Here is a 56,295-nt window from a genome sequence, read left to right as displayed (position 1 = left end):
GAGGCTGCACTGACTGCGACTGGCGTCAACGACGCCTCGGGCGAGACCAATGCCTCGGCCGCACGCGCCTCGGCCAAGTCGCGTTTCGAAAGCACGAAGCAGCGCTTCTTCAACCATCTCCTGATGGGCATGAAAGCCCCGACCATCATCCGCGCGATCGAGGATGATCTGGCGGCGGGCAACGCCTGCGTCATCCAGGTGGTTTCGACAGGCGAGAGCCTGCTGAAACGCCGGCTTGAGACGATGGATTCCGACGACGAGCTCGTCGAGGGTGCCTTGACGCCGCGCGACTACGTCCTGGGATACCTCGAACAGGCCTTCCCGATTCATGCGCAAAAGCTTGTGGAAATTGACGGCAACATGGTGGCGGAACCTTTGCGGGATGAGACCGGCGCGCTCGTTGTCTCGCGCGAGGCGCTCGCCCTGCGCGATGCGGCCATGATGGAGTTGATGACGCTGGCCCCGATCCCCTCGGCGCTCGATCAGATCCTCTGGGCTTTTGGCGACGAGGCCGTCGCAGAGGTCACGGGTCGGTCCATCCGCCCTTTGAAGGCCGAGGATGGTCATCTCTTCATCGAGAAGCGCGCCGCCAGCAGCAATTCGTCCGAGACCGAAGCCTTCATGGACGGCGAAAAGGATATCCTGATCTTCTCCGATGCAGGCGGTACTGGCCGATCCTATCACGCGGCGCGAACGGCGAAGAACCAGAAACGGCGGCGGCACTACCTGTTGGAGCCCGGCTGGCGCGCCGATGCGGCCATCCAGGGGCTCGGCCGCACGCATCGCTCGGCCCAGGTCAGCGCGCCCTTCTTCCGGGTCTGCACCTCCGATGTGCATGGCGAGAAGCGTTTCACCTCGACGATTGCCAAGCGCCTCGACCAGCTGGGGGCCTTGACGAAGGGCCAGCGCGAGACCGGCTCGCAGGGCATGTTCCGGGAGGAGGACAATCTCGAAAGCCCGATCGCACGAGCGGCGCTGCGCGGGTATTTCGCCGATCTTGCCGCCGGGCGCGCTGAAGCGATGAGCTACGAGAGCTTCACCGACTGGACGGCCCTGCGGCTGATCGACAAGGACGGGGTGCTTCTCGAGGAGCTGCCGCCGATCCAGCGGTTTCTCAACCGGGTGCTGGCGCTGCCCATCCATATGCAGAACGCACTCTTTGCCGAGTTCATGCGCCGGATCGCTGATCAGACGGAACGGGCGCGCGCGGCGGGCACACTCGATCTCGGCGTGGAAACCCTGCGCGGCGAAAAGATCGAGCAGGTCTCCACCGAGGATCTCTGGACCTGCCCGAAATCCGGCGCGGTGACGCGGATCATCGGGCTCGAGGTGACGGATCCGGTCCACGTCCTTGGGGCCGAAGAGGCCATATCGCGCAATCCCGACAAGCTGCCGATGGTCAATCGCGCCTCCGGTCGCGCGGCGCTCATCTCGGCGCGGCCCATGCAGATGTATGACGAGGACATCGTCACGCTGATGCGCAAGGCGGTGCGGCCAAACGGGTCGAGCTATCTCGAAGAGGCACGGTTCGAGTCCTCGGCCTGGGAAGAGATCGGCAAGCCTGAGTTCGTACGGCTTTGGGATGAAGAGGCTGCGTCCCTGCCGAAAACCACCACGACCAAGCTTTACCTGCTGACCGGGCTCTTGTTGCCGATCTGGAAGGACATTCCGACCACCAATGAGCGCATCTACCGGGTCACGCCCGATGGGGCGACCGCCATGATCGGGCGCACGCTGAGCGAGGAAGGGGCGGCCGCGCTGCGCGCCCGCTTCCTCGTGTCCAACCCGCAAACACCGCAGGAGATGTTGACCGCCGCCCTCGGCACCACCGCGCCTGTCGATCTGGGCCGGGGTCTGACTCTGACCCGTCGCCGTGTCGCAGGCGAGATGCGCCTCGAGCTTGGCGGCGCGGACAAGGGCATGATCGACGGCCTCAAGGCCTTCGGCTGCTTCACCGAGATCATCGCCTTCCAGTTGCGGGTGTTCCTGCCGCATGGGGACGGGATCGACACGGGAAGCATTCTGGCCCGGATCGTGGGGCAGCGAGCCGCTAGAGCGGCAGAACAAGCCGCCTGAAAAGTCAAAGCGAGCTTCCGGTTGGGCGTCGCGGATCGAGATCTTGGCGGTCTGCGCTTTCCGGGCGCGGGTAGACCAATGCCTCGCCCGGCCCCCCCAACTTCAGACAAAAGGACAGACTCATGACCAATCCCCAGATCGACTATGCCGCAATGGCGGCTCAGTGGCGTGCAGAGCGCGAAACCACCTTGAAGGCATCCAGAGTGGAGCTGCTCGCGCAACTACGTGCGCTTGGCATCAGCGAGGTCGCTTTCGAATACGAAGGCTATGGCGACTCCGGCAATGTCGAGGATGTGACGGTGCAGCCTGCAGAGGTCCAACTGCCTGAGCCGCTTGCCACAGAGGTTGGCGACTTCGCCTGGTCGCTCGCCTATCACCATCACCCGGGGTTCGAAAACAACGAAGGCGGCTATGGCACGCTGACCTGGGACTTGCGCAACGACAGCATCACCCTCGATCACGCGGACCGCTATGTCGAATGCTCGCACAGCTATGTCGAGGGTCTCTGAGATGGCCCATCCGCTTCATCATGCTGAAAGCTCTGCCCAGAAATTCGGCGGGGTGCCGTCTGACTATCAGTCCATACATGACTGGTTCGATGCCTCGAAAGAGCACCTCGCGCTCTTCACGCACCGCGCCATGCGCCACCATGCCCAAGGCCTGTTCGAGGCCGAACGTGTTTTCGGCCTGACCCTGACCAATAGCGCAGGTCGGGACATTCCCGTGCGCTGGATCGGCGAGCAGCATATCCGTGAAGACTGCCAGGGCCGCATTCCAAGCATGGCGGACTGGCTGCGACGGATCCAGCCCGAGCCATGGATGGCCAATGGCCATATCGACCGGCACGCCGGCTCCGAGCCCTGCGGCGACCCAAGGCTTGCCTGGGCCTCCGAGGTCGCCGCCGGAAGAACGGTTCTTGGCCTGAAGGATTGGATGGCGGCGAGCGCGACGCAAGCCACGCAAAGCGCCTGACAGCTCTCGGCCGTTTGCCAAACAAATGCTGCATAGAAGCCCGGTCGGACGATCGGGCTTCTTGCGTCGTTTCCCCACCATTCTTCTTGAGGAGGACCCCATGACACTCGATGACATCAAGGCGGCCGTCGATGCCGGCCAGACCGTGCATTGGGCCAATACCAGCTACGTTGTCCACAAGGACCGGCTTGGTCAGTACCTCATCACCTATGTGCCGAATGGTAGCTGCATCGGTCTGACCGACCGGGGCGGGCACCGGTTGAACGGAAAAGAGGTGGAGTTCTTCATAGCGCGATCCGAGGACGGCGCGGAAAATCCGGGCAGCCAATCAAGACCAGACGGGCAGGGGAGGGGCGTAGCACCCGGAGGCGCGGGTGCATTCCCACTCGGACGGCAGATCTGACCCGTGGGCGGGGCTGAAAGGAAAGCAGGCTTTCTGATTTGTGATCCCTCAAGGGGTCGAGAAAGCAATCCCGGATGCGTTGGCAAGAACGTCAGGCACCGGCCAATCCAAAAGGAACCATCCCATGTTCGCAGGAACCCTCACCCGCAATGTCGAGACCGCAGCCGCTCAGTACACCGGCATGATCCACGGGGCACGCTTTGACATCGCCATCCAGTTGGAGGCGCGGGCCAAGATGTCCGAACGCAGCCCGGATTTTGACGTGACGGCAGTCAACAAAACAGGCCGCAAGGTGCGCATCGGCACGGCCTGGAACGAGACCGGCAATACCAGCGGCAACCCCTACATCTCGATGCAGATCGATGTCGGCTTGGGTCCGTTCCGGGTCAACGCGGTGCAGACGAAAGAAGCGCGCGCGACCCAAAGCGGCGCGTTCGAGATCATCCCGCTGGTCTCGAACGGCCTGATGAAATCCGGCTCGATCTCGGGCGAGCTCACCGCCATGGACGCCGACAACGCCTTCACCGGCTACATCGCCAACATGATGTTCGATCTGGAGTTCATGCTGATCGAAAACAGCTACAAGTCCGAGGAGACCCACCCCGATTACCGCATCGAGGTCAGCTCGCCCCGGGGCACACCGATCCGCGTCGGCTCGGCCTGGATGGCGAAAAGCAGCCGCACGGGCAACGACTACCTGTCGCTGCTTATCAACACGCCTGATGGCGACCTGCGCGTCAACGCCGTGCAAAACGAGGAGCAGCGCGGTGGCCAGACCTTCTCGATCATCCCGTTCATCGACAGCGGTGAGCAGCCGCAGGATGCAGGCACGGGGCTGTCGCTGGTCGCCTAATCGGCGCGCGGGGGGGAGACGATCTGAACCGAAAGGGGAGCCGTGGGATCACGGTTCCCCTTTTTCCATGTCTGGGTCAGTCGAGCGATCGAATGGCGATTGCATGAGGCGGTCCGATGTAGATGCATTGTCTAGATTGGTAGCGCTGCACAGGGTCTCCAATAGAGTCAAACTTGCACAACCGCTTGAGCGGCAATTAGGGCTTCGACAGCTACTTGAACCTCGGCATAGAGTTCGGTGTCCAACCCTTCCGCATCGATTTCTATGATTAATGCATAGCGCACAGAAGGCAAACCTTCGGCGAGAAGCTTTTTGGATTTCCACCATCCAGTGACTGGGTGAACGGCCAACAAGTTTCGCCTTGCGAGATCTGATGCCTTGCAAGTCAGTTGATCGATGTGCAGCGATCCGACATGGCGCCGATTGCTACCGTATTCCCAAAGATCATCCTCGTCGTTTGCGGGACCGTCGGGCTGTTCGGCCGCCTTGCTGATCCGAGCTAGGAATTGGGCTTCGTTCTCGCCGGCGCGATTGAGTTGGAACCGCAGATTGTGGGATGCGTAGCGATAACGAACGCCGCGTGAGGCTTCTGACGGGTTTGGAGCAATAAAGCTGCTTAGCGCCACCCGCAAGGTAACGTCGGCATTGCCGAGCGCGCGCAAAGCCTCAACGGGCCAGGGTAGTGCGAAAAGCTTCAACTCATTGTGGACATCACCGCCGGTCTTTTCGGAGATTCCGTAGGGTGTAATCGTGTCTTCCACGATGAGTGTCAGCGCGTTCGACGCGCTGCGGCGGGCACGGGCCATGTCCGGAACGCCAAATCCATAGCGCTGAAAAAGCGGCATGTAATGACCTTTGTTCGCTTGGGCCGGCAAATGTGCTCGCATCTGCTGAGTCCAACGCGCGGAAGACACATAGAGACCACGGACTGTCTCGGGCCAAAGTGTCGGATAATCCGACCAGAGTTCCGTTACATCCTTCGCTGCAAGCGCTGTCGCAGCGCTGGTGTCGAAGGTGAATGTGAAAGATCGGACCGGATAATTATGGTGCGTCGAAAGGAGCGATAACCATCCGTGCCGCATTGGCGGAGGCATGGCACTTAGCGCCCAGTTTCCGCCCTCAAGGACAACGTCCGGCTTGTTCGGCCAATGGGACGACCACGATGCAGTTCTCGAAGCTGGCGATAGATCGCCGAATGGTGCAAGCGCTTGGGCCGGGTCTCCGTTTGGCAGTACAGTCTTCTCGGTAAAGGCTCCAACAGACAAAACATTCCACGCTTGGGCAGGCGACTCGATCTCGTTGTCTTCGTGATCGCATCGGTCGAGGTAGTTTCCGGCACCAAAGGTGAAGTTGTCGGTATTCCCTGCCGAAACCAGCACTAGGCGCTGCTGTCTGAGTCCACCTGAAACACCGGCGGCAAGCTGATCGACTTCCGTCGACCACGAGGTCGGGGCACCGTCGTGCGGCGTGTCCTCACCCGTCGTCGTCGTCATGGTGAAAGTACGGCGTCGGGGACCAACCTGTTCGACCGCATTGATCGCCTGCCTGGTCACCGCGCCTAGGAGATGATGCGGGTTCATGCCGGCATCTGGCAGGAGTTTGACGGATTCCAGACGGTTCATGACCATAACTGGGTTCGCCTGATGAAGTTTTTGCGTCAGATCGCCAAAGAGCGCGAGTCCTCCCATCTGCGTTCCATGGCCCTTCACATCCTCCAATCCCCAAGCCGGATTTGCGGCATGTCGATCATCCACGCTAAGCGCCGGCTGAATCAGAGGATGCGCCCGACTGACACCAGTATCCAGGAGCGTAACGTAGCCAGCATTGGGGTGATCCGAATAGGTGGTCCGGCCTGAAAGCTCATCAACCCACTGTGCCTGTTCGACCACCGGCAAGCCGTCAAAGAAATCTGCAGTGATTGTCGGAGCGGCAAGTGCGCGTACGCCACCCAGTCGCCGGACGGCTTGGGCAAGCTGATTGCGATCGGCCTGGACGACCACCACTGTATCTTCGGGAAACTCCAGCCGATCCGCGCCCACAGTCACACCATAGTTAGGCGCTGCTGCAACGAAGGCCTCGGTCATTTGGGGCTCGAGCCAAACCTCCCAGACTGCCGCAATATCCGCCGCGGGAAACTTGCCCGGCGGGCTGCGCCAGAGGGCACGCAATCCCGCTTCCGTAATGGCAGTGACGCTTTGAACCAAGTCTGCATTCTTTGGTCGGCCCAGGATGAATTCACCATCTTTTTCGCGATCAGGCGTGTCTTCCGTCCGAAACTGGTCGACCTTCTTGCGCAGGTTCTCAATACCCTTGGCTGTTGCAAACACCGTCGCACGCTCTTGGGCGCCACCTGGAATAGGAAAATCTTCGATGCGGAGAAGCATAAGGCCACTGGCGTCTAGGCTATCCTTTTTCAGGCGCTCGTCGATACGGGAGCTGATTTCGAGATAAACGCCGGGAAGCTCAGTGGCCGAAATATCCGGCAACGCGTCGATGGCCTGAAGCAGCGCTTGGGCGTGCGCAGCGCGATTGGGGACATCACTTGGTCTTTTGGACCCGCCCCTGCCCTTTGCCTTGAATGGGCGAGGTTGTCCTAGATTGCGAAGGTGGAAGTGTGGAAGCTCTCGTGCCATTGTCATTGGTCCCTAAATCTTGGAGCGACCGTCGGCGTTCGAGGGCGTCAAGCAAATCCTGTGTCGCAATCTTGTCAGTATCATTCAAAACCGCACGTCTCGCGGCATCTTCCGCCGCCGCCACAATATCGGCCGTTGAGAGGCCAGTGGCGACATCCGTCACCCGCTTCCATCCTATTCGATTGAACGAGAAACCCATCATACGGCGTTCGAGTGCCTGTCGGATGGCGGGACCATCGGGCATCACATAGGGCAACACGAGATCGAAGCGGCGCAGCACGGCGCGGTCAAGAATTCCCGGCAAGTTTGTAGTGGCGACGACGATCGAAGGCCCTGTGTCTTCATCCAGGAACTGTAAGAATGAGTTCAGAACCCGCCGGGCTTCGCCGACATCGTTCTCACCGCCTCGGGCCGCAGCCAAAGCGTCAATTTCATCGAACAGGTAGATACCGCGTGTCGTCTTGATGGCATCAAAGACCATCTTCAATTTTTGCGCCGTTTCGCCCATGAACTTCGTTATTAGACCGTGGAGCATGACCGAAAATAAGGGGTACTGCAGCTCCCCGGCCAGTGCTGACGCACTCAGTGTCTTGCCGGTACCGGGAGGACCAGAGAGGAGAACGCGCCTCCGCGGCTTCAGGCCTTTTGCCTCGAGCTTTTCGCGCATACGCGTCTCGAAGACGAGATGCGACAGTTCACTCCCAATCCTATCCGGTAAGATTACATCGACGAGTCGCTCCGTCGGATAGGACGCGGCAAGAAACTCTGCAAGATCGCCGCGAGGCGTTGCGATAGGGGTGACTGCAGGGGTTCGCTTTGCTGGCGGCTTTTGCCCCGCTTCAGCCCACTGCCGCAACTGTTCAGCCAGCCGGGTGTGTCCCTTCTGCTCTTCGGCCGCCGAGAGTTGCATCGCCAGATCGTAAAAACGATCAGCGTCCCCTTCTGCGTGGCTCTTGACGAGACCGATGAGTTGTTGGGCGGAAGCCAAAGTCGAACTGCTCTTTCTAAATGATCATTTTCAGCGTTGATAGGGTCTTTTCTACATCCGAACCCTTTAATAGACCAGACAATTTGCACGGTTTGCATGCGGAGTGTGTCGGTTTTGTGCACTCGACCATCAACCTGAGTCCCAGCCTTGCGGCCTCCCCAGCTCGGCTCCGCGTGTCGCAGGGGAGAACGGCCCTTCGGTCCGTCGCGCATTCGGCCATGCGGCCTCACCGCGGCGTTGCACCCAGGCCCCCGGTTTGCCCGCCTCGCGAGCACGTCCCTCCCCGGCCGCTCCGCCGGATTGCGCTCTGGTCTGTTTTGGCCCGAGGCCAAAACGATCCCGCCGCTCCATCCGTCTCCCGCGTCCGGTCGGGTCGTTTGCCTGCTCGGGTCGGGCAAACCTACCGTCAAAACACACACACATGAGCGTGGAAGCATATCCTCCGGATGGCCCCCAAATCAGCCCGCGTCAAGGATCGCAAAACTTTTCGGCGAGGGCGGGGCCTGTGGTGGGAGGCGGTCCCGTGCGTGAGCGCGCGCATGTGTCCGGTGCCGCGCTCGGAAAACTTTTGCGCCCGGCAAGCCGGCGGCTGCGCCGTCCCTGACCCGGGCAGATTCGGAAACCAGGCATTCGGCCATGCCCCCACACTCACGTGGTGGCCTTGGAACCGAAGACTGGAGACCAGACATGGCTTACGAAAATGCGAACACTTACGAGACCATCGAGCTATTCGGACTGACCGAGAAGGACGCGCAGCTGCCGATCCCCGATGATCACATCCTGACCGACTGCATCATCCGCGAGAGCTTCGAGGCTTTGCTCGGGCAGTTGCGCGGGACCGGGCTTGAAGCAGAGATCGAACCGCTGGCCCATGGGCTCGCCACGATCCTGCAGCGCCGCAAGGTGGCGCTCGGCAAGGAGGTCGACCGCACCGCCGACAAGATCGGCGCGCTGGCAAAATCCCATGACGGATCGGAGATCGCCGAGACTGCGCTCGAAGAGGCGCAGGCGCGCTTTCTGCAGCTGCGCGAGATCGTCAGCGCCATCGAGGTGATGAGCGAGGCAGCGGCGGAATGCTACGAGATCGAGACGGGCCACGCCTTCATCCCGGCAGCCGGGTCGCGCGCAAGCGTCCGGGCGCAAGAGACCGGGGCGGTCTTCGAGGCGCGGCAGCTCCTGGAGCAGCACGACCGTGAAACCGCCGAGAAGTCGAAAGTCGAGGGGGTTCCCCTGATCGTCTCAGGCGCCACCGACTGGACCGATGTTGATGTGGTCTTCAACACGCTCGACAAGGTTCGCGAGCGGATCAAGCAGAACCGCAATCAGGAGATCTTCCTCTGCCACAAAGGTGGCAAGCACGGGGCGGAGATGATTGCGGCTCGGTGGGCGCGCGCACGGGGTGTCGCACAAGCGCGCTTCGATCCGCGCTGGTCCGCGCATGGGCGGGCGGCACCGTTCAAGTGCAACGACGAAATGCTGGACGACAAGTTCGCGGCGACGGGGGTTGTACTCTTCGGCGGCAACGGGGTCGCGCTGAACCTCGGGCAGAAGGCGGAAGCGAAAGGTCTGACGGTCATGCGGGTTGCGGACCCGGCGAAGAAGGCGTCGCAGGATTGAAGAGAGGGGGTCGCGCTTGGCGCGGCCCTTTCGTCATGTCTCATGGCGCGTGCGATCGGTCATGCGTGATCGGCAGTCTGCAGCGGCCGGCACTGCCATCCCTCTACCCAGTCCGTCAGAGTGCGGCCCATCCGCATCGGTATGGGCTGGGGATGGTGCGCACCTCACGCACATCGAAAGCTGCGCAAGACGCGAGGGATCGAGACGTCGCACTTGAGGCTGAAGACCTGCACAACCTTCGGGTGGTGTTTCGGAACATCGCATCCACGCGGGCGGGCTCCGTCAGCACCCCGGCCAGGCTCGGCGGGACGCGGACGCGGATGGTGGCGGCTGCGTGATGGCAAGGGTCATCCGGATCACTCCTTTTTGCTCATAGATGTGGATCGCACGGCGTCGGCCCAATCGTGCCCTGCGCTTCGCTTCGGCAAGCACAAAAACGGCTTCCACGGCTGGCCGCGGACCCTCCGCATTTGCGCTTGCGACCGAGCCTTTTGCCCCCGTGCCGGGTGATCCCCATCGCAACAAGGAGTAACCCAAATGACCAACCACTACGTCGCCACCGTCCCCGTCAAGTTCACCGACACCGATGGCCAGGAGCGCACCCGTTTTCAGCGCGTGGGTGCGATGTTCCGCAACACCCGCAACGGGGGCGGCTCGGAGTTCTTCAGCCTCAAGCTCGACTTCCCGGTCGCGGTCTCGGAGCTGGTGATGTTCCCGCCGAGCGCGAAAGATCCCCAGGACTAAATCCTCTGACGAGGATGGGCCGCCCCAGGACGATCTTGGGGCGGCCCGATCCCTGTTTCAGGGATGCCGGTTCCGGCGCGCGTGATCGCCGGCAGCGACCCCTCCTTGGTGCCGGCCGCTGCGCGTTCAATGGACGCACTCCCCCCGGAACGATCAGGCCGCGACAGACCGGCCAGTCAGCCTCAAGGGGGCCATCCACAAAAACCTATCGGCCAAGGCCTCCCGGTTTTTGCGGCAGAGATTTGGCAAGCCAAATCTGGCCCTCCTTGACCCTGCCTGTCCGCCCTGTCGGTGGGGTTTGCGCCCGCCCGCGGTTCCGTCCGAACACATGCGTGTTCGGCCAGACCCTCGGGCGGGGCTGGTGGACGGGACCCTTAGGACAGGTGGGTCGCCCGGTGGTGAGGGCGGCAGAGCCGCGTCCCTGCGGGCCGCGGGGGAAGCGGACACCAAGGCTGCCTGAGCCCGGAGGCAACGGAAGTATATAATTGACAGCTAAGTATATTATCGTAAGGTAGGGACAGCCTTGGTGGAAGGTGGCAGGAAATAGGGGGTCTTTCTTCGCATGTCGCGCTCAAAACGTCTCACAGATGCGGACCGCATGGAGATCGTTCGCGAAGCTGCGGAAGGCATTTCCACTTCAGTGCTGGCGGAACGGTTTGGCGTGTCGGTGCGGGCGATTCAGTACACGCTCAAAGCTGATGCCGAGCGCCAGACGGATGCCGCAATTCCGGTCTTAGCGGTCAGTGTGAAGGTTACGGCTGTGGAGCTTGCGGCGCTCGACGAGGTGTTGGCCGAAGCCGGGATCGAGAGCCGGGCCGAGGGGCTGCGGCGGCTCATTCAGGCGGCAGGCGGCGTGTTTGTCCCGGACGCGCAGATGGCAGCAGAGATGGCGCGCTACCGCGCCTCGCTGCACGAGGTCGGCAATGGGGTCGCGCAGATCGCCAAGCAGATGACGCGGGCCAACCGGATGGGGCAGGGGGCCGTGGGGGGCACGAGTGCCGAGTTCACCGAATTGCGTCTTGCGCAGATGCGCGGGCTGGCGCGGTTCATTCTGGATTCCGCTGACGAGATCGATCTGCTCCTGCGCCGCCGTCGTGACGCGATGCAGCTGCAGGCCACGGCCACGCTGAGGAAGTTTGCCCATGCGGCTGAATGATGCTGTCCACGCCGTCACGGGCGAGGTCTTCCGGGATGGCTGGAGCCGCGTTCGGGGCTCGATGCAAGGTCTGCACGTGGCCAAGCAGACCCAGCTTGCGCGCGCGGCAGCAGGGCATCGGCCAGCGGTCTTCAAGGCGATCCGGGGCGGGGGCACGCATACCAAATCGCAGCTCGCAAACCAGCTCGATTACCTCACGACCAAGTCCACCCATATCGTGGACAGTAGCGGGTTCTTGGATGGCAAGACGAAGCTCGAGGCCGGTGACATCAAGGACCTGACCGAGCGCTTTGCCAAACGGTGGGATGCGGGCTTCAAGCCCAAGCTCGGACAGACCACCCATATGCTCGTGTCCTTCCCCATCGGCACGCGCGGCGAGGATGTGCGCGACATTGCGACGGACGTGGCCGAGCGGTTCTTCCAGACCGACGCGGGGCATTTCGACTACATTATCGCGGTGCATGAGGACCGCGATCACCCGCATGCGCATCTAGTGCTGAACCGCCGTTCGCAGGAAGGCGAGTTCTTCTTTCTGGGGCGCAACCATCGCTTCAACTATGATGATTTTCGCCTCGCCATGGTCGAGGAGGCGGAAAAGTATGGTGTGCGCCTGGAAGCCACGCGGCGGGTGGATCGCGGGGCTGTACATTACCCAGCCCCTACCCGCGAGGTCTACGCCGCGAAAGAAGAGGGCCGCGCGCCCCGCGAGCGGGAACGCGTTGGGACCGACCTAGCCCGGACGCTGGCGGAGATCGCCAACACCAGAACCGTCTACCATTCGCTTGCCACGGAGGCCTCCCGCGAGGCCCGCGAGGATATTGCCGCGGCGCTATTTCGCGCGGGCGAGGTGCTGGCGCATGGCGGGCAGGTGGACCGAACAGGAGATGTGTATATGGCCGAGGATCAAAGTTTCGAGGACCTGAGAAGCCTCTATGCGGAAAAGCTCGCGCGGGTGCAGGGCATGATCGCAGAGAAGTCTGACGCGGAACGTCCCGTGCTGGAAAAACGCCTCATCGAGATCCAGACGCAGGTCCAGCACATGCAGCCTCTCGGTTTGCGATCATCCGCGCTGTCAGAGACCCCCTCGGAGGGCGGGATCTATTCCGAAGCCAATATCGACGCCAGCCAGCGCGAGCGACTGGCCGAGCCCGACCTGAGATCGCGCATTGACGTAGCACTACGGGGCACGGGCATCAGCACATCGGAAGTGGTGGCCCGGATCGAGACGGGCGCCTCAAATGCAGCGCTCGAGCATCAATGGATCGCCAATGATCTCTCCAAAGTGGCTGAGGCGCGCGATCTGAATCTCGAACGCCGCGCCGATCTGGAACAGGCGCGCGACATTCTCAACGATGTGCATGTCGCGCTTGGTACGCTTTTGGAACGGGAGAACGTCCTGCGCCGGGATGGTGTCATGGAAGCGGAACCGGACAGCGAGCAGTTCCATTATCATGAGGGCGCGGTCCGGGCGATGGAAGGGACAATTCGTCAGGAGATGCGCGCAGAGGGCCTGACAGCGCAGCAGGTGGAGGACCGGGACTGGGAGGTTGTCTCAAGGGCGGAGCGCCGGATCGAGACCGAGCAGCGCGCATATCTCGCGGCACACCCGGACCTGCTCGCACGTCCCGGCGATGTGATCGACCGGTCTGAGCCCTACAGGGAGACCATCACCGACGCGGCCCGCGCCAGCGAGATCACCAGCGAGGTCGACCGCATCATGGAGGGACGCGACGTCCGCACGCCCGTTGCAGATGCAGTCACGGATGACTTGCGCGCGCGCTATCCGGACATGCCGTCCCACCTCGCCCGTGGGCTCGGTGCGACCTATGCGGCTGTCGTCGAGATCCGGGACACGGAGGCCATCAATCAGGTCCGCCGCGAAACCGAGATGCGCGACGGGCTTGGGTCTGGAACGCGCGACACACTCCTCGCAGCCCGCGGTGAAACTGCGCCGCAGTCTGACCGTGCCGACCGCCTCGCAGACGAGATTGCGCGTGTCGTGGACCATGAGCGGGCGGGGGAGTTGTCCGCCCCCTTCGAGACCGAGGCGGAGCGGGACGCCTTCCGTGGCGAGATCGCGCGGGTGCTGGACGTTCGCCAACTCGACCGGCTCACATCTGGCGATGCTGATGCGCTGGACAAGGTTCTCGAGGACCGCCTCGACCGACTCTATGTCGCCAAGGTCTATCTGCAATCGGATGCAGCGACGGCCAACACGGAGGCCTTGCGCCAGGTGGTCGATGATCTTGCCGACACCGAATATGAAAAACATCGCACGACAGACGTGGATGGCGAGACCGAGCGGGGTCAGGTCCATTGAGCGCGCCCATGGGAAAGGCGCGGATCGCGACCGGTGTCTTGTTGGTAACGCTGGTGACCGCCGCCATGGGCTATACCATCGCCTCGGCGGTGCTGACCTACCAGGATCTCGGCTTTGGGGCCGAGATCGACTTTGCCTATATCGCGCAGAACTATCTTGCGATCCTGGACCGCCGCCCGGAGGACGCGCAACTTATTCACCTGATCATCGGCAGCTTCGCCGCCGCCGGCCTGATGTTGAGCCTCGCCCTCTCGGGGTCCGCCCTGACACGGTTTGGCCAGACCCATTGGCAGACCGCGCGCGAGATGAAGGCCAATGGGTTCTTCGGGGCGCCAGGGACCGGGTTCATCCTCGGCAAGCTGGGGACGCCGGGCTCCCGCGCCAATTACATTTGCTCCAAGGTTTTCCCGCATGCGCTGATCGTGGCCCCCACGGGCCGCGGCAAGACCACGGGCTTCGTCATTCCGAACCTGCTGACCTGGCAAGGCTCCGCCGTGACGCTCGATGTGAAGGGCGAGTGCTTTGAGGCCACGGCCCGGCACCGCGCAGCCCAGGGCGACAAGGTCTATCGCTTTGCCCCCACCGATTGGGAGGGCAAGCGCACGCATCGCTACAACCCGCTCTTGCGCATCTTTGAGCTGAAAGATCCCGCGCGCCAGCAGATGGAATTGCAGCTTCTCGCGACGCTCTTCCTGCAGAGCGACAACGACCGGGTGCAGGGCCTCCTCAAGGGCGGGATCGATCTCTTCGTGGCGGCGGGGCTTCTAGCCTTCCAGCGCAAGCGCCCCACCTTGGGTGAGATCTACCGCATCGCGGCCTCGGGCGGAAACAAGCAAAAGGAATACTTCGCGCGCGGCCACGAGGTGGATAACAGGGCCGCCAAGCTGATCTTCACGCGGCTGGCCTCGACCAACAACGATACGCTGACCTCTTACGTCTCGCTTCTGATGACCTCGGGGCTCGATCAATGGCAGAACCCGGCCATTGACGAGGCGACGGCGGTCTCGGACTTTGACTTCCGAACGATCCGGAAGAAACCCTTTTCGGTCTATCTCGTGGTCCAGCCCCTCATGGTGAAGCCGCTGGCGCCGCTGATCCGGCTCTTCTTCTCCGATCTCCTTTCCGCCATGCAGGAGAAGGATCCCGGGCCAGACGAGCCGTGGCCGGTGATGATCATGCTCGACGAGTTCAACCGCCTCGGCAAGATGCCCATCGTGGTCGAGAGCATCGAGACTCTGCGGACCTATCGTGGTCACCTGGCCGTGGTCACCCAAACCATCCCCGCCCTCGATGAAATCTATGGCGAGAACACCCGCCGTGCGCTGCAGGGCAACGCGGGCGTGAAGCTCTACCTCACGCCCTCGGATGAAAAGACTGTCGAGGAGCTGAGCAAGGCGGTCGGCAAGACCACGAAGACCGTAATCACGCGCTCCCAGTCCATCGGCAAGAACCCCTTTGAAGGGCGCAGCCAGTCGACCCGGACCGAAGAAAGCTCGTTGTTGCCTGAAGATGAAGCACGCCGCCTGCCGCTTGACGAGATTGTCATGGTGATCGATGCCCAGATGCCGGTCCGTGCAAAGCGGATTCAGTATTTTGACGACCGGCTGTTCAAAGCGATCCACGCGGCGCAGACGGGTGAATTGCCGTTTCCAGAGCCGGGGGGAGGGGGATCGCAAGGCACGCTGCCGCTGAGTGTGCGCGCCATGCCGATGACTCCGCCTTCGAACGGACCAGGTGGGTCTGACGCCGTTGTGGAGACCGCACACCAAGATGCTGGCAGCCAAACGTCAAAGCAAACCGACGTCGCTCCAAAAAAGACCGCGCCTGTCGTTCAAACCGTTATCGCCGAGGAACAGCGCCAGATGGAGATGGATTTTGGAAGCCAGGTCGCCGATGCAGAGGCAGCGAGCGTAGCTGATGAGGCGCAGATGCGCTCTGCAGTCGATGGCTTGGACGACATGGAAGCGATGCTGCGAGAGGAGGATGGTGAAAGGCTGGTTGCGCGATAGGGTGGCGGGCATGGCGACCTGCGCGTAGCTTCCGTAACGCTGAATGTCACAAACGATGCTTTTTGACGCCGAAAAAAGGGGCTGGTTTGCATGACCGTTCGATCTTTCGCTCGGAACGTTGTGGGCAGGGTCCAGCCATCTCCACCTTGTTCAGATTATGCCCCGAGACGGCGCAGCCGCTTGTCGATCTCGGCGGGGGGTAGGAAGACCGCCTCATCCGCCCGCCAGATTTGCAGGGCGGAGACAAGAAGCCCGACATCGCAGGCTTCGGCGGCGTGCAGCTCGTCGATGATCCAGAGGACGCCATGAACGCGCACCGCGCGAGCGGTGGCGACCTTGCGTAGAAGGTTGTCGCCGGTCAGGAGGATGCCGTTTTCCTGGCAGGTTGTCGTCACGAGGGCGAAGCAATCATTGGCCGACAGGCGGCTATGTTCCCGCTTTAGAGCGAAAACCCGCGCGACTTCTTCCCCCGGCAGATCGTAGGTGGCGAGGCCACCGTCTTCGAGCATCCGCCATTCCTGCGCCGTGAAATCGAGCAGCTCCTCCTCACGGATGGGCAGGGGCACGATGAAGCGATAGGGCAGCCGCAGCAGGACGTGCAGCAACTCTCCCTTCTTCAAGTCGATCAGACAGGACGCATCATTGACGACAACACAGGTCACTGGTCACGAGGCCCCCTGATGTCGCGTTCGACAACGCTCAAGGGGAGCCCGAGCATCTGCGCCGCCCGCACGGGGGAAATCATCTCCTCGCCGAGCGCGCGCCAGACGAGGCGCTCGAAGCGCTGGGGCTTCTCGAAGGCCGCAAAGCCCTCGCCTGGACCGATAGGCTCCGGCTCCTCGCGCCGCCAGCTTCGCGCATAGGTCTTGAACGCATATTCCACAGCGCTCTTCGACAGGATGCCCACCTGGCCGAGCCGCACGAGCATCGCGGCGGCGGAGACGCCATAGGTGCGCTTGAGCCGCATGATCTCTATCCAGGTCATGCCGTGACGGTTTCGGCCAGCTTCCTCTTCCAGATGCTCACGCGGAATGAGGAACGCCCCCGCGAAGCGGTGCATCGAGGGCTCCTTTTTCAGTGCGGCATTGCCGGTTTCGGTGATGATCCGGTGCGCGAGTTCGTGGGCGAGGTTGAAGCGCTTGCGTTCGACATTGGTGTGCCGCGAGACGACGATCACCTCAGTCGGTGCGCCCTCCGCCCGTTCGACATGACAGGCCAGCCCGTTGATGCGTTCCGGGAGATCGGCCTCGATGACCTTGAGTCCCTTGTCTTCGAGCAGGGCGGTCATACTCGGGATCGGGTCGATCCCAAGCTGCCACTCGCGCCGCACGTCCCGCGCCTTGGCGTCGATGGCCTCTTCATCGGCCACCATGTCCACGCGCAGCGCGGCGAAGGGGTCTTCAGCGGGGTGCATATCGAGGATGTCCTCGATGGCGAGATAGTCTTCGAGCTTCTCGATGACGATGGATTCCGCCATCGCGCGATCCTGCGCCGAGGCGGTCGAGTTCTTTCGCCACTCGACGCTTTCCAGAGCTTCGACCTGACCGCCGAGCAGGAAGTCCAGTGACACGCCGAGCGCCTTGCCGAGGCCGACCAGCACTGACGAGGACGGCATCATCTTGTCCGCCTCGTATTTGCTGATGGCCTGCGCTGACACGCTTGGGGTTACGCGCTCCGCGAGCGCTTGCATGGATAGACCCGCCCGCTTGCGGGCAAGCCTGAGTCTTTGTCCGAACATGATCCTCTCCCGGCGGATATTGTTGTGGTTGATAAACGCCATTTCTTCCTGTATATTTAAACACAAGGTTGTCGCATCGTCAACCGAAATCGACACGTGAGGCTTGAAATGTCTAAGAAAAATCAGCATGTTGTGCCGCATGAAAGCGGTTGGGCAGTGAAGGGGGCGGGTAACTCCCGCGCGTCTTCCGTCCACGGCACGCAGCGCGAGGCCATCACGGCCGCGCGGGAATCCGCCATTCGTCAGGGCAGCGAGATGCTGATCCACGGCGAGAACGGTCGCATCCGCGAGCGCAACACCTATGGCAAGGACCCGTATCCGCCGAAAGGCTGAAGGGCATAAGCGGAATGGATGTCAGGATGAGCAACGGTGGGAACAACAGGCAGATACGTCGCATCCTCTCCATCGACGGGGGCGGGATTAAGGGCACGATGCCCGCTGCATTCCTCGCGGGGCTCGAGGAAGATCTGGGCCAGCCCATTGGGCGCTATTTCGATCTCATCGCGGGCACATCGACGGGTGGCATCATCGCACTCGGCCTTGGCCTCGGCCGCACGGCAAAGGAACTGCTCGAGCTTTACGAGCGTCGCGGGCCTGTCATCTTCGGTCAGGACAATGCGGATGATGAACCGCTGGGGAGGATACGGCAGGCATGGCGCACCCTCACCGCCACAGGTCGGCACGTAGTCGGTCCAAAGCACGATGCGGCAATTCTTGCCCGTGAACTCAAGGCCGTTCTCAACAACGATCTGATCGGGCAATCACAGACCCGGTTGGTGATCCCGGCGTGGGATGCCGATCTCCGCAGCCCTTATATCTACAAGACCGCGCATCACACACGCCTGCAAACCGATTATCGCAAGACTGCGCTTGATGCCGCCCTGGCTACGGCAGCGGCACCTACGTATTTCAAGCGACATCGCACTGCTGATGATATTGGCCTGACCGATGGCGGGACATGGGCCAACAATCCCACAGCCATTGCTGTCGTCGAAGCCATCACTCTTCTGGGGTGGCATCCGTCAGACCTGCGCATTCTGAGCCTGGGGTGTCTGGACGAAGTCTACATGCTGCCCGAAAGTCCAGGGTTTGCCGGACTCGGCCTCAAAGTCCTCAACCTTTACGCGGATGGGCAATCACATGGCGCCCTCGGCATGGCAAAACTTCTGACGGGACACCCTTACGATGGGGATCGCATCTACCGCATTTCGCCGTCTGTCCCGAGCGGGTTTTTTACCTTGGATGACACCACGAAGATCGGCCGCCTCAAGGGCCTCGGTATGTCAGAAGCCCGAAAAGCAAAGCCCCACCTGACCCCGATCTTTTTCACCCAGCCTGCCGATACCTTCGTGCCGGTCTATCAACTCAAGGAGAAAGCGGCATGAATCAGATGTTGCGACGGCCGCTGACCGACAGTGATATTCGGCGGCGCACGCAGATATTCACCATCCTGGACGAGATAGGCGAGGATCTGGACCTCACCGAAACCCAGTTTGATCGTGCGCGCAAGAGCTATTGTGCCGTCGGAGACTGGCTGTCCGGTTCAACTGATCCCCTACTCGTCAGTGTTCTGGTCTATCTCCAAGGGTCCAGTGCGCTTGGAACGGCCGTGAAGCCAATCGGGCGGCGGGAATTCGATGTCGATCTGATCTGCTTTTGTGCAGGTATCGCGTCCGGCATCTCACCAGCGACCCTGAAGGCGGCGGTTGGAAACCGGCTCAAGGAACACGCCACCTATGTGCGCCTTCTCGAAGAAAAAAAGCGTTGTTGGCGTCTCAACTATGCGGGGGACTTCCACCTCGACCTATCCCCGACGATAGCAAACCCGGTCTGCGGCAACCGGGGCGAATTGGTGCCCGACCGGGCTCTGAAGGAATGGCATCCGACAAACCCGCGGGCCTACAAGACCCTGTTCGATGAGCGCGCCGCACTCCGGCCTACCTTTGTGGGCAAGTTTATCGCCATGCAGCGGGACGAGGCGACGGTGGAGCCGTTCCCCGTCCGAGAAGCAGTGAAAGGCATCCTGCGCCGCATCGTGCAATTGCTCAAACGGCACCGCGACGTTTTTTATCAGAACAACACGCAAGACGTGGCCCCGATTTCCGTTATCATTACCACCCTTGCGATGCAGTCCTATGCCTATTGCGTGCGCAACCACGTCTTCCATGACGAAATGGATCTGTTGGTCGAAACGATCCGGATGATGCCGCACTTCATCGACCGCCCCATTCTGGACGGACGGCGGGGCTATGCCATCCTGAACGAGACAACCAACGGGGAAAACTTCGCCGACAATTGGAACAAGGATGAACGCCGGGCACCAGCATTCTATGCGTGGCACGCACAAGCTCTGTCCGACTTTGAAGTCCTTCGCGATGTTGTTGGTCAGGACCGTGTGTCATTGAACATGGAGCGTTCGTTCGGTTCCGGTGTCACTGGACGGGTTCTCGGCAACCGCGTCAATGCGGTGTCGGATGGTCGCAAATCGGGTCTGCTTTCTGTCGCACCTGTGGTCGGGCTGACGACATCGAAGGTCGCAGCATCAACGACCGTGCCCACAAATACGTTCTTCGGTGATTGATGATAGGACGAGGCGGGCAATACGACCTGACCCTGTCGCAGCAGCTGCTGTTCCTGAAGGCAAGCCCGGCTATCAGTGGTGTGGGGCAAGTCCGCGCAAACAAATTGACATGGCAAGAGCCTATACAACCGACCGCCTTGGCGCGCTCCTACCTTGCCACTATCACGCTTCAGCCGGGTCAAACGCCCGGTGTTCAGATAGACGACCCGGATCTGGAGTTGCTGGCGGCAGGGCGTCCTTTGCCTCACGTCTACAGAGATCCGCTGCGCCTTTGTCTTTATCTTCCAGGTGCCAGGGAATGGGACGCGCGGAAGCGGATCGACCAAACCATCATTCCGTGGACTTACCTTTGGCTCTATTATTTCGAAGATTGGCTTTGGTCAGACGACTGGAAAGGTGAAGGGCAACACCCCGGCGAAGAGCCTGAGCCAGTTGGCAATCGGGCGATGCGCAGGGCCGTGGCACGGTGCTAAAATTGTCGATTCCGCCTGTGGCAGAAACGGTCGTGTTTGGCCACGTGCCTTGTGTCGCGAGGGATCAACCGTTTAGCAATGACAAAAACCCGCGGCGAAACCTTTGCAGTTTTGGCAAGTTTTTGGCACCTGGCTGTCACCGCCTGCCCAACCTACCAAGTCTCGAAAGCTGTGCCAGCATTCGGGCGCCTGTTCCGGTTGCGTCACCCGGACGAGCCGCAGTTGGCCCTCCAGCAGTATTTGGCCGGCTCGGCAAGGCTTGCACGCCGAAGAATTGTCGCGCTCGAAGGGCTGCGTATTCAGCCCCAGTTGCGCCACCGATGGCATAGCGATTGTAAACTTGTTGGCTACCTGCAAGCCCTCTGGCGAAGGCATAGCTTCCCCCGAACCCGGCTGAGAGTGCTGGCATCATGATGTTTCCGGAAATCGCCCGAACCAAGAAAGGCGTTGCTATGATGAAACCCTTTGCCATCAGCACCATCATGAAAAATGGGATAAGGGCCCCTATGTTCGAGGCTCCCTCCGGGTCGCCAAGCTCGGCAAGAAGCGCCCGAGAGACCCCCGTGATCGTCGCGAACACTCCGGCGACGACGATCGGATACATCGCGAATGAAATGAGCGCGGATAACCAGCGAGCGAAATAATCCTTGGTCACCTCGAACAGGGTCAAGAAGATCATCACTGGCGCAATGCCAATTAGCAGAGCGATCATGAGCCGGGACGCCACAACAATGAACGCCGCCAACCCGCCAAGAATCGAGAGCAGCAGAACCCCAAGTGTGTCAAGCAAGGCACCCGCCATCCAGTTCAGCTCAGATCCCGCAGCATTCAGATAGTCCCCGAGCGCTGCAATCAGTTCGTCAAATTCCTCTGCAAAGGTACCGGACGGACCAGGTGATCCGCCGCCGACAGAAGCCACAAGTGCCCCGGCAATGCTGTCAATTCCGTTCAGTATTGCTGAGGCAAGCGCATTGAACTGGACCCAGTTGGCCGCGAAGACCCCTATAAGTCCGACCTTCACGGCCAGCCAAAAGGCAGTTCGGCCGTCCATGGCGCGATACTGGTAGATCATGTTGATGAAGACCAGAATGACGACTAGTGTTGTGCCCAGAACCAGCAACGTGCCGACCGTTGCTGCGACCGCACCAAACTGAGTTTCGGCAGCGGTATCTAGATACCCTTCGGACGTTTCCACGAAGTAGGTGACGACACTCATGGATTGCTACCAGTTGCCAGCGGCTACGCAGATTGGCATGGCGGCGCGGCGCAGTTCATTTGCCTGTCGTCGGTATTCGGACGTCGCTTCGACAACGTCCCAGTATTTAGATGAAGCATAGCGCTCTGTGTAGAAGCGTACGGCGTCCTCCCAAGTTGGATACCGTGTGGGACAGTCGCAGTTTTGCGAGTCTACGACGCGCTCCATGCTTTGAGCCCGATATATCTGTTGGATCAAAAGGCGCTTATAGGATTCGCGCACATTGATGTTCTGCATCCACTTCGGCTCAGGTGGCTGGTCTGGGCAAACATTTGGGTGGTTGTCGAGCGTCGGGATCAGGTTCCGCTCGGCTACGCCAGCAGTTGTGCCAAAGATCAAGAGCAGGCCAGCGACTGCAATAGCCCGTGTCATTCCGATGCCGCCTTCATTGTACCAGTCTCACGCTTCAAGAAAGTGGTGTAGCCGTAGTCGCCGGCTTCGGCGGTGATAACCTCCCACCCTTCCGCGCCGCGCTCATTCAAAGCACGTCGGACCTCGTCGTAGTCCACTTGCTTCTTCACCGGAAAGAACAGGATGTCATATTCAAAGGTTTTCATGGGGAAGTTCCAATCTCAGTTGCGCCGGGGAGGTAGAATTCGGTGATGCCGCGTTTGCCGTCATGGCGACCGGCCTGGATGATCACGTCAATGGAATTTTCGATGTACTGGATCATGTCGGCATAGGTCATCGGGATTTCGGTCTTGAGTGCAGCGATCGCGAGCCGCTGCACGGCCAATTGCGGGGTTTCGGCATGCAGCGTGGTCATGGACCCGCCATGGCCGGTGTTGATGGCTTCCAGAAAGGTCATGGCCTCCTTGCCGCGCACCTCGCCCAGGATGATCCGATCGGGGCGCATGCGCAGCGTCGCAGTGAGAAGCACATCGGCGGTTTGGAACTCCGCGTCGCGATTGGCGATGAGGGTCACGGCATTGGGCTGGGTCGGCAGAAGCTCGGCGGCTTCTTCGATGGTGACGATGCGTTCCTCGGCTGGTACGTGAGAGAGGATCTTGCGCGCGGCCACGGTCTTGCCGGTGGAGGTGCCGCCCGAGACGATCATGTTGAGTTTGTTCTCGACGCAGAAGGCGAGCGCATCATCGATCAAACCCGCGGCCACCACTGCGCGCAAGGCGCGCTTTTTTTCGACGCGCAGGTCTTCGAGCTTGCGCTCTTTTCCGTAGAGGAAATCGAGTGCGATGCGCTCGAGCGGTAGGCTTGAGAAGAACCGCAGGCTGATCGACATGGCCGAGAGCACGGCGGGCGGAGTGATGACCTGTGCGCGGATCGGGCGACCCTTGTAGGTGATCGAGACCGAGACGATGGGGCGGTCCTTGCTCATGGTGGTATTGGCCGAGGAGGCGATCTGGTTGCCGAGGTCCCTGACCTGAACGCCCGTCAGCTTTTGATCCAGCGCGCGCATGAAGTGATCGCCCTGGAATTCGCCCCAGCAGGTCCCGTCGGGGTTGATGCAGATCTCGATGACATCGTCGCGGGCGGCGGCGTTGATCCGGTCGAGCGAGGTTTCGAGATAGCTCAGCGACATGGGCTCAGAATATCTCCAGATCGCGGTCGACCATGACCGTGACGCGGGCGCCTTGGTCGACATAGATGACGGGGCCGATGGAGAGGTAATCGCCAATGACGCTGTCCGTCGCATCTGCCAGATCATCGCCAACGTCTTCGAGAACGTCGGCGGAAGTTTCGTCCTGCACATTTGCAGCGGCAGCGTTTGGCGCGGCGGAAATCAGCGAGATCAGGGCGGCCGACCCGAAACGCTCGGCGAAGCGTGTGTCCACGAATCCCGTGACGCCGGAGCGGCCCAGCTCATCGCCCCCGAAGGAGCTGATCTGGACGGTCTGGTTGTCGGGCAGGATGATCCGGTCCCACGCGATCGTCACGCGGCGCTGCGCGATATCGACGCCGGCGCGGTAGCGCCCGATGAGACGGGATCCGCGGGGGATCAAAAGGCGCGCGCCATCGACGCTGTAAACATCCTCGGACACCACGGCACGGGTCTGGCCGGGAAGCGAGCTGTCGAGGGCGGTCTCCATGACGGCCTGGATCATGGTGCCCTGGATGACGGTGTTTGAGGGATTGGCGATCACCTCGGCCTGCGTCACGGTAGAGGGCAGCGCCCCGTTCAGCACGAAATCCGTCACCTCGCCAAAAGTGCGTTCGGTCAGAGCCGTTTCATTCGCTCCGGAGGCACCGCCAAGAGCGATGGTGGGAGAGGCGATGCGCCGCTCCTGGAAGGCGCGTTCCTCCGCGGCGCGGCGCTCCAGCTCGGCCATGCGCCGGGCTTCTTCCTCGCGGCGCAGTCGCTCTTGCTCGCGTGCGCGCAGCTCATCCTCCGTGGGGCCCGCTGGGGCGGGTTGGGGCCGGCTGGCCTCGAGTTGGGCCAGTTCCAGATCCATGCGGAGTTGTTCAAGACTTCGATCCCGCGCCGTCAGTTCGTCCTGAAATCGTTGCTGTGCGGCTTCCGAGGCGGCTTGCAGCGCCGCAATCTGAGCGGTCAGCGCGTCGATCGCCTCTGCGGCGGCGGTGTCTTCCTCGACGACCGGTTCAGGGGCGTTGCGCAACTCTTCGATCTGAGCTTGCAGGGCGGTGATCTGCGCCAGAAGCTCGGCGTTCGGTTCCGCCGGTTCAGGCGCAACCAACACCACCTCGGGTTCGGGTGGGGGCAGGGTTTCGATGGCGCCGAACCCGTCGCCTTCGTTCTGGAAGACGTCCGGAGTGGCCGTCGGCAAGGCTTCCTCTTCGTCGGGCTGTGAGAGGAGATAAAGCAGGGCACCACCCGCGCCGATGACGAGGACCACGATCAGTGCAAGAAGGGGCGACCGGCGCTGCGCCGCCGTGGGGGCGCGGGCACTGCCTTTCTCAAGGGCGGCGAGGCGCCTTTCCAGCTCGGTGTTCCCGGTATCGCTCATGAGGTGGCCTCCGCGGGCGGGATCGCCTCGATGCAGACCACCTCTTCGCCAAGTCGCAGGACCCATTGGCGGTTCACGCCGCTGACGCGGATCACGCCGTCTTCAGGAGTTTGCGTGTTGACCGTGCGCTCGCGGCCGCCCGCGTAGCGGAAGATCGCGGGCACAGGCGCGTTTCTTGGAAACGCGAAATACGTGAACGTCCCGTCATCCCAGATGCGCGTTGGCGTGAACTCGGTCCGCGCGCTGGCGCCGTAATTGTAGTTCGGCGCTTGGGCCGCGATGGCCCGGCTCGGGCGCGCAGCGTCCTCCGGATAGCGGAACTGCACCACGTAGAAGGTTGGGCTGCGGACCTCCTGGACGTTGAAGTAGTAGCTCCGGCGGTTCGTATAGACTGTCACATTGGTATGCACCCCGCGCGCCACAGGCTTGATCGCGAAGGCCTGACCGCCCGGGACGCCGTCGATCTCGAAGCCCTCGGTGTCGCCCGCGATGATCGAGCGGATGCTTTCTCCCTCGCCGAACTCGATGGTGGTCACATGGGTGAGCGACACGCTGAGACGGTAGACCTGACCCTCCTGGTAGGTGGCCAAGCGCACCCGGCTGTCGTTGGGACCGCCACGCGGGATGGCTTCGGCAGAGGCGAGGCCGGGCAACAGGGCAATGACAAAAATAAGCGATTTTATAAACAACAACGTCAGTTCTCCAATCTGTCGGAGCGGATGGAATATTCGAGGACGGTGAAGCCGAATGGATTGGTCCAGACCTCATCGATGGAGCGGCGGGTCTCCGGGCGGAACTCGAAGAGAAGCGTCGCAGTGAAGAGGCCTGTCTGGGTGCCGTTAATGGACGTCAGGCGCTTGCGCAGGCGGACCGTCGCGCGGTTGGTTCCGATCCGGTTGATGCTGAGGATTTCCACGTCGAGCCGGGCATTGGGGCCATAGACCGTCGGCGGGTAATTCTCGTTGGCGCTGTTCCAGATCTGGCGCAGCCCGCTCTCGGCAGCTCCGTCCGAGCGGCGCAGGACGCTGCGGATGCGCAGATCGTTGTCGAGCTGGTTATAGACCTCCCGGTCGGTCACATAGCGGAACACCTCCGCCTCGATGATCGCCTGGTTGGCGGTCACCGAGGAGGCGCCCACCGAGGCTTCGGGGAGTGCAAAGCCGGTGGCGGGATCATAGGGGACAACAACCGGGGGCGGGTCGACATCGAGGATCGAGACAGCCGCAGCACTCAGACAGCCGATGATACCGAAGACAAGACCCATCAGGCCAAGGCGTTGCCAGAGCCGTTCGCGGCGCAGGGCACCGTAGACCAGTTCTTCCTCGATGATTTCTTGTTCAGTCGCCACCATTCATGCCCCCGCTCGGCGTTTCGAAATGAGTTGAATCGGTTCTTCGCTGCCTCTCGCTGCGCTCGAACGCGAAAACCGATATTTTGTATTGTGGTTCAATTTCGAAACGCCTTAATCAGCCCGCAGGTCCGGCAAGGTGAAATCCATGAAGCGCTGTTCTTCGGCGATGGTGGCGGCATCGATGACGCCGCCCGTGCCATCGCCCACGGTTTGAATTGCTTCCAGTTGCCACATCGCCACGAGGGCGATGGCCAATTCAGCTGTCACGCGCGTATTGAGATCAATGCTTTCCTTGAGTTCGTCCATGTCGTCGATGAGCCCGACAAGGCGGTCGACCCGCTCGAGCGATTGGCCGGCATCTTCATAGCTGTTCTGGGCAGCGGCTGAGACGAGCGCGCCGGTTGTGGCCTGCGTCGCCACGCGGTTGGCCCCGGGATTGCCGCTGGTGGCCATTTCCGAGAGGGTGTCCTCGTCAAAGCCGAGGTCGGCCAGCACCCGGTCCATCTGGGTTTCGATCTCGCCTGCGCCAGAACCGGACAGGCCGGAGAAATCCCCAGTCTTGATCGCCTCAATCGTGGCGAGGATGTCCCCGAACTCCTGGTCGAGTAGGCCATTGAGTTCGTCTTCCATCTCGGTGCGGATGATTTCTGGAAGCTCGGCGAGGCGGGTGAGGGCCTCGTAGGTTCTTTGCAGCTCCGCGAGTTGGTCCGTGAGCGTGGCAAGCTGTTCGCGGAGCTGCGTCAGCTGCTCGTTTTGCAGAATCTCGTCCTCGATCATCTGCCGGAGCTGCTGGATGTTTTGCGCGATGTTTTGGGTGTCGACGACGGGCACGCCCTGCGCTGCGGCAGGGGAGAGGGCTCCCAGATGCAGGCCAATCCCAAGCGTTGTGGCCAAGGCCGCTCTCAGAAACTTCCGTCCCATAATTCAATCTCCCTGATCGTAAAATCCATGAACGCGCCTTCGGCCATGCGAGCGCTGGCCTGGGCCAGCTCTTCGGCGGAGAGCAGCTGGGTGCGGGCGGCCTGAAGCCGGATGCGGGCAGCCACGAGACGCACGAGTTCGGCGCGGGCATAGGTGTTGAGCGCGACGCTCTCCTGCACGTCCTCGGTTTCGGAAATCCGTTCGACGATATCGCGGATGCGCAGGGCGGCTTGGCGGATCGCGGCTGGTGAGTTGCTGCCATAAAAGGCCGCCCCATGACCCGTGAGCGAGAGGTTGGCATTGGCGAGAAGCGCGGGGTCGATCGTGCCAAGCGCGTCGATCCCGCCGATGCGGCTCAGATAGAGATTGTAGCGCTCCGGGATGACCTGGACGTAGTGTTGGGTCTCGCGGAAGGGTGGGACCCCGCCATACTCGAAAACCCGGCCGGGTCCGGCGTTATAGGCCGCGAGGGCGTTGATGATGTTGCCATCGAATGTGTTGAGCTGGGTCGCGAGATAGCGCGCGCCGCCATGTACCTGCAAGTAAGGGCTGTCATAGTATTCCGGGTTGATGCCCAGATCGCTGGCCGTGCCCGGCATGATCTGGGTGAGGCCATAGGCGCCAACGGGAGACCGTGCCCCAATCGTAAACCGGCTTTCCTGCCAAATGAGGGCCTGTAGAAGCGCTCGCCACTGTACGGGCGAGAGGCCTGCGCGGCCAACACCCGCAAAGCCGCTGGTTTCCTGGGCGACGCGGATGATGAGCTGCTCGATGGTCTCAGACGCGTCCCCGAACATCTGCGCACCGCCGGGATTGGGATCTATCTCGCCCGTGCCATAGACCGCCGCCACCGAGCGGTCGGGATCTCCGCTGCCGCTTTCGAGCCCCGAGACCATAGCCGGCAGGCCCTGACCGCCGAAGCTGGTCTGGGCATCAAGGATGCGTCGCAGGGTTTCCAGCTGTTCGCGCTCGATCTCGGCGATGAGTTCGCGCACTGCAAGCTTGTCGGCCTGAAGGGCCAAGTCTGCTTCGCGGTCGCCGGTCTCGACGATGTCGCGCGCGGTGAGCCCACTGTCATTGGTCGGCACACCTTGGGCGAAGCCGAGACCGGGCAGCAGGCAAAACGCGAGGATATGAGGAAGGCTAGACTTCAACGTCGCCCTCCGGGGTGCCAAGGGGCGTGAAGTCGCAGTCAGGCGCGACGGGTGCCGTGGACGCAAGGAATGTGAAGCAGTTCGCCTGCGGCTCCCGGTACTGGGTGCAGGAGGCCAGCGCGCCGAGCGCAGCCAAAGCGATAAGAATACGGATCATGAAAGCCTCCAGAAGTCCGGGCGGTCGCGGTAATCGGCGCCAACGAGCGCCTCGCCTTTCTCCATGCCGCCGAGGATGGTGAGATTGGGCCCGAGAGCACTGAGATCGGCATCGACGACGATTGAGCCCTGGTCGTCGCGGATCAGCGCCAAACGGCTGTTGCTGCCCGTGTTGAGAAGGACGTCGAGCTCCTTCTCCGTGAGGTTCAGCATGGCGTAATCCGCGGGCTGCGCGCGGATATTGGGCAGCAGGATCTGCGTCGGCACGGCCTCGACGATGGTCTTGCCGGTCCGGGTGCGCTCGAGTTGGCTTGCGTATTGCGTCATCATGACGGCGACGGTGTTCTGCTTGCGCGCGGTCACCAGCCAGTTCGACAGCCGCTCGGCGAAATACGCGTTGTCGAGCGCCTTCCAGGCCTCGTCGATCACGATGATGGTCGGGCGGCGGTCCTCGATCTCGCGCTCGACCCGGCGGAAGAGATAGGAGAGGACCGCCATCCGTTCCTTGTCGGCCTCGCTGTCGAGAATGCCGGTCAGATCGAAACCCACCACATCGCCTTTGAGCGAGAACGTGTCCTCGAGGCTCTGCCCGAAGATCCAGCCATAGCGGCCGTCTTCGGTCCACTCAAACAGGCGCTGGTGCAGATCGCCGCCATCATCGGTGGACACGAAAAGCGACGCGAAATCCCGCCAGTTCCGCAGGGCCGGATTGGAGGCCTGCGCGTTCTGGCGCACAACTTCCTGGATCCGGTTGGTCTGTGCCGGGGTCAGGGGCTTGTCGGCGCGGTAGAGCAGTGTGGCGAGCCAATCCGAAAGCCATGCGGTGCCCCGCGCGTCAGTCTCGGTCCAGAGCGGATTGAGACCCGTGGGCTGGCCTGCGTTCAGGGAGGCGTAGCGCCCGCCATTGGCGCGGACGGCCATCTCCATACCGAGGCGGTAGTCGAAGACGAAGATCCGTGCGCCTGCGCGACGGGCTTGGGTCATCAGGAAGGCCGACAGCACCGATTTGCCCGACCCGGGCCGCCCCATGATCAGGGTATGCCCGCTGGTCGGTTCTTTGTCGGGCGAGCCTTGTTCGTGATAGGAAAACCGGTAGGCGCACTGCTCCGGCGTGGGCAAATATGTGACGACCCGGCCCCAGGGCGTTTGCGCTGCGGGTTTGCCGAGCTGTGTCCGGTGGAAGGCCGCGAAATCCGCGAAGTTGCGATTGGTGACGGCGCTGGCGCGGACCCGCTTGGGCTGGTTGCCGGGATGCTGGCTGAGATAATGCGCCTTGGCCGCGACCCGCTCGCCGATCATCTTCACGCCCTCAGTCGCGGCGGCATTGACGATCTCGGCGCTGAGGGTCTGCAGCTCTTCGAGCGTGTCGCAGAAGAGTGTCACGACCATGTGGTGCTCGCCGAAGCTCTGGCGCTTGGCCTCGAGATCATCGGCGGCGATGTCGAGGGCTTCCATGAGCGAGAGGGCTGCGTCCTGGCTCGCCTGCATCTGCCGCTTTTGCCGTTTGATGCGGCCCGCCATGAGGTTCGAATTGATCGGCGTGAAGGAGTGGGTGACGATCATGTCGACCGGCAGGTTCAGCATGTCGAACATGGTGCAGGAGGTGGCTTCGGCATATTCTCCGATGGTGAAGCTCTTGCCGTAGCGATGGCCCACCACGCCTTCGGAAAGCTCGAAATGGTCGCCCTGAAACGTCACGCGGGTATTGGCGACGTTGAAGGACAGAAAGCCGTAGGTGTTTGCCGGATAAAGCGGCAGCTCGGTGCCCGTGTTGAGCGCCCCCAAAAACCCCACCAATTCCCCCGATGCGGCTGATAGGAGCCGCGGTTTGAGGTCGGTGAGGCCGGACAGGAAGACGTTCACGGCCTCGCCCAGCCGCTGCAGGCGCTTGCGGGTCTCTTCTCTCAGGCGGTCCGGTGCGCTGCGGCTGAGGAACGGCAGGAGGCTTTTGGGGGGTGGGCGGTGAATGACGGTGAGCGTCAGCGTCTTGTCGCGGAGCCCGCTGGTATCGAGTTTCGCGCGCCAGCGCCGGTCAACCTCGCCTGCGAAGCTGTCCTCACGGATGGGGTCGAGATCAGGTTTGATGGCCTTGGAGACCTTGTGGACGTAATAACTGAATTCCGGGCCGAGCTGCGCGACGATGCGGGCAAAAAGCGCTGTCACCTTGTCGAGATAGGCATCATCGGTCGTGTAGCTGTTGATCCCCTCGAGCCGGATGCACCGGAAGAGTTCGTTCACCCGTGTCCGCACGGTCTGGTCGTCAACGAGGCTTACATAGGGCAGCATATGCGCGAGGCGGGTCTCGCGCGCATACCAGTCCGGCGTCATTGTGCGGGCATCGAGCGCAGCATCACGGGCGTCATCACGGGGCATAGCTGTCCCCGCCATGGATGGACCGGTTGCGCGTGGGCGGTGTCTCCTGCAGGGCCGTCATCATCACGTCGATGAAACGCGGGTCCCAATCCGCGGCCTTCCACAGCACCGGATAGAGTAGGGCGGCGACACCCAGCACCGCGATGTGCTGGACCCAGACGAACAGGAGCACCGAGCCGAAGAGCCAGACCATCGCATACATGATGGGCAGGCCCAGGAGCTTCGGCGGGCGCACGAGACCCAGGAAGAGTGGAGATCGATCGGCCAAGGAACCTGTCTCTCAAGGGGCGCTGAAAACGGCGGCAACGATGGTGGGGGCGGCGGCAACACCGGCGATGCCCACAAGGACCCAGAGTGCCTGGCGGAGGTCGATGATGTTGAAGAACCAGCTGAGGAAGACGCCGAGCACGGCGAGCGTGGCGATAACCACGCCGAGCGGGCCGGTCAGCGCATCGACGATGCCCTGCAGCAGGCTCTGGATCGGGGAGAGGTCGATGCTCTGGGCGAGGGCGGGCTCGGCAATGAGCAGGAATAGCGCCAGCGAGGCGACAAAGAGGTTTGAAATCTGTTTCATGAATTTGATCCTTCCAATCGGGCCACGACGGCCATGACGCGGGCCACGTGGTTCTGGGTTTCTCGGTAAGGGGGAATACCACCGTGCTGGCGCACGGCGTCCGGCCCCGCGTTGTAGGCAGCCAGAGCCAGGCGCGGATCGCCGAAGCGCTCCAGCATCATCGCGAGGTAACGGGCAGAGCCGTCGAGGTTCTGTTGGGGGTCACGCGGGTCAACGCCGAGATCACGGGCAGTGGCGGGCATCAGCTGGCCAAGGCCAATGGCGCCCGCGTGTGAGATCGCATCCTGCCGATAGGCGCTCTCAACTTCGATATTGGCGCGGTAGAGGCTCAGCCAGTCCGTGACGGAAAGCTCCGCGCGCCTTAGGCCCGGGTGGCTGGCATAGCGCAGTGCCGCGGTCTCTATGGCGTTTAGGACATCGGCGCGGGGCAGGGGTGCCGGACCGACACGGGCTGCAAAGCGCATCGCTTCACGCTCTGGCACAGTTGCATCGCTGCCGAAAATCGCAAGTTCATCGGCTGCCGACCCCTGACCGATGCCGTCATTATAATTGCGCGCGAAGCTATTCTGGGATTGGGAAGGCGTCAGGGAGCCGTCGCTCTCCATGACCAGCACCATTTGCGCTGAAGCTGGCGCGGCGACCAGCCAGAGACAGACGAGGTTAGTTACGAGTGCCCTTGTCCGATGGCGCAAGTTTATGCGTACGGCTTGTACCCGCCTCAAGTGGCAGGTCGACATGTGCAAAGCCAAGGCCAATGAAGAAAGACACCACGCCGGAGATCGTCTTGAACTCGCGGATCTTGATATCGTTGTAGGTCGTTCGCGTGCGGGCGGTGACGAGGAGCTTTTCCACCCCCTCATCAGAGACAACGCGCATGATCCAGACCCCGTAATAGCTGGGGCCTTTCTTATGTGCCGACTCCTGGCACAGGATTTCTGCGCTATAGCCGCTTTCCACAAGCTCGCGGAACCTGGCTTCCGTAACCACATTTGGTGCTTCGATGTCCCAGTTCATGGCCCGGCTCACGCTTTCTCCAAAGACGCAACGCCCGGGCATTCCTACTTGAAGCCCAGAGTTACGATAGTATAATAACAACCGCAAGATGTAATATCGTGCTTTAGCTGTAGTTTGGTTACGCAAACACTAGTCACGGCCAGTGTCCGCGATCAAGGAGATAACAGGTTTGAGAAACCCAAGGTTGACAGGCCTGCTCCCATTGCAAGCTATGGTCCTTCTGATCTGCGTTCCCGGACCAGTTTTGGCGGAATCCTGCTTCGCCCCGGCCCGTCCTTTCGTGCCAAGCGATTCGCAGGCAGCGCGGGACTATGCGGACATCATCCGTGGCGATTTCGAAGATTACATCCAGGATATCCAGAGCTACTTCCGTTGCCTCGACGGTGAACGGGCCCGTGCCTTCGAGGAAGCGCGCGAAGTCAGTGAAGACTATGGCCGATTTCTGCAATTGGTAGGGGATTGATGGGCAACCTCGGGAGCATCAGACTTGCTGCCCATGGAAACCAGACGCCGATAACACTCTCAAATATCTACTTTTTAGATAACAGATTTCATCCGCTAGCGACGTCACAAAAGGTATGTGACGCGTGGCAAAGACAATCAGAAGCAAAGGACAGGTGGCACTCTGCCAAGCATTGGTCGACGCCCGCATCAAGGCGGGCCTCGGTCAGGAGGACTTGGCGGTCAAGCTCAAGTGCCATCAATCCCTTGTGGCGCGCATTGAAAGCGGCCAGCGCCGGGTCGACGTCGTCGAACTGGTCGTTCTGGCGCGCGCCATCGGCTTTGACCCCATCGAGGTTCTGGCGATCGTTGAAGCCGCCACGGAGCCCGACCACCGGATTTGAGCAATTTCATTAATCGAGAACACGGGAGCTGACTTCTCTCGGTGTGAATTTCGTTGCCGCGAGGAAGAGCAGCTAACCAATTTAACGAAACCCGGCATGCCGCTGCAGCAAACGCTTCGGAAGTCGAAGCTGCGATCGACAAAGCCCAATTGCAGGAAGTCATTGGACAGTGAATGAAGATAAGGTCGAAGGCGTCGCGATCGCCAATTTGATTGCAGCCGATGAGCGTAGTGTCGTCGGTTGGGTATATCGCTGGAGTACGGGCGCACTTGCGGTGATGTGGGACGCCAGAGGCCCGCAGCGAGTTGCACGATGTCAACCCGATCTGAATGACGCGGAGAAGCGTGAAATTGATTTCGTCGGTTTGACCCGTATCGAAGCAAAAAGTGGTGGTCGCGAGTAGCTTTGGCGGTCAGCAGTGACCGAGTAAAGTGCCTGCGACAAACCGGGTGCGGGCAACCTATTGGTTTTGTGGCGGAAGTCTGGAGAACCGTTTCCGAAACGGCTAGTACGGACCGGTCTTGCACGTGAGCACAATGGCTTTGCGGCTGGCGGCGGCGGATCAGTAATTTACCTGCTCGTACCCGTATTTGCCTTCATAGTCGCGCCAATCCACTAATACCGACCGATGGTAGATGCTTGGGCAATGCTCCCCCCAGCGTTCAAGTCCCACATGGGCCGAGGGGAGGGCGGCAGTAGAAGATCGCTGCCAAGAGAAATCGCCCTGGGTCCCGTAGGTACCGAGGACCACTACGGCGCTACGGTTGCAGTCGCCATCTCGCCCGGATTCGTGCTGGTGGGCATAACGAACGTCAAAGACGCGGATGGACCGCACGAAATTGAACTCCGGTCCGCTGATGTCGATGTCTGCGCGATCTTGAACGAGGCGTAGGGCAAGATTCACGGGAACGAGCGCCTTCGAGGTTTCGTCAATGCTCAGAACGGCCGTTTCTGCCATTGCTTCAGGGGCGCGATGGGTCATGAGGAATGACTGGCGTGGGTGAAAATCATCAGTTCCGAACAAGGCGTCGAAGATACGGTTTGTTCCGCTTGGCTGAGGTTCGAACTCGTAGGACGCGCCCATGGGACAGCGCCAGATTTGCAGCGGAGGCTCGACCGGCCATGGTGTAATCCGGCGAATGAACTCTGCACGGGCTCGCGCACATGGTATGGAAGCTGGCCAGCCACCAGATAGGCAAAGCAGGATCGCGCAGTCGATAGGATAGGTTTGAGCCCTTGAGTTGGAAGGCAGCGAAACCCCAGTCAAAGCCAGGGCTACGACCAACGATATAAGTCGGATTCTAAGTAGTACGCTCATGCTAGGGTTCCTTGGCAGGGGACCTCCAGCATACATACAATAATATACTATCGCAACTGTGAGCGATACTTGAACCGCTGACCTGCCACTGAACTTTCATCCAGCCGGAACCGGAGCCCTTTGGGTTTTGGTCCGACCCCGAACCTTCTACCGCCCTTGGCGAGAGTTTTCCGGCTTCGATCAGGGTGACAGGCTGGTGATGCCCCCCGATTTCGCCAGCGTGATCGGGGCTTTGTTGCCGATCGCGCTGTGTGGCCGTTCCTCATTGTAGTATCTACGCCAACTCTCCAACTTTTCGGCCGCATCTGCAAGCGTCAGGACCAGTGGGCGTTTAGGCACTCGGCACGGAACCGGCCATTGAACGCTTCGATGAACGCATTGTCTGTCGGTAAGCGTTAGCTGGATGGCACCAGCGGATTAGCTTGACGGCGCAAATTTCCACGGCAGAAGGTCGTCAAGGCGGCTTTGCGGGTGGCCGTTGGCGATTGCTGAGAGGGTGGCCTTGAGATAGGCGAAGGGTTCGACGCCGTTGATCTTGCAGGTCTCTATCAGCGAGGCGATGCGGCCCCATGCGATGCCGCCTTCGTCGTGGCCGGCGAAGAGCGCGTTTTTGCGATTGAGGGCGATGGGGCGGATGAGGTTTTCGACGCGGTTGTTGTCGATCTCGACGCGGCCATCGGTCAGGAAGGTTTGCAGCCCATTCCAATGGTTATGGATGTAGGTCAGCTTTTCGCCGAGCCGGGATTTACTGGAGACTTTGCGGCGTTGCGCCTGAAGCCAGTCGCCGAAGGCTGCGACCAGCGGCGCGGTGCGGGCCTGACGGGCTGATAATCTCTGGCCGGGCGAGATACCGCGGATATCGGCCTCGACGGCGTAAAATTCGGCGATCCGGTGCAGCCCTTCTGCGGCGATCTCTGATCCGTCGCGGTCGAAGACTTCTTTGAGCTTGCGGCGCGCATGCGCCCAGCAATGGGCCACCCGAATGGGCGTACCACCCTTGCGCGAAGGTTTGGTCAACCGATTATAGCCCTGATACCCGTCGATCTGCAGGATGCCATCGAAGCCGGTGAGGAAGGTTTCGGCATTCTCACCCGCACGACCCGGGGCATAGAAGTAAACCACGCCGGGCGGGTCCTCACCGCCCCAAGCTCGGTCGTCGCGAGCCAACGCCCAAAGATACCCGGTCTTTGTCTTTCCGCGCCCCGGGTCCAGCACCGGAGCCGTTGTCTCGTCCATGAACAGCTTGCCGGATCGTTTCAGATGGTCGGCCAGCCGGTCGACAACCGGCTTCAAATGGAACGCCGCTTTTCCGACCCAATCGGCCAGCACCGCGCGGTGCAGATCAAGCCCTGCGCGCGCCAGTATTTGGCTCTGGCGGTATAAGGGAAGATGGTCCGCATATTTGCTGACCAGCACATGAGCGATGGTGGCCTCGGTCGGCAGGCCGCCCATGATCAGATGCGATGGCGCTGATGCCTGGGTGACCCCGTCGGTGCAGGTCCGGCAGGCATACTTCGGGCGCACGGTGACGATGACGCGCAGCTGGGCAGGCACGATGTCCAGCCGCTCGCTGCGGTCTTCGCCAATTCTGTGCATGACACCGCAGCCGCATGGGCAGATCAGGCTGTCAGGTTCGATGACCTCTTCGATGCGCGGCAGCGCAGCGGGAAGGTTGCCGATGGTGCGCTTGGGCGACGGTTTGGCCGTCCCGTCGCCCGCTTTGGCGGCCTGTTTTTCTTTTTCCGCCTCGACCTCGGCCAGCGCGATGGACAGATCCTCGAACGCCAGTTGTCGCTCATCCTCGGACAGCTTCTCTGACCGTTTGCCATGCAGGGCGTGGTTCAGTTCAGCGATCAGATGTTCCTGCCGCTTGGTGATATCCTTCAGCGCTGTCACCTCATCCATCAATGCCAGAACCGCTGCGCGCTGCAAAACCGGGATGGCAGAAAGATCAAGAATGGGGGCTGTTTGCATAGGCCAGAGCTACCACAAAGCCCCAGTAAAAACACGCAAAACCAGGCGGTTGATTCACTCTGCCGCAGATGGTGGGCGCCTCTCCAGCGCCTTTACCTTCCGCCAGTCCAGACCTGCAAACAGCGCCTCGAATTGGGCATGGTTCAGCGCCATTATCCCAGCCTTGATCGCGGGCCAGGTGAAGGTCGAATCCTCCAGCCGCTTATACGCCATTACCAGACCGGTGCCGTCCCAATACAAAAGCTTTAGCCGATCCGCCCGGCGTGAGCGGAACACAAACACTGTGCCGGTGAACGGATCCTTGCGCAGCACTGATGACACGAGCGCGGCCAGGCCATCATGACCCTTCCTGAAGTCCACAGGCTGCGTCGAGACCAGAACCCGCACCCGATTGGACGGGAACATCATGGCCGCGCACCGATCGCCCGTACAATCTCACCAACCCGCGCAGCCCCTGTGGCGCCATCAAGCCGGATTGTCACCTGGCCGATGCAAATCTCGATAGGACCAGATGGTGCAACGTCAGACTTGGCCAGATGTGCAGACGCTACTGGCACAGGAGCATCGCCGCCATCATCCGCCACTACAATCGACGCAAAACAAAAGTCATCGTCTTCAACTGCGGGCAAAACCAACCTGCCATCGCGCGCCCGACTGCGCCATTCCGATAAATGGTTCGCCCGAAGCCCATACCGGGCAGCAACCCCGTTCACTGTCGCCCCAGGCTTCAAGCTCTCAGCCACGATCCGCGCCTTGACCTCATCCGGCCAGCGTCGCTGACCATTGGTCCGTATGTCCACCCCGTAGTCCCTGAGAAACTCCACCGTAGTCGCCATCGCGAAACTCCTGCCCTAATCTCCGTCAGGTGCGAAATCTCAGGTCAGGTGAGAATTGGGAAGGTGCGGGCCAGGAAACGCTTACGTCTGTCGGCTTTCCCGGCCGTGAGAAGTCGAGCGTGACACCGCGCTGATAGGCCCAGAGGTCCATGTCGCGGGAGATGAACTCGCTGCCTTGATCGACCCGGATCGTCTTGGGGTAGCCCGATTTGCGGCACACCCGGTCCAGCGTCGCCACGACATCCTCCCCGCGATAGCTGAACCGCGCGTCGAGCACCGGAACGTATTGCGAGAACGTGTCCACGACCGTCAAAACCCGAAGCTTCTTGCCCGTCGCCAGTTGGTCATGGACAAAATCCATCGCCCAGACATCGTTCGGCCCGACGGCTTCGGCACGGTCATCGCGCAGCTTGGCCTTCACCCGCCGCTTTGGCGTCTTGTTCCTCAACTGCATGCCCAACTCCCTGTAAATACGATAGACTTTCTTGATGTTGATGCCCCAGCCCTCGCGGTCCAAGAGCACATGAACCCGGCGATAGCCGTAGCGCACACGTGTCTCGCAAATCTCCCTGATCCGCTATTCCACGGCAGCCTGATCGGCGCGGCGGGATTTGTAGTGGAACGTCGAACGATCAAATCCGATGGCGCCACACGCCGTCCGGATCGAGACCGCCCAATTGCTGCACATCCCGCGCACCAGTTCGCGCATCCGACCAGGTTTCAGATCTTTCGCCGGATGACATCCTGCAACATCTCGCGGTCCAGCGTCAGATCGGCCACGATCTTCTTCAACCGCCCATTCTCATCCTCGAGCTGCTTCAACCGCTTCATCTCGGTCGGCAAAAGGCCGGCATACTTCTTCTTCCAATTGAAGTAGGTCGCCTGGCTGATGCCTGCCTTGCGGCAGATCTCAGACACCGGCGTGCCTTCCTCGCCCTGCTTGATGATGAACGCTTTCTGCGCGTCCGAAAACTTCGATGCCTTCATGTGAGTCCGCTCCTCTCCCAGCCAGGAAATCGTAGCGGAAAACTCCAGCTTCAGACGGTCCAGTTTGCGGGGATCAGATCACCGCGACTCCTATTGCCTCTGAGGGTAAGGGGATCGCCCCATTTCTTCCATCATCTTTTCGCGGAAGACCTCAGCGGGCGTTTTCCATCCGAGACATTTGCGGGGGGTGTCGTTGAGGCAGTCACTGATCATCTTCAAGTCATGATCAGTGAGTGCCGTGATGTCGCGCTTCCTCGGCAACCATCTTCTTGCGCGTCGATTGGTGTTCTCGACCGTCCCTTTCTGCCATGGTGAGGAGGGATCGCAGAACATGGGGTAATCGCTCTGTCTCGCCGTTTCCTTCATGGCATCGGAATGCTTTTTCTTCGGTATGATTCAGAGCGTGATCCGAAAAGGGTCTTGTTCGAAGCAATAGATGGAGATTGAGCATGGGCCAGCGTATAGGGCTTGACGTTTCGCTGAAGGATACCGCGATCGCGATCCGGGAAGACGGTAAAAGAATTTGGCGCGGGAAATGCCCCTCCGACCCCGAGATTATTGCGCAGATTGTTCGCAAGCACGCACACGATCCCTTGAGGGTCGTTTTTGAAACCGGTCCACTTGCCACTTGGTTCTTTCATGCCTTGACGGGGGAAGGGCTTCCGGCAATTTACATCGAGGCACGGCACGCACAGAAGATTTTGGGCGAGACGTTGAACAAGACCGACGCAAACGATGCCGAAGGGTTGGCCAGACTTGCCGAAACTGGCTTCTATAAGGCCGTCAGGGTTAAGTCGTTCGAAGCGATGCTGATCCGGTCGTTGGTTGCAGCTCGCACGCAACTCCTGGCCATCACAACCCAATTGACCAATCAGATCCGAGACCGTAGATCAAATCGAAGTTAATGCCCGCCACCCCTGCCGCGCGCAATCCATCGACTGAATGGCGCACCATATCAGGCGGCTGTATGCGGTTGATCGCTTTCTGAGCTTTAGGGTCAAATTCCTGCACGCCGAAACTGGCGCGGGTGAAGCCCAACTGTCCGATCCGTTGGATCATTGTCAATCGGCGTCGGCGGTGATGTTGAAATTGGCCCGCACGGCCTGCATCGCGCGCTCCAGATCATCGGGCACCAGCGCCGTCGGTGTCCCCCCACCCCAATGCAGATGAGTGATGGCCATACGGTCCGGCAGATGCCCGGCCAAAAGATCGATCTCCCGGTTAAGCGTCTGCGCATATTGCGCGACCGGCGCATCTTTCTTGGCCAGCTTCATATTGCATCCGCAATACCAGCAAAGCTCGCGGCAGTAGGGAACATGCAAATAGAGAGAAACAGGCTTCTCAGGCGGTAGCGCCGCAAGCCAGTGTGCATACTCCTTTGAGCCAATCGCCTTTGAGAAGTGCGGGGCTGTCGGATAGCTTGTATAGCGCGGCACATTGCGGCTCATGTAGGTTTTCAGTGCATCAGTCATAAATGCCCCGATCTGCATTGCCAGCTTCCCGGCTCAAGACTTGGGAAAATGCGTATCGCGATTGACCGCCGCCTTCCGTCGCCCATTCCAAATTCGCGGCCCTTCAATAAGCCGCGCTTCCGCTCAGCTTCCCGGAAAATATTTGGCGCGTCTTTAATCAAGATCACAGATGCCTCAGGCGACATCCCGTTCTTTGCCCATAGCTGCTTGCAGCCAACTGACCAAGACACTTCCCGAAGGCTCAAGCTCTGTTGCCGCCGGGCCTACGAATTCCTGAAACGCGTCCAGGTTCAAAGAGTTGACCCCGACAAGAACAGGAATATCGCGCGAAATCGCCTCTGCAATGACCGATCGAAAACCCCGGCCATCGGCCTCGTGTTTTCCAAATTTATTCACGATCAGAAGCTCGGGAGCGGTATTGAGCTGCATCTCGACCAATCCAACAGCGGTTTCCAAGACTGCGGGATCCAACCTGCATCCTTTCGCTTCCCCTCCGAGGTTCTGCGAAATCCGCAGCACAGGCCCGTCCGGAAGCACCTGAACATCCATGTCACAAGGATGCCCGCCACGATCCGTATTGATCTGAACTGTCCCACAGGTGCGGTAGCCCTCAGCCGCGAGATCTTGCGCCAGCGTGAACAGCAATTGATCTGTATCACCGCGTCCGGGTGCCATCGTATAGGCGATTTTCATGGTCATTCTTCCTCTATCAATCACAGAATGGCTGGAATTCCACCAGCGCGCCTTCTGGCAGGTTTTCAACTTCAGAGGGAATCAGAATGACACCATCCGCGATGGGGAGGCGAGCCACGCGCCCGGAATGGGTGGCATCATCAAAGTGAACACCCTCTCGGCCCATGCCGTCAAACCCGGACAGTTCCGCCAATCGCAATTCACATCGCCCGAACTTGTGACGCAACGGGCGCGACAGGACGACGTGTCTGCGGCGGCTGTGCGGTGCCGTGCCCCCGGACAGACACCGGGAAAGCACTGTCCCAAACATTTGCCAGGCAATGAATGCCGAGAGCGGATTTCCAGGCAAACCGAGCCAATGCACAGCTCCCAATTTCCCGTAGGAAACTGGTTTCCCAGGCTTCATGACGACACCAGTGAACGCCATGAGCAGGCCAAGATCGGTCAACGCAGGTTTTACATGGTCTTCCTCGCCGACAGATATACCGCCGGTGGTAACAATCAGATCGACGCTCTTAGCAAGTTCGCCAAGTTGTCGTCGTAGACCGGCGCGGTTATCCTCACCGGTTTCGACGCGGACAAGTTCAATCCCGGTCGTCTCAATTGCGGCTCTCAACATCGGGGTATTCACATCCCAGATGCCTGAAGTTTTTCGGGAGTCTCCGGTCGTACTCACTTCATCGCCGGTGACCAAAAGAGCAACACGAACGCGACGCCGGACCCTAACAGCCGCTGACCCAGCGGCCGCGCAAGCAGCAATGTCCCGCGCCGTAAGACGACGGCCAGCGGATACGACAACGTCGCCTGCAACCATGTCCTCGCCCGTTCGCCGGACATGCGAACTCGACCTCACCTTTTGCAAGACAACTATTGCGCCTTCGGTGCGCTGGACGTTTTCCTGCATCACTACAGCATCCGCACCCTCCGGCATTGGCGCGCCGGTAAATATCTGCGCAGCGTTTCCAAGGCGAACCGATCCTACGTTCTTCTGCCCGGCCGCAATCCGGTTTGTCACAGGAAGAATCCACGGACCATTCCCCGTCAGGCAGGCTGAATTGATCGCGTAGCCATCCATCGCCGCATTGTCGAACGGTGGCGCGGCCGAGATCGCACAAACAGGCTCACCAAGCACCCTTCCGCGTGCACTGGCAAGAGACAAGATTTCCGTCTCCGCGACCTCAACCGCATTCCGAACAATACGGGCTATCGCCTCGTCGATTGAGACCAAACCGCCCAACTCATCAGCTGCGCCGCACCCGCACCCTTGCTCAACGATTCTTGTCAGAGCTGTCATTGTGCCGCCTCCTGTCGTTGTCTCGAACAAACTTGACGTCATGATACGACACTCCTCCCGTGTGTTTCACACAATCACTCTATACACAGAGCAGGAGAGTTCGTTGATCTAGCACAAGCTCGCTGAAATGGCGCGGCGCGACTGCATTGGCCATGTGCAAGAGTCGCTCGGCAGTCCGCCCACCTGTCGCATGCCCCAAGTGACTGACAATCTCCCCGACACGCGAGGTGCGACGTGCAAACGGACGTGCAACCGATAGGATCTGGTCTGAAAACGTTCGGCGCGGGCAAGCGGAAGCCAAACATCGCCAGCGGCAAACCTGGAGTTCCACTGTGACCTCGTCTCCATGTGCGGGAAAATCCTGTCGCCGATGCGGCCATCCGTGACGTCGTCGTGAACGCAAACCACAGTCAGGGCAAATGCCCTGAGGTGCCAGAGTGCCGGATACAAGCCACCCGCCGGCTTAACGCTTTGAACCGAAACATCGCACACGGGCGACCAGTGCTTCTTTGAAATCACAACTATCCCTCCTGAATCTTCCAGTCTCAGGATAGTTGCGCCACACAGATTGAGGCAGAACCATTTTTTTAGAGGTTTGCCCGCTGCACTGAGGATCAGTCGTCGATATCCTCGATCCAGGTCTTGGCGGCCACGGCGCGGGGTAGGCCAAGCGGTCCGATGGCCAGCATGGCCACCTGAATGATTGCAGCAACTTCGATCCCGTCGACCTTTGCCCGTCGGGTGTGGGAATGCACCGCCCCCTCAGAACCCACGCCGATCGCAAGTGCGAGCTTGACGAGCCGTTTTTCCCGATCGGTCAGCGGCCCGCAATCGGCTGTTGCCTTGCCGAGGGCCGAATAGGCCTTCCAGATATCGGGATGCTCATCGGCGAGGTCGCCGGCGGCACCGGGCATGGATCTGGTCATCTTGGTCTCCTTCATATTTACGGTTTGTCGATCAAAGGCTGGGTTACTCGATATTCCGCGAAAACTTGAACGCCCGGCTGAGGTTTCCGGGCTGATCTCGAGGAAAGAGGCAAGGCGTCGCTTGTCGTGGGGCACATTGAAAGCGGCATCGCCCCCAACTTATGCACTACCAGTCTCGCGTCGCATACGAGCGCGGCAAGCGCGCGGGCCTACTCGCAGGGGACGGTCGCGCCGGTGACGGCGAGGCCCAACATCAGCGGTGGGAAAGCGGGGCGCGATCATGCTACGCCCATGCCTATGAGATCGCGTGCAACCTGCTGGAAGGCCTGCGCCTGCGGGCTGTCAGGCTTGGTAACCACGATGGGCGCGCCGCCGTCTGAGGCGAGCCGGATGTCGAGATGAAGCGGGATTTCCGCCAGCAGCGGCACGCCTAGCCCCTCAGCCTCCGCCTTGACACCACCGTGGCCGAAGATATGCTCTTCTTGCCCGCAGTTAGAGCAGACATGCGCGCTCATGTTCTCGATCATGCCCAGCACCGGCACATCCAACTGATTGAACATGTCGATCGCCCTGCGCGCATCCAGAAGCGCCACGTCTTGCGGCGTCGAGACAATGATTGCGCCGTCCAACTTGGCTTTCTCTGTCAGCGACATCGACACGTCGCCGGTGCCCGGCGGTAGATCGACGATCAGGCAATCGAGCGCGCCCCACTGCACATCCATCAACATCTGTTGCAGCCCGCCCACCAGTCTCGAGCCGCGCCAGAGCAACGCCTGATTTTCGTTCGCCAAGAGGCCGATGGACATCATGGTGACGTCGTGATTGTGCACAGGGAGAAGGACCTTTCCGTCGGGGCTAGTGGGGCGATCCGATACGCCCAACATCCGGGGCTGCGAGGGACCGTGGACATCGGCATCGAGAAGGCCCACCCGGCGGCCCTTGGCGGCGAGCGCGCAGGCGAGATTTGCCGAGACAGTGGATTTGCCCACCCCGCCCTTGCCAGAGGCCACGGCGATGATGTGGTCGACGCCGGGCACGCGCTGCGGCCCCTCGGGTACGACCTTGGGCTTGGGCTTGAGTTCGGGCATCTCCACTGCCGAATGCGCGGTCAGCACCGCCGAGACGCGCTCCGCACCCGCCGATTTCGCTGCCGCCTCGGCGGCTTCGCGGACCGCCTCGTAGGCCTTGACCTTGGAGGGATCGATATCGAGCACGAAGCTAACTGTCTCGCCCTCGACCGTTAGCGCCCGCACCACGCCCGTAGCAACGATATCGGACCCGCTCACCGGGTCGGTGATCCGTTTCAGCGCCTCTAGAACGCCCTCGCGTGTTGTTGTCAATTCAACTCTACCCCTTGATTGTTCCGGTCACCACATCCACCACGCCGAGTTCCTCAACACGGCCGACATCTCCACGCCATGAACGCCGCGCCCGCACACTGTATGATCAGTAACGAGTGTCAAGCTATTCGATGAGGGGTGGCGCTATCTCGGGAAGTATCTTGAGATACTCAAGAACACTTTCAATATCAGATCGCGCCAAAATATACTTAAATTGTGGCATGATGATTGCTGGTGGCTCCAGTCTGTTAAGACCTTCGCTGATTTCCTCCATTATTTCCTCATCACGACCTTCAATAATATATCCGTCTGAAAGATCCGGAATGTATTGGTATTCTCCAAAGCTTGAGACCCTAGGCCCATCGCCCCGACCGAACAACCCATGGCAAACTGAACAATTTTCTGAATAAATTAGGCGCCCATTTTCGGCTGACACTTCAATTACTGACGTGAAATAGGGCATAGGCACCGGACTTGGTGCTGATAGAGACGAGTCCGTTGCCCCATCAGATTTCTCCTGAGAAAATACTGATGTCGGGGTCAGCATGGCGCCGGCCATAAGTAGTCCAATAAACGATATGCGGGTTCCCATCACGATTCCTCCAAGCTTCTGTTGTCGTCCAGGGTAATCTCAGTAAATTCGCCACTGTGGTGATCGATAAAAAGCCGGATCGCACCAACCAAATCCGAGTAAATGTTATCTGGTTCGGCTTTTTGGGCGATCAAAGCCATCTGTGTCACGAAAGGAACGGCAAACCGTGCAAGAAAATAAGCTTGTTTGTCCCTCCAGAACTTTGCAACTTCCCCTTCCTTATCTCGCAAGCTTTCGCTCTCCCGAAAACTCAGGTATTGAAGAAACTCAAGCTCGACGCCGAGGTGGTCGGGAAGTTCCTCGTGCTTATCAGACAACGTCATACCAGATTCTCGGTACGCCTCCTTGACAGCCGTCATTTCTTCGAGACGCTTGGTTTCATCGACTGTAAAAAGCGATCCATAGGGTGGGCAAGGAATAATCGGATAGTTACTCGAGAAAAGCTTGATGTAATCTCCCTCGATTCTTTGGACAGATGACTCCCTAAGATTCCTGAAAAATCGGTCGAAACAATTATACATTTCTTTATCAAAAGCAGCTGGGCGATCAACCTTACTCAGAGTTTCGTCTAACGACTTTTCGGTGGATTCTTGTCGAAAATACTCAATTCCCTGTTCGGCAGGGTGGCCAAAGGCCAGCTCTAGGAAGCTGTAGATTTGACCCCTTGCCATTGCAGTTTCGGAACCGTACAAGTCGGACCTTTTGACCATTTCAGTCATAACACTGTTATCCTTGTTCTAGAGTCGCGAGTTCAGAGATCTTTCATCTTAACCTCTTCCGGCACGGGGTTAGGCTCCTGAATGAGACCCTGCATCGCATATCCAAAATACTTCTCAACCTCTTCAGGTGGAATGTTCCTTGGAGGGACATACCAAACGGACGGAATAGTTCCGAAATCCGGTCGATACTGACGCCGTTCACCTTCGCTGATAGTGCGATGGGTCGCGCCGAGGCCTACTTCGGGATCATAAGGTTGTACACCAAGAGACGGATCGCGTATCATTTTTGAAATTGTGCTTTCCGGATCCATCAAGTTTCCGAAGATTCGAATCTTGCCAGTACAGCTCTTGACACATTGCGGCTCTTGACCCTTTTCCAAGAGTGGGAAACAGAATACACACTTCTCTGATTTTCCCGTCGTTGCGTTGTAGTAAATCTTGTCGTATGGGCAAGCCTTCACGCAGTACTGGAAGCCTTTGCAGTCGTCTTGGTCAATCAACACGATCCCATCATCGTTCTTGTATATTGACCGTGTAGGACAGGCCGGTAGGCATGCTGGATTAGCGCAATGGTTGCACGGTCTTGCCAAGTAGAATTGCCAGAGGTCAGGACCGGTGCCTTTGGGTGTGTCCTGGTACAGATTTGGATACCGATAGTCATACTCGTCGTGACTGGCCGTTTCCTCACCGTGACGGGGATATTTTCCATAGGGCGCGGTCGTGACGCTGTTCCAGAACATATCCTCCTGGCCCGAACCGCTCGTCCAAGTATTCTTGCAGGCCATCGTGCAAGTGTGACAGCCAATACATTTGTTGATGTCAATCAGCATCCCATATTGTGCACGATTTCCGTATTTCGGGTTTGGCTGACCATAGTATTTTTGCCAAAGCTCTTCGGACATCTTCTTTCCTTTCAGTTTCGGAAGTTAAGCTTTCTTGACTTCACAAATTTGATCAAAATGCCCGGACACCGGTCCCCAAACATTTGGTTTGAAGTAGATTTCATGGATCGGATTGATATCAACGCGAGATAGACCGTTCCAATGACCCTCTCGGATTTGTTGCCGTTGCCATCCGAAATAGATCAGAACAGCACCTGTCGGGACTGAGTCGCGAATTTTCACCTTCGCCTTGATGTAACCATGTTGGTTGTACGCAATGGCGTACTTACCCGCTACTAGGTCACGCTTCGCAGCTTCTTCGCGGTTCATCTCAAGCAAAGGTTGGCCGATATCGTCCAATTTAAGGAGAATATCCGTTGTTCTCCAAGACGAGTGAACGCTCCAACGCGTATGTCTTGCGTGGTAAACCAGCGGATAGGCCTGCATGTTTGGGTTTCGTTCCTTTTTCGCCTCGCTCCAAACTTTCGATGTTCCATAGGGTGATGCGACGTGCGGCTCCTTATGAATGGGCAACTGTTCACCGTATTCAATAAACCTGTCTTCGTCCTTATAGAGCTCTTGTCGCCCTGAGGCCGTTGCAAACATTTTCTTGCCTTCGACCTCCTCGGTGAAGGGGGCGAATGGATCTGTTGGCAGATTCACCTTGATGACTCGTTCTTTTTTGAGTCGTTCCAGCGTAATGCCTTCAACTCGCGGACCACCAGTCTTTAACAAAAGGTCTGCAGCTTGCTCAGGCTTACTAAACTTGAAGATATCACCGGTGCCCAATCGTTTGCAAAGTTCGTAGTAGATTTCTATGTCAGGCTTGGCGTCATAGATCGGCTTTAGAGCTCCTTCGTGCATCTGAAGGTATGGGTGAGCGGGCGTCGTACAGATGTCCATTGGCAGCTCATACCAGCTTACGACAGGCAGTATGACATCCGCGAGTTGCGCGGTACTGCTCATCTGAACTTCCGGAGAAACGATAAATTCGATTTCTTCATCAAGTGTCTTCGCCAGCTGGGCTTGGTCCGAGGCTTGGCCAAACAGATTGCCCCCGGCCGCATAGATACACCGAATTTGGCGCCACAGCTTTTCCTTATCAGCCATGGTTTCCGTTGGCCCATTTACGACATATGCCGTGTCGAGCGGAACTGGGCGATAACGTTCGGACCCGTCCGCATTTTTCTTCGGGAAGAAATACTCGGTGGGATTGAGACGCATCCGGTACTGACCAGCCCAAGGGCTGACGCCCCCGCCCTGTTTGCCGACGTTACCGGTCATGCATCCCAAGGCAATCACGGCTCTCCCCATCAGATCTCCGTGGTACCAATGGTTAATGCCAGTGCCGGACCAGATGCTCGCCGGATCTGCAGATGCATACTCCACCGCAATCCGTTCAATGACGTCAACTGGAACGCCGGTAATCTCGGAGACTGTTTCCGGATCGTGTTCATCAAGCGTTTTGAGAAACAGCGTATGGGAAGTGGAGCAGGTGATCGTTTCACCATTTGCAAGCTTGACCGACCAGCTACCCGTGAGCGGCGGTTCGTCGCTGAAATACACGTCGGGGACGGGCGCTTCGGATTTGGAATCATACACCATGAAGGTTTTCGGATCACCGTCGGGATCCACATCGGAGGCCTTGAGGTACTTGCTGTTATCCTCTCTGATGAGAAGCGGGCCGCTTGTCGTACGGCGGAGGTGCGCCTCGTCTGCAAGTCCTTTTTTCACAACGACGTGACACAAGCCGAGCGCCAGGGCCGCGTCTGTTCCTGGACGAAGTTTGACCCATTCGTCAACACCGCTGGCCGTAGGGTCAAAGTAGGGTGCGATATAGACGAGTTTCACCCCCTTCGCCCTGACATCCGTGAAAAAATGCGCATCAGGCATCCGGGTTTGAAATATATCAGAACCCCAGATAATTGCATATTTTGTATTTAGCACATCTCGGAATTCATGCTCTTCCGTCTGGACGTTCCACGTCATAGGATGCGCAAGCGGAAGATCACCGTACCAGTTGTAGAATGTACCAATACCGAAGCCGTTCACCGAAGCGAAGCGAAAGCCGCCGCCTTGTTTTACAAGCCCGGTAGCAGGAACAGGAGGATAAATCCAAACTGTATCGTTACCGTATTTTTCGGAAATCCGTTTCATTTCAGATGCAACGTAGTCAAGCGCTTCGTCCCAGCTGAGCCGTTCCCATATGCCAGAACCGCGTGCACCTACTCGCCTCATCGGGTATTTGATCCGGTCTGCCGCATAGACCCGGCGGACATAGGTCTGACCCTTCATACACCCACGCGGGTTATATTCATCGTCTGGGTAATCGAGCGGTTGCTCCACTCGTTGAACGATCCCATCCTTCACAAAAACATTCCAGCCGCAGGACCCCGTGCAGTTTGGCATATTGACGGCGCGGAACTTCGTCTCCCCAAGGAACTTGTCTCGCATTTGTTGTTCCCATGGGCGCGCTTCGGTCTGGACCAAAGCCGCTAATGCGGCGCTGGTTTGACCGAAAGGATTCACCGAGGCACCCACAAGCGCAGCCAAACTGCCCTTGATGAAACTACGTCTTGTTGAAGTGGTCATCTTCTTCTCCTATCCGTGCTTGCTAGCATCGGCGCGTTACTTCAATGCCGAAAGTGTCTTCACCACGTCTTCAATCGGCTGGATGGTCGAAAGGATGGTCGGCTCACCCCACTGTTCATGATACAGATTTTCGGGAACCTGCATCAAAGACACCGCCAAGTTGTTGAACGCATTTAGATCAGCGGTCTCAAAATATGTAATAAAATCGACATCGTCCAATCCGGTCGAATGGTAAAGCTTGCGCTTGACGTTCACGAGGAATTCAAGCGTCGGTGCCGTGTGGACTTCCATCTCCGCAAGGCGTTCTTCGTGGCTCATGTTCCACCACTCTGCATTTTTCTCGATCGGAACGACAATCGAGTATTTCGGCTCCTCATCTGAGTACGAAGCAGAAGACAAGGCAGCGTTCATGTCTGGCGAAGCTTCTTTCGTGACATAGTTCAGGGATTTTGTGATGCCGGTTAGAGTTTCGGTAACTTCCGTGTGCATCCCAAACCGGGTATTTTTGAAATCGGTCATGAAATTTTGAGCCGCTTCGAGGTCATAGGCGTGGACACGAAGCATGAAGTCGCTCTCAGAGCTAAGACCCCTCGTCAGATAGGCGTCAACTCGCACTTCGCTTTTGTGCGCATCAACAACGGCGAGCACTTCATCAACCCCACCGCGCCGCTCAGCCGATGCCCTTTGGTAGTAGTCCGGATTGACTTTGTATGTGGCGAAAACGCCAATGACGCCAGCATCTTTCAGGATTTTCGCGTGGTCAATATCCATCGCCACTCCGGCTTCTGCATTCGCTTGTTGTGCATAGACCATCGTGCCAGACATCGGTCCCGCTGCCACGAGCATGGCAGTGGCTGCTACCGTCAACATTTGAGTTGCATAAGTCCGACGGTTTCTGTAGAAAATTGGCATGCTTTTTTCTCCCAAGCTCTTAGGGCAGTCACTAAATGTGATCCTGCATCAATAGTTTCCATCGCAATTAATCATACGAAGGCTGTAAACTGCCTGCCTTGATTCAGATCAAATACGTCGTTGATCTGCCTCGGTCTACGAGAGATCCAGGCACAGGACGACCGACCCTCCGTGACGATCACAACCACTCTCGCTTTTGCAGGATTGACCTTTCTGTCTCGGTTGGCGGACTTTCACGTTTCTTACCCGGAGATAGACATTCGGGTGATAGAAAGTGACGAGCGGCTTGATTTCGATGTGGACGGGATTGATCTCGCCATACGTTACGGGAAAGGCAGATGGCCCGGCGTGGACGCTATTCATCTGTTTGACGAGGAAACCTTCCCTGTCTGCAGTCCGCGCCTCGCCGAGGAGAACCCTGAACTACGGGATATCAGGAGTATTCCGTTGTTCCGCTTGGCTTTGTTGCGCAAAAAGGTTGAAGCCGAGACTTCCCCTTTCCCCAGACGGACTTATCCCACGGGCTCAGTGTCAGGTATGCCGAGCGCGGTGTAGCCGTTCAGGACGGCGGCACGGACTTGGAGTTCGGCGACCTGGCGATCGAAGTCGCGTGCCATGAGGCTCTGCCCCAGCAGCTTCACGCAATGCATTTTCGTCTCGGCGCGGCTTCGTCGGTGGTAACCGCTCCATTTTCGCCAGATCGCGCGACCGAGGTATTTCGATGCGCGTAGCGCCTCGTTCCTTGCGATCGCACCGGCAGTCGAGGGCTTCCACGGTTTGGCGTTCTTGCGCGGCGGAATGACGGCATGGGCGCCTCGGTCGGCGACGGCGTCATGGCATTTGCGCGTGTCGTAGGCACCATCCGCGGTGACCGAGCCGACCTCCACGTCGGCCGGGATCTGGCTGAGCAGTTCGGGCAGCATTGGCGCGTCACCGACGTTGCTTCCGGTGATCTCGATGGCTCGGATCTCCAGCGTCTGTTCATCGACACCGATGTGGATCTTGCGCCATAGCCGGCGCTTTGTGCCACCATGCTTGCGGGCGTGCCACTCGCCTTCTCCCTCTGCCTTGATGCCGGTGCTGTCGATCAGCAGGTTCAGGGGCCCCTGGGAGCCGCGGTAGGGAATGCTCACGGCCAAGGTTTCCTGGCGCCTGCTCAGCGTGCTGAAATCCGGCACCGACCAGTCGAGGCCGACCAGGCGCAAAAGGCTCTCGACGAAGCCTGTCGTCTGCCGGAGCGCCATGCCGAAGAGGACCTTCATCGTCAGGCACGTCTGGATCGCGGCATCGCTATACTACGGCTGCCGGCCTCGCTTGCCGGTGGGCGGCGGCACCCACGTCATATCTGGGTCGAACCAGATGGTCAGGGAGCCACGTTGCTTCAGCGCTTCGTTGTAGGCCGGCCAGTTCTTGGTCTTGTAGCGCGGCGGGATGGGTCTGCTCATGCAGACCAGCTACCATGCTGGATTCACGAGATGAATCCCCCTTCGGTATTTGCGCAACAAAGCCGTTCCGCTTGCTGAACCTGGACGGCCCGGCACATGCAAGCGAAGATTGGGCGAACCTGTTCAGTCTGGCTGGTGTCGAGAACATCGGCAACCTTGGTGGGTTGTGGTTCACTGATTACGGTAACGTAATCAGCGCGGCCCGCGAAGGAAAAGGTATCGCGATTGGATGGAGGCACGTTGTCGATCGGTATCTACGCACTGGTGAGCTTGTGAACCCGACCGGAGAGATATTCAGAACCGGGAGAGGCTTCTATCTGTTGAGCCAGGAATCTCACCGGCTCAGCGAGCCGGCGCAAATTGTTCACAATTGGATACTGGAAACTTTCGGCGAACAAATCGGCAAGCCTTCCTAGGGTTTACACGGTTCGAACCGGTTGCCCAAAGTCGCTCGTATTAGCGTGACCCGTCGCAAAGCTGCCGGGATGGTGGATTTGGATTGGGTCATTATTAACGCTCACTCAGAAAACGGGTCGAAAGAACGGGCGAGGTGCAGCGTTTCAATCCGCTGCACCGCCCGCCAGTGGGCTGGTCATGATGGCTCATCCGCGCAGGCGGTGATGCAGGATGATCGGCACCGCCAGCTCTTCTTCGTCGCTCAGATGGCGGGCAAGGAAGGCCTCGACCGCCTCGGCCTCGTCACGGGCAGCACTTTCATCAAGCTGAATCAGCTTGATCGTTCGGTTGGCAACCCGCGTGTACCGATCCAGCACTCTGTCCAGCGCCGCGTGGTCCTTTTCCAGAATCTCCAGTCCCGCGTCAAAGCGCGGATCGGCCACTGACAGCTCCGGGAAATAGCTGTGATCCTCCCAGCCGTGATGCCCGTGCAGGTTTCTGACCAGAGCATCTCCGAAATAGGACAGCCGCGCGGCGTAATCCTCCGGGTCGCGGGCGCGGTCAAGATCGCCTTCGGTCTCAGACCGCACGAGATTTCCCAGCCGCCGGAACATCTGATGCGCACCAAGCCAGTGCCGCGTCTTGTCCCTGAAGCCCGGATGGGCCCCCCATGTGTCGCGCGGGTACACGGCATACATGGCGCGCGTGATCGACGCGCTACGGATCTAGTTGATCGAGACGAGCCTCTGGCAATGACGGTTCAGGACCTTTTGGCGCGCCACAGATTGGTTGCATAGCCACTCGCCACATCCGGAACCTGCCCTGCCCGGTAACTTCCCGAATAAGCCCCTGCCCTTCCATCCATGCCAGGTTGCGCTGCACGGCAGCACGGCTGGCGCCGGTGAGGGTTTCAGCCATCGGGGCCGAGAGCAATGGCCACTCGGCCATCACCTCACGCAAGGCAGGCGGCGTGCGTCCTGACAGGGATGCCATGACGGATCCCGCCCGTGCTGACCATGCCTCGATATCGTCGAGGTGGCGCATGGCGGTCAGGGTGGCGCTGTCCATCCCGTCAAGCCAGCGGGCGAGACGGTCGGATGGAGGTCCACCTGTGCGCAGCCCCCCTGCCCCACCCATGGCCAGCGGTGCGAAGACCGCGCCCTTTCCCTCGCTCGCGGCGATCCGGCCCGCTGTGACGGCGGCCTCGATCCGGTCGCCGTGCTGGCCGAGACCCGCAAGGTTCCATAGGTGATAGCCCATGCAGGCGCGGGTAATCGGATGCAGATCGCGCGCCGCCTCCATCAGATCCAGCCAACTTCCCGAGCGATCGGCAAAGCGGTCCGCGTCATCGGCGATGTTCTCGGGGTCGCTGCGATCGAGAAAACCGGCGAAGCCCGACTCGGGCCCCGGACCACCGGTCAGGCGTCGCACGGCCCATCCGACGCGCGCGAGAGCGCCCGTGTCGTCCTGCACGCCGGCCAGGCGCATGGACATCCAGAGCGCAAGTCGATCGGGACTTACCCGGTCGCCGGCAAACCAGCTCAGCTCGGCCGCCTCGATCAGCGCGAGCCGATGCCTCCAGCCCTCGGGGCCGCGCCGCAGCCGCTCGTCCAGCGCGCCCATCCGTCCGGCCACCCGAGCGAGGTGCGCCGCAAGTCCTGCTTCGGCCCGCGCCCAATCGGCGAGGGTCGAGGCTTCATGCGACTCTGCCCGTGGGCCGGGCGGCAGATAGTCCGGCTCCTCCTCCATCGGACCGGGCAGGAACCAGAGATCTTCTTCCGACGTTTCTCCGGCTTCCTCGGCATCCTCGAGCAGAACCTCTGAAAAATCATGTTGGACGGTGCTTTGTGGCTTCATATGTGCAAAATACCGGTATTATGCGAATTACCCAAGGGTTTTCGCGACGGGTGTCCACGCTCCTTATATAGTACGCGCGCGCGATGCCCGGCGAGTTCTCTCTGATCGCGCTCAGCGTAAGGAAACCAAGGGAAATCCGACGAGAAGAGCCACAGAGACGGCCCTTGCATTCGTTTACAAACGGTCGTTTATTAGCCGTATCCCAAACTGCAAAAGGCAGGATTTGATGCCGTTGATAGGCTATGCGCGAGTATCGACCGAGGATCAGACCCCCCTGCCCCAGTCGCAGGCGCTGAAATCAGCGGGCTGTGTCGAAATCCATGAGGAACAGGCTTCTGGCGGTGATCGTGCGCGGCCTGTGCTGGCGCGGGTGCTGGAACGGATCGGCAAGGGCGATACGCTGGTGGTGGTGCGCATCGACCGGCTGGCGCGGTCGCTGTCGCATTTGCTGGAGGTGATCGAACGGCTGGAAGCAAAGGGCGCCTTCTTCCGCTCGATTCAGGACCCGATCGACACCGGATCCCCGCAGGGCAAGTTCACGCTGCAGGTTCTGGGTGCAGCAGCCGAGTTCGAGCGCGCCCTGATCCGTGAACGGACCAAAGCTGGGCTTGCCAGCGCACGAACAAAGGGGCGGGTCGGCGGAAACCCTGGCCTGCGCGCCCGGGATCCGGCTGCGCTACGCAAGGTCCGACTGGCGCGACAGGACGGATATATGGAACGCCTGAATGAAACTGCGCAGGACTGGGTGCCCCATGTGCGTCGGCTGCGCCCCGATCTGGCTTGGGAAGATGTGGTGCGCATCATCAACGGCCCCCTACCCGAGGCCCGGCGCTGGACGCAAAGCCGTCTGCTGCGCGCTGTGAACGCCTACGTCCGCGATGGGTTCCTCCCCGCGACCGTGCTTGATCGCGCGGGCCCGCGTGCGCGAGATGATCGCCTGCCCGCCATCGTCGCGGGTATCAAGGGCGCCGATCCCGACATTACGCTTCAGGCCATCTGCGCCCGCTTGGAGAACATGCGTGAGCGCACACCCCGCGGCCGGACAAGCTGGCAGCCATCATCAGTGAAGATGTTGCTGGAGCGGGCGAAGCGGCTTGGGATACTATGAGTGAGTTTTGACGCTAAGCCTGTTCGTCACATCAGGCGACATCTCCAATTGAGTGGCAACTTTACCTGCTAAGCAGTTTATCCTTGCAAATCTTCCATCGTGTGGAGTAATTGCAAGGTATGTATAAGCGCCAAACTCATCACTTTGTGCAATCCGCGCTCGAGAGCCAAGCTGCTGTTGTCCTCCTCGGCCCCCGGCAGGTTGGGAAAACCACGCTCGCTCTAGACATCGCTTCGGAGCAACCATCGGTATACCTTGATCTAGAACGAGATGCGGACAGGCAGATCCTGACCGAACCGGATCTATATCTGGATGAACAGGCGGGAAAACTCGTCATCCTCGATGAGGTGCAGCAGATGCCTGGCCTGTTCAAGAGCCTGCGTGGTCAGATCGACCAGCGCAGGCGGGCCGGTTTTCGAGCGGGCCAGTTTCTGCTCTTGGGATCAGCCTCCAACGTCCTACTCCAACAGTCGGCAGAATCCCTTGCTGGACGTGTCAGGTATATCGAAATGCCCCCTCTACAGCTTACCGAGGTGGGGGCTGATCAGTTGAATGCGCTCTGGCTGCGTGGTGGCTTTCCTGACAGCTTCATGGCTTCAAGCGATCAAGCCAGCATGGATTGGCGTCTGGATTTTCTGCGTACATATCTGGAACGTGACATCCCTGCCCTCGGACCGCGTATTCCAGCCGCAACCTTGCGGCGCTTCTGGACAATGCTTGCGCATGTGCAAGGTGGTCTATTGAACGCTGCAGCCCTCGCCGAGGGGCTGGGCGTCTCCGGCCAAACGATTGGACGCTACCTCGATCTGCTCGTTGATCTCATGCTGGTGCGGCGACTGCAGCCCTGGCATGAGAATGTCGGCAAGCGTTTGGTGAAATCGCCAAAGGTTTATGTCCGCGACAGCGGGGTCGTGCATGCCCTGTTAAGCATTGGGACAATCGAGGGCTTGCTCGGGCACCCCGTCGTTGGCGGCAGTTGGGAGGGGTTCTGTATCGAGGCCCTTCTTGCCGCTGCACCAACCGGCACCGAACCCTTCTTCTATCGCACTTCTGCCGGAGCTGAACTTGACTTGGTCCTTCGCCTGCCTGGGGGCGACATCTGGGCCGTTGAGATCAAGCGCACGACTGCGCCAAAGGTCTCGCGCGGGTTCTATGTGGGCGCGGAAGACATCAAGGCCAGCCGGAAGCTGTTGATCTACGCCGGAGAGCATGACGTCCCCGTGGCCGAAGGCGTTCGTGCAATGCCTCTTGAGCAAGGGATCGGGCTGTTGAGAGCACTATAGCGCAACGCTTGTTGCGCGCGTGCACGAGAGTAAGGGGTCTACTTGTTTTGTTCAGTTTTAAGTACGCCGCGCATTTCCCTGTGGCATTTTTTCCGGTCCCCGCAGGTCTCCCGGTGCGTACCGGTTGCATGGAATGCACATCGCAGCGGCCGCCCCGTCTACAACGGCTGTGGCCCATCTTCCTCCCCTACCCTTCTATGCGGCGCTTCGCATCCAGCGTGGTCAGGCCTTGGTCAACCGCGCAGCTACCCTTCGGGCTGCATCAGTTTCACAAGCGCCGACAATGAAACCGCCAAAAGCTTCGGCTCAATCTCCATCTTAACCTCCGACCTGGAAATTACCATCGAACCCGTCGCGAGGTCGAACAGGACGGCCTTCGCGCAACGCGTCGCCGGACGCTCCCCGTGAGGCAAGCTGACCGAGTGCGGCGGCATCTAGAAGATTCAGAAAGGGGAGACCGGCGCTGGCTACTTCACGGTGAGCATCTGTGATCACGGCTTCAACGCAAACATGGGCAAAGCCACCAACTAGGACGGTCAT

The 56,295-nt window shown here is 59.9% G+C and carries 55 protein-coding genes and 6 pseudogenes (1 of these 61 only partly in view); 21 read left to right on the top strand and 40 right to left on the bottom strand.

Features of this window, described 5'->3' with window-relative positions; genetic code table 11:
* The 5 genes and pseudogenes from QEZ52_RS23435 to QEZ52_RS23415 all read left to right on the top strand — a co-directional run.
* Positions 1–2,076, top strand: a pseudogene (locus QEZ52_RS23435) (strawberry notch C-terminal domain-containing protein) (its annotated part extends 21 nt beyond the left edge of the window); the annotation flags it as partial.
* A gap of 122 nt (positions 2,077–2,198) precedes the next feature.
* Positions 2,199–2,585, top strand: coding sequence for a DUF6878 family protein (locus QEZ52_RS23430; RefSeq protein ID WP_343212040.1), 387 nt, complete (start codon positions 2,199–2,201; stop codon positions 2,583–2,585).
* Position 2,586: 1 nt separating this feature from the next.
* Entirely contained in the window at positions 2,587–3,048 is a 462-nt protein-coding gene (locus QEZ52_RS23425) for a DUF6915 family protein (protein WP_343212039.1), read from the top strand.
* A gap of 100 nt (positions 3,049–3,148) precedes the next feature.
* Positions 3,149–3,451 (top strand): hypothetical protein, encoded by a 303-nt coding sequence (locus QEZ52_RS23420; protein ID WP_343212061.1) that lies wholly within the window; start codon positions 3,149–3,151, stop codon positions 3,449–3,451.
* Positions 3,452–3,575: 124 nt separating this feature from the next.
* A complete protein-coding gene (locus QEZ52_RS23415; RefSeq protein WP_343212038.1) occupies positions 3,576–4,304 on the top strand; it encodes a DUF736 family protein in 729 nt (242 codons plus the stop codon).
* 167 nt (positions 4,305–4,471) lie between these two features.
* Here the strand turns inward: QEZ52_RS23415 and QEZ52_RS23410 are convergent, their stop codons facing one another.
* Positions 4,472–6,790: a S8 family peptidase gene (locus QEZ52_RS23410; protein WP_250161509.1), complete on the bottom strand. Its 2,319-nt coding sequence runs from the start codon at positions 6,788–6,790 to the stop codon at positions 4,472–4,474.
* Positions 6,791–6,842: 52 nt separating this feature from the next.
* On the bottom strand, positions 6,843–7,925 hold the full coding sequence (locus QEZ52_RS23405; RefSeq protein ID WP_343212037.1) for an ATP-binding protein: 1,083 nt from the start codon (positions 7,923–7,925) through the stop codon (positions 6,843–6,845).
* Between the two features lie 687 nt (positions 7,926–8,612).
* Between QEZ52_RS23405 and QEZ52_RS23400 the strand changes: the two genes are divergently transcribed.
* The 5 genes from QEZ52_RS23400 to QEZ52_RS23380 all read left to right on the top strand — a co-directional run bounded on the left by QEZ52_RS23400 (position 8,613) and on the right by QEZ52_RS23380 (position 15,771).
* Positions 8,613–9,542: a DUF2493 domain-containing protein gene (locus QEZ52_RS23400; protein WP_343212036.1), complete on the top strand. Its 930-nt coding sequence runs from the start codon at positions 8,613–8,615 to the stop codon at positions 9,540–9,542.
* 537 nt (positions 9,543–10,079) lie between these two features.
* Complete coding sequence (locus QEZ52_RS23395) at positions 10,080–10,286, top strand: hypothetical protein (protein ID WP_037240054.1); 207 nt, start codon at positions 10,080–10,082, stop codon at positions 10,284–10,286.
* Between the two features lie 562 nt (positions 10,287–10,848).
* On the top strand, positions 10,849–11,442 hold the full coding sequence (locus QEZ52_RS23390) for a helix-turn-helix domain-containing protein (RefSeq protein ID WP_343212035.1): 594 nt from the start codon (positions 10,849–10,851) through the stop codon (positions 11,440–11,442).
* On the top strand, positions 11,429–13,762 hold the full coding sequence (locus QEZ52_RS23385; RefSeq protein WP_343212034.1) for a relaxase/mobilization nuclease domain-containing protein: 2,334 nt from the start codon (positions 11,429–11,431) through the stop codon (positions 13,760–13,762). Before QEZ52_RS23390 ends, QEZ52_RS23385 begins: the two co-directional genes overlap by 14 nt.
* A gap of 8 nt (positions 13,763–13,770) precedes the next feature.
* The gene (locus QEZ52_RS23380; RefSeq protein WP_343212033.1) at positions 13,771–15,771 is read left to right on the top strand and encodes a type IV secretory system conjugative DNA transfer family protein; all 2,001 of its coding nucleotides are present in this window, start codon (positions 13,771–13,773) and stop codon (positions 15,769–15,771) included.
* Between the two features lie 155 nt (positions 15,772–15,926).
* Here QEZ52_RS23380 and QEZ52_RS23375 read toward each other — a convergent pair whose 3' ends face one another.
* Positions 15,927–16,433, bottom strand: a complete 507-nt coding sequence (locus QEZ52_RS23375) for a hypothetical protein (RefSeq protein WP_009815557.1) — start codon at positions 16,431–16,433, stop codon at positions 15,927–15,929.
* The gene (locus QEZ52_RS23370; RefSeq protein ID WP_343212059.1) at positions 16,430–17,551 is read right to left on the bottom strand and encodes an XRE family transcriptional regulator; all 1,122 of its coding nucleotides are present in this window, start codon (positions 17,549–17,551) and stop codon (positions 16,430–16,432) included. Before QEZ52_RS23370 ends, QEZ52_RS23375 begins: the two co-directional genes overlap by 4 nt.
* A 66-nt stretch (positions 17,552–17,617) precedes the next feature.
* On the opposite strand from QEZ52_RS23370, the gene QEZ52_RS23365 reads away from it, so the two are divergent.
* The 3 genes from QEZ52_RS23365 to QEZ52_RS23355 are packed head-to-tail and all read left to right on the top strand — an operon-like array spanning position 17,618 to position 20,090.
* Positions 17,618–17,842, top strand: a complete 225-nt coding sequence (locus tag QEZ52_RS23365) for a DUF2188 domain-containing protein (protein WP_009815559.1) — start codon at positions 17,618–17,620, stop codon at positions 17,840–17,842.
* 14 nt (positions 17,843–17,856) lie between these two features.
* The gene (locus QEZ52_RS23360) at positions 17,857–18,894 is read left to right on the top strand and encodes a CBASS cGAMP-activated phospholipase (RefSeq protein WP_009815560.1); all 1,038 of its coding nucleotides are present in this window, start codon (positions 17,857–17,859) and stop codon (positions 18,892–18,894) included.
* Entirely contained in the window at positions 18,891–20,090 is a 1,200-nt protein-coding gene (locus tag QEZ52_RS23355) for a nucleotidyltransferase (protein WP_343212058.1), read from the top strand. Before QEZ52_RS23360 ends, QEZ52_RS23355 begins: the two co-directional genes overlap by 4 nt.
* Positions 20,091–20,699: 609 nt before the next feature.
* Here QEZ52_RS23355 and QEZ52_RS23350 read toward each other — a convergent pair.
* The 15 genes from QEZ52_RS23350 to QEZ52_RS23280 all read right to left on the bottom strand — a co-directional run bounded on the left by QEZ52_RS23350 (position 20,700) and on the right by QEZ52_RS23280 (position 32,285).
* Positions 20,700–21,779, bottom strand: coding sequence for a type IV secretion system protein (locus QEZ52_RS23350; RefSeq protein WP_009815563.1), 1,080 nt, complete (start codon positions 21,777–21,779; stop codon positions 20,700–20,702).
* 6 nt (positions 21,780–21,785) lie between these two features.
* Positions 21,786–22,190, bottom strand: a complete 405-nt coding sequence (locus tag QEZ52_RS23345) for a hypothetical protein (protein WP_009820226.1) — start codon at positions 22,188–22,190, stop codon at positions 21,786–21,788.
* Positions 22,187–22,375, bottom strand: a complete 189-nt coding sequence (locus QEZ52_RS23340; protein WP_343212057.1) for a hypothetical protein — start codon at positions 22,373–22,375, stop codon at positions 22,187–22,189. The genes QEZ52_RS23345 and QEZ52_RS23340 overlap by 4 nt, the downstream gene beginning before the upstream one ends.
* Positions 22,372–23,358: an ATPase, T2SS/T4P/T4SS family gene (locus tag QEZ52_RS23335; protein ID WP_343212056.1), complete on the bottom strand. Its 987-nt coding sequence runs from the start codon at positions 23,356–23,358 to the stop codon at positions 22,372–22,374. Before QEZ52_RS23335 ends, QEZ52_RS23340 begins: the two co-directional genes overlap by 4 nt.
* A 4-nt stretch (positions 23,359–23,362) precedes the next feature.
* Entirely contained in the window at positions 23,363–24,742 is a 1,380-nt protein-coding gene (locus QEZ52_RS23330; protein ID WP_343212055.1) for a TrbI/VirB10 family protein, read from the bottom strand.
* Positions 24,739–25,434, bottom strand: a complete 696-nt coding sequence (locus tag QEZ52_RS23325; protein WP_343212054.1) for a TrbG/VirB9 family P-type conjugative transfer protein — start codon at positions 25,432–25,434, stop codon at positions 24,739–24,741. The genes QEZ52_RS23330 and QEZ52_RS23325 overlap by 4 nt, the downstream gene beginning before the upstream one ends.
* Positions 25,435–25,436: 2 nt before the next feature.
* Complete coding sequence (locus QEZ52_RS23320) at positions 25,437–26,093, bottom strand: virB8 family protein (protein WP_036562862.1); 657 nt, start codon at positions 26,091–26,093, stop codon at positions 25,437–25,439.
* A 111-nt stretch (positions 26,094–26,204) separates the two neighbouring features.
* On the bottom strand, positions 26,205–27,014 hold the full coding sequence (locus QEZ52_RS23315) for a type IV secretion system protein (protein WP_343212053.1): 810 nt from the start codon (positions 27,012–27,014) through the stop codon (positions 26,205–26,207).
* Positions 26,996–28,168 carry a lytic transglycosylase domain-containing protein gene (locus QEZ52_RS23310; protein ID WP_406651489.1) on the bottom strand — a complete coding sequence of 391 codons (1,173 nt, stop codon included), beginning with the start codon at positions 28,166–28,168 and terminating at the stop codon, positions 26,996–26,998. Before QEZ52_RS23310 ends, QEZ52_RS23315 begins: the two co-directional genes overlap by 19 nt.
* On the bottom strand, positions 28,158–28,325 hold the full coding sequence (locus QEZ52_RS23305) for a hypothetical protein (protein WP_209227003.1): 168 nt from the start codon (positions 28,323–28,325) through the stop codon (positions 28,158–28,160). The genes QEZ52_RS23310 and QEZ52_RS23305 overlap by 11 nt, the downstream gene beginning before the upstream one ends.
* Entirely contained in the window at positions 28,322–30,697 is a 2,376-nt protein-coding gene (locus QEZ52_RS23300) for a type IV secretion system protein B4 (protein ID WP_343212052.1), read from the bottom strand. The genes QEZ52_RS23305 and QEZ52_RS23300 overlap by 4 nt, the downstream gene beginning before the upstream one ends.
* Entirely contained in the window at positions 30,687–30,965 is a 279-nt protein-coding gene (locus tag QEZ52_RS23295) for a VirB3 family type IV secretion system protein (RefSeq protein ID WP_343212051.1), read from the bottom strand. Before QEZ52_RS23295 ends, QEZ52_RS23300 begins: the two co-directional genes overlap by 11 nt.
* A gap of 12 nt (positions 30,966–30,977) precedes the next feature.
* Positions 30,978–31,271: a TrbC/VirB2 family protein gene (locus QEZ52_RS23290; protein ID WP_093036864.1), complete on the bottom strand. Its 294-nt coding sequence runs from the start codon at positions 31,269–31,271 to the stop codon at positions 30,978–30,980.
* Entirely contained in the window at positions 31,268–31,888 is a 621-nt protein-coding gene (locus QEZ52_RS23285; RefSeq protein WP_316300534.1) for a lytic transglycosylase domain-containing protein, read from the bottom strand. The genes QEZ52_RS23290 and QEZ52_RS23285 overlap by 4 nt, the downstream gene beginning before the upstream one ends.
* Positions 31,889–31,931: 43 nt before the next feature.
* A complete protein-coding gene (locus tag QEZ52_RS23280) occupies positions 31,932–32,285 on the bottom strand; it encodes a hypothetical protein (protein WP_316300532.1) in 354 nt (117 codons plus the stop codon).
* Between the two features lie 211 nt (positions 32,286–32,496).
* On the opposite strand from QEZ52_RS23280, the gene QEZ52_RS23275 reads away from it, so the two are divergent.
* The 3 genes from QEZ52_RS23275 (at position 32,497) to QEZ52_RS23265 (ending at position 33,533) form a co-directional block, all read left to right on the top strand.
* Entirely contained in the window at positions 32,497–32,748 is a 252-nt protein-coding gene (locus QEZ52_RS23275) for a hypothetical protein (protein ID WP_316300530.1), read from the top strand.
* A 124-nt stretch (positions 32,749–32,872) separates the two neighbouring features.
* Entirely contained in the window at positions 32,873–33,130 is a 258-nt protein-coding gene (locus tag QEZ52_RS23270; RefSeq protein ID WP_316300528.1) for a helix-turn-helix transcriptional regulator, read from the top strand.
* A 169-nt stretch (positions 33,131–33,299) separates the two neighbouring features.
* Positions 33,300–33,533: a hypothetical protein gene (locus QEZ52_RS23265; protein WP_316300526.1), complete on the top strand. Its 234-nt coding sequence runs from the start codon at positions 33,300–33,302 to the stop codon at positions 33,531–33,533.
* A gap of 159 nt (positions 33,534–33,692) precedes the next feature.
* Here QEZ52_RS23265 and QEZ52_RS23260 read toward each other — a convergent pair whose 3' ends face one another.
* The 7 genes and pseudogenes from QEZ52_RS23260 to QEZ52_RS23230 form a co-directional block, all read right to left on the bottom strand.
* Positions 33,693–34,214 carry a hypothetical protein gene (locus QEZ52_RS23260; protein ID WP_316300524.1) on the bottom strand — a complete coding sequence of 174 codons (522 nt, stop codon included), beginning with the start codon at positions 34,212–34,214 and terminating at the stop codon, positions 33,693–33,695.
* 414 nt (positions 34,215–34,628) lie between these two features.
* Positions 34,629–34,837: pseudogene (locus tag QEZ52_RS23255) on the bottom strand (transposase); the annotation flags it as partial.
* A gap of 28 nt (positions 34,838–34,865) precedes the next feature.
* Positions 34,866–36,353 (bottom strand): IS66 family transposase, encoded by a 1,488-nt coding sequence (gene tnpC, locus QEZ52_RS23250; protein WP_406650379.1) that lies wholly within the window; start codon positions 36,351–36,353, stop codon positions 34,866–34,868.
* Between the two features lie 123 nt (positions 36,354–36,476).
* Complete coding sequence (tnpB, locus tag QEZ52_RS23245) at positions 36,477–36,830, bottom strand: IS66 family insertion sequence element accessory protein TnpB (RefSeq protein WP_316300519.1); 354 nt, start codon at positions 36,828–36,830, stop codon at positions 36,477–36,479.
* Positions 36,827–37,258, bottom strand: a complete 432-nt coding sequence (tnpA, locus tag QEZ52_RS23240) for an IS66-like element accessory protein TnpA (protein ID WP_316300517.1) — start codon at positions 37,256–37,258, stop codon at positions 36,827–36,829. Before tnpA ends, tnpB begins: the two co-directional genes overlap by 4 nt.
* Before the next feature lie 85 nt (positions 37,259–37,343).
* Positions 37,344–38,245: pseudogene (locus QEZ52_RS23235) on the bottom strand (IS3 family transposase); the annotation flags it as partial.
* Positions 38,246–38,335: 90 nt separating this feature from the next.
* Positions 38,336–38,581, bottom strand: a pseudogene (locus tag QEZ52_RS23230) (transposase); the annotation flags it as partial.
* 113 nt (positions 38,582–38,694) lie between these two features.
* Between QEZ52_RS23230 and QEZ52_RS23225 the strand changes: the two are divergent.
* Positions 38,695–39,126: pseudogene (locus tag QEZ52_RS23225) on the top strand (transposase); the annotation flags it as partial.
* A 180-nt stretch (positions 39,127–39,306) separates the two neighbouring features.
* Here QEZ52_RS23225 and QEZ52_RS23220 read toward each other — a convergent pair.
* The 11 genes from QEZ52_RS23220 to QEZ52_RS23170 all read right to left on the bottom strand — a co-directional run bounded on the left by QEZ52_RS23220 (position 39,307) and on the right by QEZ52_RS23170 (position 49,666).
* Entirely contained in the window at positions 39,307–39,717 is a 411-nt protein-coding gene (locus tag QEZ52_RS23220) for a hypothetical protein (RefSeq protein ID WP_406651484.1), read from the bottom strand.
* Between the two features lie 174 nt (positions 39,718–39,891).
* Positions 39,892–40,410, bottom strand: a complete 519-nt coding sequence (locus tag QEZ52_RS23215) for a DUF2478 domain-containing protein (protein ID WP_406651495.1) — start codon at positions 40,408–40,410, stop codon at positions 39,892–39,894.
* 16 nt (positions 40,411–40,426) lie between these two features.
* Positions 40,427–41,704, bottom strand: a complete 1,278-nt coding sequence (glp, locus tag QEZ52_RS23210) for a gephyrin-like molybdotransferase Glp (protein ID WP_199259384.1) — start codon at positions 41,702–41,704, stop codon at positions 40,427–40,429.
* A gap of 79 nt (positions 41,705–41,783) precedes the next feature.
* Entirely contained in the window at positions 41,784–42,107 is a 324-nt protein-coding gene (locus QEZ52_RS23205) for a hypothetical protein (RefSeq protein ID WP_199259383.1), read from the bottom strand.
* 211 nt (positions 42,108–42,318) lie between these two features.
* Positions 42,319–42,630: a carboxymuconolactone decarboxylase family protein gene (locus QEZ52_RS23200; RefSeq protein WP_199259382.1), complete on the bottom strand. Its 312-nt coding sequence runs from the start codon at positions 42,628–42,630 to the stop codon at positions 42,319–42,321.
* Between the two features lie 278 nt (positions 42,631–42,908).
* Entirely contained in the window at positions 42,909–43,970 is a 1,062-nt protein-coding gene (locus QEZ52_RS23195) for an Mrp/NBP35 family ATP-binding protein (protein ID WP_199259381.1), read from the bottom strand.
* A gap of 124 nt (positions 43,971–44,094) precedes the next feature.
* Positions 44,095–44,562 (bottom strand): cytochrome c, encoded by a 468-nt coding sequence (locus QEZ52_RS23190; RefSeq protein WP_316300686.1) that lies wholly within the window; start codon positions 44,560–44,562, stop codon positions 44,095–44,097.
* Complete coding sequence (locus QEZ52_RS23185) at positions 44,562–45,281, bottom strand: molecular chaperone (RefSeq protein WP_199259379.1); 720 nt, start codon at positions 45,279–45,281, stop codon at positions 44,562–44,564. The genes QEZ52_RS23190 and QEZ52_RS23185 overlap by 1 nt, the downstream gene beginning before the upstream one ends.
* Before the next feature lie 32 nt (positions 45,282–45,313).
* Positions 45,314–46,183, bottom strand: a complete 870-nt coding sequence (locus tag QEZ52_RS23180; protein WP_316300685.1) for a 4Fe-4S dicluster domain-containing protein — start codon at positions 46,181–46,183, stop codon at positions 45,314–45,316.
* Between the two features lie 24 nt (positions 46,184–46,207).
* The gene (locus QEZ52_RS23175; protein ID WP_316300682.1) at positions 46,208–48,754 is read right to left on the bottom strand and encodes a molybdopterin-dependent oxidoreductase; all 2,547 of its coding nucleotides are present in this window, start codon (positions 48,752–48,754) and stop codon (positions 46,208–46,210) included.
* 36 nt (positions 48,755–48,790) lie between these two features.
* On the bottom strand, positions 48,791–49,666 hold the full coding sequence (locus tag QEZ52_RS23170) for a chlorite dismutase family protein (RefSeq protein ID WP_316300680.1): 876 nt from the start codon (positions 49,664–49,666) through the stop codon (positions 48,791–48,793).
* Between the two features lie 171 nt (positions 49,667–49,837).
* Between QEZ52_RS23170 and QEZ52_RS23165 the strand changes: the two genes are divergently transcribed.
* The gene (locus tag QEZ52_RS23165; protein ID WP_199259375.1) at positions 49,838–50,221 is read left to right on the top strand and encodes a LysR substrate-binding domain-containing protein; all 384 of its coding nucleotides are present in this window, start codon (positions 49,838–49,840) and stop codon (positions 50,219–50,221) included.
* On the opposite strand, the pseudogene QEZ52_RS23160 reads toward QEZ52_RS23165, so the two are convergent.
* Positions 50,179–51,111: pseudogene (locus QEZ52_RS23160) on the bottom strand (IS5 family transposase). The gene QEZ52_RS23165 and the pseudogene QEZ52_RS23160 overlap by 43 nt on opposite strands.
* 14 nt (positions 51,112–51,125) lie before the next feature.
* On the opposite strand from QEZ52_RS23160, the gene QEZ52_RS23155 reads away from it, so the two are divergent.
* Positions 51,126–51,527, top strand: a complete 402-nt coding sequence (locus QEZ52_RS23155; protein WP_199259374.1) for a LysR substrate-binding domain-containing protein — start codon at positions 51,126–51,128, stop codon at positions 51,525–51,527.
* 186 nt (positions 51,528–51,713) lie between these two features.
* Here QEZ52_RS23155 and QEZ52_RS23150 read toward each other — a convergent pair whose 3' ends face one another.
* Positions 51,714–52,097, bottom strand: a complete 384-nt coding sequence (locus QEZ52_RS23150; protein ID WP_406651478.1) for a hemerythrin domain-containing protein — start codon at positions 52,095–52,097, stop codon at positions 51,714–51,716.
* A 127-nt stretch (positions 52,098–52,224) separates the two neighbouring features.
* Positions 52,225–53,364 (bottom strand): hypothetical protein, encoded by a 1,140-nt coding sequence (locus tag QEZ52_RS23145; RefSeq protein ID WP_316300672.1) that lies wholly within the window; start codon positions 53,362–53,364, stop codon positions 52,225–52,227.
* A 226-nt stretch (positions 53,365–53,590) separates the two neighbouring features.
* Here QEZ52_RS23145 and QEZ52_RS23140 point away from each other — a divergent pair, with 226 nt between their 5' ends.
* On the top strand, positions 53,591–54,472 hold the full coding sequence (locus QEZ52_RS23140) for a recombinase family protein (RefSeq protein WP_012187060.1): 882 nt from the start codon (positions 53,591–53,593) through the stop codon (positions 54,470–54,472).
* Between the two features lie 119 nt (positions 54,473–54,591).
* A complete protein-coding gene (locus tag QEZ52_RS23135; RefSeq protein ID WP_012187061.1) occupies positions 54,592–55,755 on the top strand; it encodes an ATP-binding protein in 1,164 nt (387 codons plus the stop codon).
* Positions 55,756–56,295 lie beyond the last annotated feature (540 nt).

Source organism: Aliisedimentitalea scapharcae (assembly GCF_045277565.1).
Lineage (GTDB): Bacteria > Pseudomonadota > Alphaproteobacteria > Rhodobacterales > Rhodobacteraceae > Aliisedimentitalea > Aliisedimentitalea scapharcae.
This window is presented reverse-complemented; position numbering and strand designations above follow the sequence as displayed.

Excerpts from the sequence above, each read along its gene's own strand:
- QEZ52_RS23290 (WP_093036864.1), bottom strand. The coding sequence starts at position 31,271 with ATGAAACAGATTTCAAACCTCTTTGTCGCCTCGCTGGCGCTATTCCTG.
- QEZ52_RS23215 (WP_406651495.1), bottom strand. The coding sequence starts at position 40,410 with ATGAAAATCGCCTATACGATGGCACCCGGACGCGGTGATACAGATCAA.
- QEZ52_RS23420 (WP_343212061.1), top strand. The coding sequence starts at position 3,149 with ATGACACTCGATGACATCAAGGCGGCCGTCGATGCCGGCCAGACCGTG.
- QEZ52_RS23135 (WP_012187061.1), top strand. The coding sequence starts at position 54,592 with ATGTATAAGCGCCAAACTCATCACTTTGTGCAATCCGCGCTCGAGAGC.
- QEZ52_RS23280 (WP_316300532.1), bottom strand. The coding sequence starts at position 32,285 with ATGAACTGGGACATCGAAGCACCAAATGTGGTTACGGAAGCCAGGTTC.
- QEZ52_RS23180 (WP_316300685.1), bottom strand. The coding sequence starts at position 46,183 with ATGTCCGAAGAGCTTTGGCAAAAATACTATGGTCAGCCAAACCCGAAA.
- tnpC (WP_406650379.1), bottom strand. The coding sequence starts at position 36,353 with ATGGATGAGGTGACAGCGCTGAAGGATATCACCAAGCGGCAGGAACAT.
- QEZ52_RS23355 (WP_343212058.1), top strand. The coding sequence starts at position 18,891 with ATGAATCAGATGTTGCGACGGCCGCTGACCGACAGTGATATTCGGCGG.
- tnpB (WP_316300519.1), bottom strand. The coding sequence starts at position 36,830 with ATGATGTTCCCGTCCAATCGGGTGCGGGTTCTGGTCTCGACGCAGCCT.
- QEZ52_RS23335 (WP_343212056.1), bottom strand. The coding sequence starts at position 23,358 with ATGTCGCTGAGCTATCTCGAAACCTCGCTCGACCGGATCAACGCCGCC.
- QEZ52_RS23320 (WP_036562862.1), bottom strand. The coding sequence starts at position 26,093 with ATGGTGGCGACTGAACAAGAAATCATCGAGGAAGAACTGGTCTACGGT.
- glp (WP_199259384.1), bottom strand. The coding sequence starts at position 41,704 with ATGACAGCTCTGACAAGAATCGTTGAGCAAGGGTGCGGGTGCGGCGCA.
- QEZ52_RS23395 (WP_037240054.1), top strand. The coding sequence starts at position 10,080 with ATGACCAACCACTACGTCGCCACCGTCCCCGTCAAGTTCACCGACACC.
- QEZ52_RS23275 (WP_316300530.1), top strand. The coding sequence starts at position 32,497 with ATGGTCCTTCTGATCTGCGTTCCCGGACCAGTTTTGGCGGAATCCTGC.
- QEZ52_RS23385 (WP_343212034.1), top strand. The coding sequence starts at position 11,429 with ATGCGGCTGAATGATGCTGTCCACGCCGTCACGGGCGAGGTCTTCCGG.
- QEZ52_RS23370 (WP_343212059.1), bottom strand. The coding sequence starts at position 17,551 with ATGGCGTTTATCAACCACAACAATATCCGCCGGGAGAGGATCATGTTC.
- QEZ52_RS23380 (WP_343212033.1), top strand. The coding sequence starts at position 13,771 with ATGGGAAAGGCGCGGATCGCGACCGGTGTCTTGTTGGTAACGCTGGTG.
- QEZ52_RS23300 (WP_343212052.1), bottom strand. The coding sequence starts at position 30,697 with ATGCCCCGTGATGACGCCCGTGATGCTGCGCTCGATGCCCGCACAATG.
- QEZ52_RS23285 (WP_316300534.1), bottom strand. The coding sequence starts at position 31,888 with ATGGTGCTGGTCATGGAGAGCGACGGCTCCCTGACGCCTTCCCAATCC.
- QEZ52_RS23175 (WP_316300682.1), bottom strand. The coding sequence starts at position 48,754 with ATGACCACTTCAACAAGACGTAGTTTCATCAAGGGCAGTTTGGCTGCG.
- QEZ52_RS23155 (WP_199259374.1), top strand. The coding sequence starts at position 51,126 with ATGCTGGATTCACGAGATGAATCCCCCTTCGGTATTTGCGCAACAAAG.
- QEZ52_RS23185 (WP_199259379.1), bottom strand. The coding sequence starts at position 45,281 with ATGACTGAAATGGTCAAAAGGTCCGACTTGTACGGTTCCGAAACTGCA.
- QEZ52_RS23430 (WP_343212040.1), top strand. The coding sequence starts at position 2,199 with ATGACCAATCCCCAGATCGACTATGCCGCAATGGCGGCTCAGTGGCGT.
- QEZ52_RS23260 (WP_316300524.1), bottom strand. The coding sequence starts at position 34,214 with ATGGGCGCGTCCTACGAGTTCGAACCTCAGCCAAGCGGAACAAACCGT.
- QEZ52_RS23425 (WP_343212039.1), top strand. The coding sequence starts at position 2,587 with ATGGCCCATCCGCTTCATCATGCTGAAAGCTCTGCCCAGAAATTCGGC.
- QEZ52_RS23170 (WP_316300680.1), bottom strand. The coding sequence starts at position 49,666 with ATGCCAATTTTCTACAGAAACCGTCGGACTTATGCAACTCAAATGTTG.
- QEZ52_RS23145 (WP_316300672.1), bottom strand. The coding sequence starts at position 53,364 with ATGAAGCCACAAAGCACCGTCCAACATGATTTTTCAGAGGTTCTGCTC.
- QEZ52_RS23305 (WP_209227003.1), bottom strand. The coding sequence starts at position 28,325 with ATGATCCGTATTCTTATCGCTTTGGCTGCGCTCGGCGCGCTGGCCTCC.
- QEZ52_RS23350 (WP_009815563.1), bottom strand. The coding sequence starts at position 21,779 with ATGAGTGTCGTCACCTACTTCGTGGAAACGTCCGAAGGGTATCTAGAT.
- QEZ52_RS23415 (WP_343212038.1), top strand. The coding sequence starts at position 3,576 with ATGTTCGCAGGAACCCTCACCCGCAATGTCGAGACCGCAGCCGCTCAG.
- QEZ52_RS23330 (WP_343212055.1), bottom strand. The coding sequence starts at position 24,742 with ATGAGCGATACCGGGAACACCGAGCTGGAAAGGCGCCTCGCCGCCCTT.
- QEZ52_RS23340 (WP_343212057.1), bottom strand. The coding sequence starts at position 22,375 with ATGAAAACCTTTGAATATGACATCCTGTTCTTTCCGGTGAAGAAGCAA.
- QEZ52_RS23200 (WP_199259382.1), bottom strand. The coding sequence starts at position 42,630 with ATGACCAGATCCATGCCCGGTGCCGCCGGCGACCTCGCCGATGAGCAT.
- QEZ52_RS23390 (WP_343212035.1), top strand. The coding sequence starts at position 10,849 with ATGTCGCGCTCAAAACGTCTCACAGATGCGGACCGCATGGAGATCGTT.
- QEZ52_RS23315 (WP_343212053.1), bottom strand. The coding sequence starts at position 27,014 with ATGGGACGGAAGTTTCTGAGAGCGGCCTTGGCCACAACGCTTGGGATT.
- tnpA (WP_316300517.1), bottom strand. The coding sequence starts at position 37,258 with ATGGCGACTACGGTGGAGTTTCTCAGGGACTACGGGGTGGACATACGG.
- QEZ52_RS23220 (WP_406651484.1), bottom strand. The coding sequence starts at position 39,717 with ATGACTGATGCACTGAAAACCTACATGAGCCGCAATGTGCCGCGCTAT.
- QEZ52_RS23400 (WP_343212036.1), top strand. The coding sequence starts at position 8,613 with ATGGCTTACGAAAATGCGAACACTTACGAGACCATCGAGCTATTCGGA.
- QEZ52_RS23360 (WP_009815560.1), top strand. The coding sequence starts at position 17,857 with ATGGATGTCAGGATGAGCAACGGTGGGAACAACAGGCAGATACGTCGC.
- QEZ52_RS23365 (WP_009815559.1), top strand. The coding sequence starts at position 17,618 with ATGTCTAAGAAAAATCAGCATGTTGTGCCGCATGAAAGCGGTTGGGCA.
- QEZ52_RS23345 (WP_009820226.1), bottom strand. The coding sequence starts at position 22,190 with ATGACACGGGCTATTGCAGTCGCTGGCCTGCTCTTGATCTTTGGCACA.
- QEZ52_RS23190 (WP_316300686.1), bottom strand. The coding sequence starts at position 44,562 with ATGGGAACCCGCATATCGTTTATTGGACTACTTATGGCCGGCGCCATG.
- QEZ52_RS23140 (WP_012187060.1), top strand. The coding sequence starts at position 53,591 with ATGCCGTTGATAGGCTATGCGCGAGTATCGACCGAGGATCAGACCCCC.